Here is a 44,965-nt window from a genome sequence, read left to right on the forward strand (position 1 = left end):
GTCCCGCCCCCGCCCCCGTCCCGGCCCTGCCGTCAGGCGCTGTGGACTGCGACAGCGGCGATCTGCTTGCAGTAGAAGTCCGTGGTGTTCTGCGTGTGCCGGCGCATGAGCTCCTCGGCGCGGTCGGCATCGCGGTCGGCGATGGCCTCGATGATCCGGGCGTGCTCGCTCCAGGCGTCCTTGCCGCGGGGTTTGGCGATGGGCATGTAGTACCAGCGCACGCGCCGGTCGACCTGAGGTATGAGTTCGGCGAGGACCGCGTTGCGGGAGAGATGGGTGATGTGGGTGTGGAGGGCGGCGTTGGCTTCCACGATGGCCCGGGCGTCGCCGGCCGCGAGGGCGGTGAGGCCGGTCTGCTGCAGTTCCCACAGCCGGGCGACGTCGTGGGGAGTGGCGTGCTGGGCGGCGCCGTGTGCGGAGTGGGTTTCGAGGAGGGCCCGGACGCTGAGGAGTTGGGCGCATTCCTCCGTGGTGGGGGAGTGGACGAAGGCTCCCTGGGCGGGGCGCAGGTCGACCCAGCCGGCGGTCTGCAGCCGCTGCAGGGCCTCGCGTATCGGCTGGCGGCTGACACCGAGGCTTTCGGCGAGTTCGGCCTCGACGAGGTGCTGGCCGGGCTTGAGGGAGCCGTTGATGATCATTTCGGTGAGGGCCTCGTAGACGGCCTGGCGTAGCGGGGCGGGCCGTCTGATAGGGCCGCGGACTGTCGCGGTGGGTGTCTCAGGCATGGCCCTCTCCCTCGTTCGACGGCTGACGCCAAACCAATCGGTCCTGGGATACTGAGTTTAGTATGCAATAGCCAGTCCTGGTGCGGATGTGTTGCGAAGTTGCGGAAATTGCTCGACCCCACCTCTGGTGCCTGGAACGGGATGGAGAATACTGTATGCAATCATCCCTCGCTGCCTGGCAGCGGACCAGAAACCGCCCCGAGGGGGTCACCCTGTGCCGTACCGCACCGCTCTCGCAGAGGTCCTGAACAGCGTCATCGCGCCCTCCGCCGAAGAGACCGCCCTGGAGGGCAGATTCCCCCGCCGTGCCGTGACGGCCCTCGGCCGTGCCGGGCTGCTGGGACTCACCGTCTCCACTGAGTTCGGCGGCGGTGGAAAGGGTCTGGCGGAAGCCGTCGAGGTGGTGGCGCGGACCGCGCGCGTCTGCCCGGCCACGGCAGCCGTGCTCCAGTCCCACTACACGGCGGTCGCCGTCATCGAGGCGTACGGCGGCCCCTGGGTGCGCGGCGAGGTCGCCGCCGGACGTCACCTCGGGAGCCTTGCTCTGTCGGAGGACGGCGCCGGGGACCAGGGGGTGGAGGCCCAACTCCGCACGCCGCGCTCCACTGCCACCCGCTCCGGCGGCGTGGTCGCCCTGCGCGCCCGTAAACAGCAGGTGGTCGCGGCCGGAGAAGCCGACAGCTACATCTGGTCCTCCCGGCCGCTCGCCGCGCGGGACGGCCTGAGTCTCTGGGCGGTGCCGGCGTACGCCCCGGACCTGTTCGTTCCGGCCCGGCCCGGCGGTGCGGGGCCGCACGGCAGCGCCACGTCCACGGTGTTCGCCGACCCGGTTCTCGTTCCCGCCGACGCGATACTCGGCGCGGACGGCGGCGGGCTCGACATCGTGCTGCGTACCGTCCTGCCCTGGCTGCTCGAACTGCGGGCCGCCGCCGGCGCCGAGACCTTTTGCCCCCCGGCCGTCGACGTCTTCCTCAGCTCCGCTCGCCGCCCCGCCGACTCCCTCGCGTCGTCCTGACCCCTCCGGGCGGCGCGTTCGGTCAGTCCTCGCTCGCCCCGGCGGCGATCTGCCTGCGGTAGAAGTCGGTCGTGCGCTCGGTGTGCTTGCGCATGACCTCGCCGGCGCGGTCCGCGTCGCCCTTGGCGATGGCCTTGATGAGCAGCGCGTGCTCGTTCCAGGCCGCCTTGCCACGGGGTTTGGCGATGGGCGTGTAGTACCAGCGCACCTTCTGGCCGACCTGTGAGATCAGTTCGGCCAGTACGGCATTGTCTGCCACGGCGGTGATGAAGGCGTGCAGGGCGCTGTTGGCCGTGACCAGGCGTTCGACGTCGCCCTCGGCGAGGGCGTCAATGCCCTCCTGCTGCAACTCCCAGAGCCGTTCGATGTCCTGGGGCTTCGCGTGCAGGGCCGCGAGCTGGGCCGAATAGGTTTCCAGTACCGAGCGGACCCCGAGGAGTTGGGCGGCCTCTTCCTCCGTGGGGGAGTGGACGAAGGCACCCTGAGCGGGGCGCAGGTCGACCCACCCGGCGCTCTGCATCCGCTGCAGGGCCTCACGGACCGGCTGGCGGCTGACACCGAGGTGTTCGGCGAGTTCGGCCTCGACGAGGTGCTGGCCGGGCTTGAGGGAGCCACTGACGATCAGTTCGGTCAGGGCGTCGTACACGGCCTGGCGCAGCGGTGCCGGGCGGGAGACGCGCCGGGACGCCGCGGCCGTGAGTGCCTCGCGCATGGTTGCCCCGTTCTGACGACAGGCCCGCGGGGGGCGACGGCTTTGCCAAGTGGTGGCCGTCGAAAAGGTTGCCGACGGCAGCTTCAGCATACAGGTTTTGGTATGCAAGATGGTGTGAGCCGTGGGTGGTGCAGCCCTGGTGGGAGCTCCGTCGGAGCCCTGGTCGGTGGGGGCCCGCGGTCGTGCGGCTTCCGGCGCCCTCGTGACCGGGGTCGGGCCACAATCTTTGCTGGGCTTCTGTATACAGAAGCCTGTATGGGGTATCGTCTGAGTCTCCTGCATCCTCGCCGGGGACCCGTGTGACGGAAGGCGGAGCGATCATGACGACCAGCGGGAGTGACGTGACGGTCGAGAGCGTGGTCCGGAAGGTGGTGGCCGGTCACCGGGGCCAGCGTGGTGCGCTGCTGCCCGTACTGCACGCCGTTCAGGCCGAGTTGGGCCACGTGCCGCAAGAGGCGATTCCGGTGCTCGCCGACGAACTCAACCTCTCCCGGGCGGACGTCCACGGAGTGGTGACCTTCTACCACGACTTCCGCCGCGAGCCCGCGGGCCGCACCACGGTGCGCATCTGCCGCGCCGAGGCATGCCAGGCCCTGGGTGCCGACAGGCTGGTGGGCTATGCCCGCGAGGCCGGACTGACTCTGGGGGAGACGACAGCGGACGGTTCGGTGACCGTCGAGCAGGTCTTCTGTCTCGGCAACTGCGCACTCGGGCCATCGGTGGAGGCGAACGGTCGGCTGTACGGACGAGTGGGCCCCGCCCAGCTGGGCTCGATCCTCAACGGGACGGTCTCTTCATGAACAACTCTTCGCACTCCGCGGCGACGGTCTACGTCCCCCGCGACTCGGCGGCCAGGTCCGTCGGCGCGGACGAGGTCGCGGGCGCCCTGCAACGTGCCGCCGATCGCGGGGACTTCGCCATCGACGTCGTACGCAACGGATCGCGCGGCATGCTGTGGCTGGAGCCGATGGTCGAGGTGGTGACCTCGCAGGGCCGCGTCGGCTACGGGCCCGTGGCCCCCTCGGACGTGGACGGGCTCCTGGCCGCCGGCCTGCTCGACGGGGCGGACCATCCGCTGCGGCTCGGCATCGTGGACGAACTGCCCTGGCTGGCACGCCAGAACCGCGTCACCTTCGCCAGAGTCGGGGTGACCGACCCCCTGTCGACGGAGGACTACGTGGCGCACGGCGGCCTCGCCGGGCTGCGCGCCGCCCTGGAGCTCGCCCCCGCGGACGTGGTCGCGGAGGTCACCGCATCCGGGCTGCGTGGCCGCGGCGGCGCCGGATTCCCGGCCGGCATCAAGTGGAAGACCGTGCTCGACTGCGCCGACGAGCTGAAGTTCGTCTGCTGCAACGCCGACGAGGGCGACAGCGGGACCTTCGCCGACCGCATGGTCATGGAGGGCGACCCGTTCATGCTCATCGAGGGCATGACCATCGCCGCACACGCGGTCGGCGCGAGTGAGGGCTACCTGTACATCCGCTCCGAATACCCCGACGCGGTGGCCACGATGCGCTCGGCGATCGCGATCGCGCGCGAGCACGGCTGGCTCGGCAAGGGCATCCTCGGTTCCGCGCTGGACTTCGACCTGCATGTACGCGTCGGAGCGGGCGCGTACATCTGCGGCGAGGAGACCTCCATGCTGGAGAGCCTGGAGGGCAAGCGGGGCATGGTCCGCGCGAAGCCGCCGATCCCGGCGATCGAGGGCCTGTTCGGTAAACCGACCGTGGTGAACAACGTCCTCACGCTGGCCACCGTCCCCGTCGTCCTCGCCGAGGGCGCGAAGGCGTACCAGGAACTCGGCGTCGAACGCTCCCGGGGCACCCAGGTCTTCCAGCTCGGTGGCAACATCGCCCACGGCGGCATCGTGGAGACCGCCTTCGGCATCACCCTGCGCGAACTCGTCGAGGACTACGGCGGCGGAACCTTCTCCGGGCGCCCGGTGCGTACGGTGCAGGTCGGCGGTCCGCTCGGCGCCTATCTGCCGACGTCGATGTTCGACCTGCCGATGGACTACGAAGCGTTCGCGGCGGCCGGCGCGCTGGTCGGCCACGGCGGCATCGTGGTGTTCGACGACACCGTCGACATGGCCGCCCAGGCACGCTTCGCCATGGAGTTCTGCGCCGAGGAGTCCTGCGGCAAGTGCACCCCGTGCCGGGTCGGTGCGGTACGGGGCGTCGAGGTGATCGACAAGATCGTGGCCGGGCAGCACCGGGACGAGAACCTGGCCCTGCTGGACGATCTGTGCGACCTGATGACCGACGGCTCGCTGTGCGCGATGGGCGGGCTGACGCCGATGCCCGTACGCAGCGCCCTGACGCACTTCCCCGACGACTTCCTCGGCGGCCGTCGACTCCTGGAGATCCAACCCGTACAAGCGACTGGCGTGAGGACGGAGGGCACGGCATGACACTCCTCAAGGAACCCGACTTCGGAACCCCGGAAAGGCCCGGCCCGGCGACGGTGTCGGTGGAGGTGGACGGCCTGCCGGTGACCGTCCCGGAGGGCACCTCGGTGATGCGCGCCGCCGCGCAGGCCGGCGTCGACATACCCAAACTGTGCGCCACCGACAGCCTGGAGGCGTTCGGCTCCTGCCGGCTGTGCGTGGTGGAGATCGACGGCCGGCGCGGCACCCCGGCGTCCTGCACCACACCGTGCGCCGACGGGATGAAGGTGAGCACGCAGACGCCGAAGGTGGAGAAGCTCCGCCAGGGCGTCATGGAGCTCTACATCTCCGACCATCCGCTGGACTGCCTCACCTGCCCGGCCAACGGCGACTGCGAACTGCAGGACATGGCCGGCGTGGTGGGGCTCAGGCAGGTCCGCTACGGCTACGAGGGCGAGAACCATCTCGACGCCGAGAAGGACACGTCCAACCCCTATTTCGACTTCGACCCGTCCAAGTGCATCGCCTGCTCCCGCTGCGTGCGGGCCTGCGGTGAGGTGCAGGGCACGTTCGCGCTCACCATCGAGGGGCGTGGCTTTGAGTCCAAGGTCTCGCCGGGCGCCGGCGAGACCTTCATGGATTCCGAGTGCGTCTCCTGCGGGGCCTGCGTGCAGGCCTGCCCGACGTCGACGCTGCAGGAGCGTTCGGTCGTCGAGCTCGGGATGCCGACCCGGTCGGTGGTCACCACCTGCGCGTACTGCGGTGTCGGCTGCTCCTTCAAGGCGGAGCTGCGCGGCGACGAGCTGGTGCGCATGGTGCCCCACAAGGACGGCGGGGCGAACGAGGGCCACTCCTGCGTGAAGGGCCGGTTCGCCTTCGGCTACGCCACCCACCCCGACCGCGTGCTCAAGCCCATGGTGCGGGACAGGATCACCGATCCGTGGCGCGAGGTCGAGTGGGACGAGGCGATCGGCACGGTCGCCCGGCGGATGCGCGAGATCCAGGACCGGTACGGATCGAGTGCGGTCGGCGCCATCACCTCGTCGAGGTGCACCAACGAAGAGGTCTACGTCGTACAGAAGATGGTGCGCGCGGCCTTCGGCAACAACAACGTGGACACCTGCGCGCGGGTCTGCCACTCCCCGACGGGCTACGGGCTCAAGCAGACCTTCGGCGAGTCGGCCGGCACCCAGGACTTCCGCTCGGTGGCGCAGGCCGATGTGATCGTGGTGATCGGAGCGAACCCCACGGACGGGCACCCGGTCTTCGCCTCCCGGATGAAGCGCCGGCTGCGCGAGGGCGCCCAGCTCATCGTCGTCGACCCGCGCCGTATCGACCTGGTGCGCTCCCCGCACATCGAGGCCCAGCACCACCTCCAGCTCAGGCCGAGCACCAACGTCGCCGTGGTCAACGCCATGGCGCACGTGGTGGTCACCGAGGGACTGGTCGACCGGACCTTCGTGGACCAGCGGTGCGAGGGGTTCGACGAGTGGGCGGAGTTCATCGCCCGCCCGGAGAACAGCCCGGAGGCGGCCGAACCGATCACCGGCGTGCCGGCCGAGGAACTGCGGGCCGCCGCACGGCTGTACGCGACCGCCCCGAACGGGGCCATCTACTACGGTCTCGGCGTCACCGAGCACAGCCAGGGCTCGACCATGGTCATGGGGATGGCCAACCTCGCGATGGCGTGCGGCAACATCGGCCGTGACGGCGTCGGCGTGAACCCGCTGCGCGGTCAGAACAACGTGCAGGGCTCGTGCGACATGGGCTCGTTCCCGCACGAACTGCCCGGCTACCGGCATGTCTCCGACGACGCGGTGCGCACTGTGTTCGAGAACCTCTGGGGCGGCACCCTCCTCGCCGAGCCCGGACTGCGCATCCCGAACATGTTCGACGCGGCGATCGACGGGACCTTCCGCGGACTCTTCGTCCACGGCGAGGACATCGCCCAGTCCGACCCGAACCTGCGGCACGTCACCGCCGCGCTCGAAGCCATGGAACTGGTGGTCGTACAGGACCTGTTCCTCAACGAGACGGCCAAGTTCGCGCATGTCTTCCTGCCCGGGGCGTCGTTCCTGGAGAAGGACGGCACCTTCACCAACGCCGAACGCCGGATCAACCGGGTGCGCGCGGTGATGAAGCCGAAGACGGGCAAGCACGAGTGGCAGATCGTGAGCGAGATCGCCACCGCCATGGGGTACCCGATGTCGTACGACCACCCGAGCCAGATCATGGACGAGATCGCCTCGGTCACACCGACCTTCACGGGTGTGTCCTTCGAGGTGCTGGACAAGCTCGGCAGCGTCCAGTGGCCGTGCAACGAGTCGGCTCCGGAGGGAACACCGATCATGCACGTGGACGAGTTCGTCCGCGGCAAGGGCAAGTTCGTGGTCACCTCCTACGTACCGACCAACGAGCGCAGCACCCGGCGCTTCCCGCTGGTCCTGACCACGGGGCGGATCCTCAGCCAGTACAACGTCGGCGCGCAGACCCGCCGTACCGGCAACGTCGCCTGGCACCCCGAGGACATACTGGAACTGCACCCCCACGACGCCGAAGTCCGCGGCATCACCGACGGTGACATGGTCACCCTGGCCAGCCGAGTCGGGCAGACGACGCTCCGTGCGGAGATCTCCGACCGGATGCCGACCGGCGTCGTGTACACCACCTTCCATCACCCCGTGACCGGGGCCAACGTGGTGACCACGGAGAACTCCGACTGGGCGACCAACTGCCCGGAGTACAAGGTGACCGCCGTGCAGGTCGCGCTCGCGCGTCCGCTCAGGCACGACGACACGGAACGCGCCGAGAACGATCTGGTCACGGTGGTGGACTGAGATGACAGCCACCGTGCCACCGGAACGCAGGATGGCGAACGACATCGCCGCGAACCTCGGACATCTGCCGGGGGAGCAGGCCGCCGAGGCGGTCGCGGGACACATCGGCAGATTCTGGGACCCGCGGATGCGTGCCAGGCTGTACGAGTTCGTCGACGCCGGAGCGGACGGGCTGGACCCCTTGGTGGTCGCAGCCGTGAAGCTCCTGCGCTGACCCGCGTACCCGACCGCTGCGCGACGTGCACCACGCGCAGCGGTCCCGGGGCCTGTGCCGCAAGCGGCGCCTGCCGGGTCTTCCCCGCGCGAACCCGAGCTCGTGCGGGGGCACCCTCCATCGCCGCCGCCCTGTCCGGAGGTACTGCCTTGCTCTCCGACCTCCTCTCCGGCCGGCAAGTGCCCGGCTTGCCGTGCTCGATAGGCTCTGGCTGATCACACGGCATCCGGCTCGACCGTCTGCACTGCCGGCCCGGCCCCGGGAAGAGAGAGGAGTCGTTCATGCTGTTCCGGCAGCTGGAGTACTTCGTGGCGGTGGCGAGGGAACGGCACTTCGCCAGGGCGGCGGAATCCTGCTATGTGTCCCAGCCCGCGCTCTCGGCGGCGATCGCCAAGCTGGAGCGGGAGCTGAACGTCACGTTGATCAACCGCGGGCACAACTACCAGGGCCTCACCCCGGAGGGCGAACGGCTCGTCGTGTGGGCCAAGAGGATTCTCGCCGAGCAGGACGCGTTCAAGGCCGAGGTGGCCGCCATGCAGTCGGGCATCACGGGGACGCTGCGACTGGGAACGGAACCCACGGCATCGACGACCCTGGCGCTTCCCGTGGCCGCGTTCTGCTCCGAGCACCCCTTGGCCAAGGTGCAGGTCCGCTCCCGGCTGTCCACGAAGGAACTCCTCCGTCAGCTGCGCGAGTTCGAACTGGATGCCGCGATCGCCCACTTCGCCCCTGGCGACCGGGAGAACCTCCAGGTGATGCCGCTCTACGAGGAGCGATACATGCTGCTGGTCTCGGGCGACCAGCTGATGCCCCAGACCAGCACCATGACCTGGACGGAGGCGGCCCAACTGCCGCTCGCGCTGCTGACGCCCGACCACCGGATCCGGGAGCTCATCGACAGCGTGTTCGCGGAGAAGGGGGTCGTCGTGACCCCGCAGGTGGAGACGGACTCGATCGCGTCCCTCTACGCGCACGTCGGCGGCGGCGAGTGGGCGAGCATCGTGCCGCACTCGTGGTTGCGAGCGATGCCGGTCATCGGCAGGACCAGAGCCGTGCGCCTGGTCGACCCGGACGCCAGGGCCGGGGTCTCGGTGGCGATCCACGCGGCGACTCCCGGTTCGATCGCCGCCCGGGCGTTCGTGAACGCGGCAACGGGCCTGTCGCTGGACGACTTCTTCGACCAGCCGCTGACGACCGAGCATCGCGTGCGGTGAGACGGGCCGTCACGGCACATACCGGGCCGCGACCGCCGGCCGGTCCAGCCCTCCCTTGGCGGTGTGCGGCAGAGCGGTGACGAGTACGAGCCGGTCGGGCACTTCGAAGGGGGCAAGCCGGTCACGGGCGTACTCCAGGATCTCCTCGGACCCGATGCCGTCGCTCACGACCACGGCGGCGCCGACCCGTTGACCGTACGTCGCGTCGGGGATGGCGAACACGGCCGCTTCGGCGACTCCGGGACAGCCGGCGAGGATGTCCTCGACGTGCTCGGGCGAGATCTTCTCGCCGCCGCGGTTGATGAGGTTCTTGAGACGCCCGGTGAGGGTCAGGTACCCGTCCTTGTCCAGTGAGCCGAGGTCACCGGTGCGGAACCAGCCGTCGGCAAAGCTGTGCGCCGTCTCGGCCGGGTTGCCGACATAGCCGCGTGCGATGGTGGGACCGTGCACCCACACCTCGCCCTCGGTGCCGACCGGGCACGGGCGCCCGTTCTGGTCGACGACCCGCAGGTCCACCCCGGTCGGCCGGCCCACTGACCCTTGCTTCAGGGCCTCCTGCTGCGGCAGCGGTTCGCTGGTCGCCTGGTGCGTGGCCTCGGTCATCCCGTACGCCGAGAGCAGCGGTGCACCGAGCGTGCGCTCCAGCGCCCGTTGCGTGGCCGGGTTGAGGGGGGCACTGCAGCTGCGTACGAACTTCAGGGGCGGGGCCTGCGGGCCCGGGTACTCGGTGGCCGACCGGTGCAGGAGGATCTCGTGGATGGCCGGGGACGCCGTGAACCAGGTGGCGGCCGCAGCCCGCATGTCGTCCCAGAACGTGCGCGCCGAGAACCGCCCCTGTTCGGGCAACAGCACGCATCCCCCGCTGGCCAGGGACGCCAGCAGCGCTGCCAACAGCCCGTGGCTGTGGAAGAAGGGCATCACCGCGACGGTCGCGTCGCCGGGACCCAGCTCGTAGGCGGCGCAGATGCCCTGCACGGAGGCGGCCACATTGGCATGGGTCAGCGGAACCATCTTGGCCCGGTCGGTGGTTCCCGCCGTGAACATGACGAGGGCGTCGTGGCTCGACAGCTCCTGTGCCGCGCCCCGGGCGTCCCGTACCGCACGCACGTCGGTATCGAGTGTCGCTGTCGCCGTCCCGGCCGGGGAGGCGTGCACGCGCAGCGGCCAGGCCGGAACACGGAGGTGCGGGACCGGCGGGGCGCCGGACGCACCGGGCCCGACCAGGACCGCCTGCGCGCCCAACGCTTCGAGCCGGGCGGACAGCTGAGGCTCGGGCAGCGCCGGGTCGATCGGAGCGACCACGAGGCCGGCTCGCGCCGCGCTCAGCAGGGCGATGACGAACTCAGCGGTGTTGGCGCAGACGAGACCCACCGCGTCGCCGGGGCGCAACCCCGTGGAGCCGAGCCGGGCGGCCACGTCGTCGACCAGGGTGGCGAGGGCGCGGTAGGACAGGTGTATCCGCTCCCCGGTGACGACGAGGGCACCGGCGCGGGGACGATCGCGCACCGGCCGGTCGAGGAGGTCGATGAGGCCTGTGATTCCCGGGGGCCGGTACTGGTCCGCGTCGCGCACGGATGCTGCGGCCGGAACGGCCATGACTCCGCCTCCCCGTACCGAGTCTGATGAAGCAGTCCTCTGCGAGCCTGCGACGGTCCCGGGTTCGCGTCCAATACGCACTACCGAACGACCAATAGCAGGCGTCTATCAAGGGAGTTGCAGGGCCAGGTCCGGGGCCTCCGCCGCGGTCGATAGATGTTGTTTATCAGCTGGTCGTCGATGGGTCTTGGACGTGGGGGCGCGTGCTGCGGATGGTGAGAGGAGTAGCCGCTCCGGCAGGACCTGCCCAAGGAGGACCTCGGACCATGACCGACCCCTCGCCAATGGAGACCGCGGCAGCAGCCGACGTTCCGACCGAGCTCACCGACGGGTACCACCTGGTCGTCGACGCGCTCAAGATGAACGACGTCGACACCATCTACGGGGTGGTCGGCATCCCGATCACCGACCTGGCCCGCCTCGCCCAGGCACAGGGCATCCGCTACGTCGGCTTCCGACACGAGAGCAACGCCGGACACGCGGCGGCCATCGCCGGCTACCTCAACAAGAAGCCGGGCGTGGCGCTGACGGTGTCGGCACCGGGCTTCCTCAACGGACTTGTCGCGCTGGCGAACGCGACCACGAACTGCTTCCCGATGGTCCAGATCTCCGGCTCCAGCGAGCGTCACCTCGTCGACCTCAAGCAGGGCGACTACGAGGAGATGGACCAGCTCACCGCCGCGCAGCCGTTCGTCAAGGCCGCGTACCGGGTGAGCCGTGTGGAGGACATCGGCCGGGGCATCGCCCGTGCGCTGCGCACCGCGATCTCCGGGCGCCCCGGCGGGGTCTACCTCGACATCCCCGCCGCGGTGCTCGGCGCCATCATGGACAAGGAGGCGGGCGCCAGGACGCTGAGCCGTCTTGTCGACCCCGCCCCGCGCCAGCTGCCCGCACCCGAGGCGGTGGACCGGGCGATCGAGCTCCTGGCGGGCGCCGAGCGGCCGTTGGTGGTGCTCGGCAAGGGCGCCGCGTACGCCCAGGCGGACGCGAAGATCCGCGCGTTCATCGAGTCCACCGGTATCCCGTACGTACCGATGTCGATGGCGAAAGGCCTGCTGCCCGACGACCACCCGCAGTCGGCGGCCACCGCCCGTTCTCTGGCGCTGAAGAAGGCCGACGTCGTGATGCTCGTCGGCGCCCGCCTCAACTGGCTCCTGGGCCACGGCGAGGCACCGCAGTGGAACTCCGACGCCAAGTTCATCCAGGTGGACATCGAGCCCAAGGAGATGGACAGCAACCAGCCCATCGCCGCCCCGCTCGTCGGGGACATCGAGTCGGTGCTCGACGTGCTCGCCGAGCGGACCAAGCCCGGCCAGATCGCGACCCCCGCGGCCTGGCGGGACGAGCTGACGGCTCGCTCGGCGCAGAACGTCGCCAAGATGGCGAAGCGCCTTGAGGCCGACCCGCACCCCATGCAGTTCATGGGCGCCCTGAAGGCCGTACGCGACGTCGTGCACGAGCACCCCGAGACGTACATCGTCAACGAGGGCGCCAACGCTTTGGACATCGCGCGCAACGTGATCGACATGCATGTGCCGCGCCACCGCCTCGACAGCGGTACGTGGGGCGTCATGGGCATCGGCATGGGCTACGCGATCGCCGCCGCCGTCGAGAGCGGCGCTCCGGTCGTGGCCATCGAAGGCGACAGCGCGTTCGGGTTCAGCGGCATCGAGATCGAGACGATCTGCCGCTACAAGCTGCCCGTCGTCACGGTGATCATGAACAACGGCGGTGTCTACCGCGGCGACGACGTCAACCCGTACGACGACGCCCCCTCTCCCACAACCCTCATGTCGGCGGCCCGCCATGACCTGCTGATCGAGGCGTTCGGCGGCAAGGGATACCGCGCCACCACGCCCGCCGAGGTCACCGCGGCCCTCACCGAGGCACTGGCCTCGGGCGGCCCGGCGCTCATCGACTGCGTGATCGACCCCTCGGCCGGTACCGAGAGCGGCCACATCTCGCACCTCAACCCCAAGGGCATCACCGTCGGCAACATCACGCCGGCGAAGAAGTGAGCGCCTCCACGCCCCCCGAACTGCCGCCTCGCACACGATCATTCACGAAAAGGAAGCCAACATGAGTGAAAAGCCGCTGGCCGGAATCAAGGTGATCGACTTCACCGGGGTCCAGGCCGGTCCCGCGTGCACCCAGATGCTCGCCTGGTTCGGCGCCGACGTCATCAAGGTCGAGCGCATCGACGGCGGCGACGTGACACGCCGTCAGCTGCGGGACATCGAGGACCTCGACGCCCTCTACTTCACCATGCTGAACAGCAACAAGCGCTCGCTGGCCATCAACACCAAGACCCCCGAGGGCAAGGAGGTCATGGAGAGGCTGATCCGCGAGTCGGACCTCCTGGTCGAGAACTTCGCGCCGGGCGCCATGGACCGCATGGGGCTCGGGTGGGACTACATTCACGAGCTGAACCCACGTCTGATCTTCGGGTCCGTCAAGGGCTTCAACGACCACTCCAAGTGGAACGACCTCAAGGTCTACGAGAACGTCGCCCAGGCCGCCGGCGGCGCGGCGTCGACGACCGGCTTCTGGGACGGCCCGCCCACCATCAGCGGCTCGGCCCTCGGTGACAGCAACACCGGTATGCATCTGATGATCGGCCTCCTTACGGCGATCATCCAGCGCAATGAGACCGGTGTGGGCCAGAAGGTCTCGGTGTCCATGCAGGACGCCTGCCTCAACCTGACCCGCGTCAAGCTCCGTGACCAGCAGCGCCTGGACAAGGTCGGCTACCTGGAGGAGTACCCGCAGTACCCGCATGGCGAGTTCGGCGACGCGGTGCCCCGCGGCGGCAACGCCGGCGGCGGCGGCCAGCCGGGCTGGATCCTGAAGTGCAAGGGCTGGGAGACCGACCCCAACGCCTACATCTACTTCACGGTCCAGGAGCAGAACTGGGCCCGCACCTGCGAGGCCATCGGCCACCCCGAGTGGAAGGACGACCCGGACTACACCACCGCCCGGGCCCGCCAGCCGCGCATCATGGAGATCTTCGACGAGATCGAGAAGTGGCTGGCCGACAAGACCAAGTACGAGGCGGTCGACATCCTGCGCGAGTGGGAGGTGCCCTGCGCCCCCGTGCTCAGCATGAAGGAGCTCGCCGAGGACCCCGACATGCGCGCGAGCGGCACGATCGTCGAGGTTGAGCAGAAGGAGCGCGGCACCTACCTGACCGTGGGCAGCCCGATCAAGTTCTCCAGCTGGGAGCCCGACATCCAGGGTGCGCCGCTGCTCGGCGAGCACACCGACGAGGTGCTCGCGGACCTCGGCTACGACGCGGATGGCATCCGCAAGCTGCACGAGGGCAAGGTCGTCGCCTGACCCGACGGCCCCGCGCCCCGCGTACGGTCCTCGTACGCGGGGCACGGCATGTGAGGGGTGTCAGGGACGCCGGCCACTTCCCCTGTTACCTCTCTGTCGCGTCCTTGACGTGCCGCTGTATGCCGGAAGCGGTCGGGGCCCGAAGACCGCGACCGCTTCCGGCGTGGAGGGCGTCTCAGACCGTTGTACGGTCTGCTGCGGTTTCGGCCTGCCGCCGCATCATCTCCCGCTCCTTCGCCCGTCGCGCGGTGACATCCCGGACCACCGCTCCGACGTAGGCGCCGCCGTCGGGAGCGGGCAGCAGAACCACGCTGAACTCGATGGACAGCTTCCTGCCGTCCGCGGCCAGCGCGGGAACGGCCAAGAGGTCCGCTTCTCCGTACTTGGTACTCCCTCGGTCCATGGCCTCCCGAAAGCCGTCCCAGTGACGCTTCCTGTGCTTTTCGGGGATGATGACGTCCAGACTGCGACCGGCCACGTCAGCCGCCGCGAGCCCGAAGATGCGCTCCGCACCCCGGTTCCAATAGCGGATCAGTCCCTCGCCGTCGATGATCATTATGCCGTCGGGCGCCTGGGCGGCCATTCCCAGCACCACCTCGGGATCCAGATCTTCCATGTCGCCTCCGAGCCGGGGCCATTGGTGGTGAACAGTATACAGAATGCAGTACTGGGTTACCCTGATTGCGCACGAGGTGATGGCCCGTCAGTCAGGCGTTGTCACGTGAATCGGAGGACGGCCCGACTGACCGACCAGCGCGTGGTCTTCGACTGGTAGGACCGTGGCGGAGGAGGTCGGTTCGGGGCGCGCGTCCCGTCACGCGGTGCACTGTTGGCCGCCAGGCCGACCGGAGACGGCCCTCGGCTTCCCCCGCCTGAACCGCATCAACTCGGCCGGCGAACACCACCCGGTGGGACGCGATCCCCGGGTCCTGCGGCTCCCGCATGCTTTCGTGGCCCCCGCACACACCGGGCCCGTCCGTGCCAGGACGGCGCGGACGGGCCCGGTGTGTGCGGGGGCGGGCGGGTCACACCACGCCGCTCTCCCACCACCACGAGCCGGAGCCGTACGAGGGGTACTGGACGCGGCTGTCGACGTGCTGCCAGGAGTTGGTGTACGCCTCAAGCCCGGAGAAGCCGCAGGTCTCGGCGATCCGGTACACCTGGAGCGTGCTGTGTCCTGACACCACGATGTCCGCGGCGACGCCGTAGACGTGCATGCTGTTGGACGCGCCGCCCACCGAGGCGTTGTGGGAGACGCTGCGGAAGCCGGAGTTGACCGTGATCGCGCTGTTCCCGGCCTTCTTGCGCAGGGCTTCCAGCTTGTACATCGTCCGGCGCACGTTCTCCTTGACCGTCGCGGACCCGACCTTGCCGCCGCCGAAACCGGCGCCGTCCTTGGAGTGGAACTCGCTCCACTCGAAGTGCGCGGTCGAACCGTCGCCGCTCTCCAGGCTGTTGAGCACGCTCTGGGTCGCCGGGCCGACGACGCCGTCCGCGGCCAGGCCGTAGGCGGACTGGAAGCGCTTGACGGCGGCGGCCGTGCCCGGGCCGAAGGCGCCGTCCCAGGCGACGTAGGTCTGCTGGGCGCTCGACGCGGCCCAGCCGCCGACCCGGATCTGCAGTTCCACCACGTCGGCGCCGGAGACACCCTGCTGAAGGGTGCGGGTCCAGCTGTAGGCCGAGGCCCTGCCCGCCGTGGTGAGGTTGACGGTCGCCGCCAGGCCGAGCGCGGCCGTGACCCCCGCCGCTCCCCGGAACAGGCCGCGGCGGTCGATACCGGAACCCGAGTGTCGTGCCGGAATCATGAAAGTCTCCTCTTCTGGGGAATGACGCGCCGAACGTCAGGCGACCAGGGCCTGCCAGGTGTTGGAACCGACGATGCCGTCCACGGTGAGGCGGCGCGCGGACTGGAACGAGCGCACCGCGGAGTCGGTGCCGGGCCCGAACGCGCCGTCCACCGCCAACGAGTAACCGCGCGAGTTGAGCTGGCTCTGCACCGCTTGGACCGCGGCTCCCGACGATCCCTGTCGTACGGTCACGATGAGGGCCTGCCAGGTGGCGGGTCCGACGATGCCGTCCACGGCGAGGCCGTTCGCGGACTGGAACGAACGCACCGCGGAGTCGGTCCCGGGCCCGAACGCGCCGTCCACCGTCAGCGTGGAACCGTGCGCCTTGAGCAGGTACTGGAGGGTCTTGACCCGCTCACCGCTCGCTCCCTGCTGCACGGTGGGCCAACTGCTGGTCGGCGGAGGGTTGTAGCTTCCCTTGGCGAAGGCCTGGAGGTCGGCGAGGGTGCCGTTGAAGGTGTTCTGGTCGCCGGGGAAGGTTCCGGAGTCGGAGTACTGCCAGATCGTCTGGGCCGACCAGCCGGCGGGCAGCGTGCCGGGGCTGCTGGCGTAACGGGCGATCCACAGCGGGTTGGTGGCCCCGAAGCTGCTGTTGTTGCCGGTGCAGGCGCTCCACCAGTCCGTGGTGGTGTAGATCGTCGGGTAGCGCCCGGTCCTGGCCTGCACCCGGTTACTGAACTCCCGGATCCAGGAGACCATCGCGCTCTGGCTCATCCCGTAGCAGGTGGCGCCGTAGGGGTTGTACTCGATGTCCAGGGCGGGCGGCAGCGTCTTGCCGTCGCCGGTCCAGCCGCCGCCGTTGTTGACGAAGTAGTCGGCCTGCGTGGTACCGCTCGAATTGCTGGGCAGCGCGAAGTGGTAGGCGCCGCGGATCAGCCCGACGTTGTAGGCGCCGTTGTACTGCTGGGAGTAGTTCGGGTTCTTGTACGTGGTGCCTTCGGTCGCCTTGACGTAGGCGAAGGCGGCGCCCTTGTTCTTGACGGACGTCCAGTCGACGTTGCCCTGGTGGCTGCTGACGTCGAGGCCGGCCGGGCCCGTGCTGATGGCGAGCGGCGCCGCGGTTGCCGACGATGATCCCGCGCGCAGGCGCTGGAGTCCCGCTCCGGCGTGGTCCTGCTCCGGGTGCGTCATGCGCACCGGGACCCCGCGGCCGTCGTCGGCCGTCGCCGTGCCGGCGCCGGGCACGAGCAGCAGGGTCAGGACGGCGGACAGCAGCCCGGCCGTCCATGCGAGCGTCCGGCCGGATCCGGTACGGGTGTCACCGGTTCTGAACCGCGAGAGGGTGGCTGCAGGCATGGTGCTCCCAGAGGTGTGTGGAGGGATGCTGCTACGCGCGTAAACCGGGGCCGCCGTGGTGCGGTGATCGGCGGTCGGCGGTGGGGGGTTGGAACAGCGAGCCGTGGGTGAGAGCCGGTCGCGGTGGAGCGGTCGGCAGGCGCGGGCCTGCCGGCAACTCCTCCGCGTACAACATGGGTTGACGCGCGTAAACTTTAGGGACGCATTGACATGCCCGCAACATCTCCCGCGTTGCGGGAAGTTGAATCCCAGCGGGTCTCCAGGGACTCTCCAGCGCGTGAACGGGGGAGGCCCCGACAGCGCTGAAAGACACGAACACGAGGATGTGTTCCCGGGATCGATGTGCCAGTGGAGCGCGTCAACGACTTCTCCGACGCCCTGGCGGGTGGAGGCGGCATCCAATGCTCGTCCGGGCCGCTGCCCGGACTGCCGGAAGCGTGCCAGACGCATACACAACATGTACCAACGCACCCTGGACGAGCTGCCGTTGAGCTCGTGCAGGGTCTCGTTCTGCTCCGGGTGCGGCGGTTCTTCGCGACCGCAGGAGCTGTTCGCGTCGGACGTTCGCCGTGCAAGTCAGGAGTCCGATGGAGCGGCACCGGTGCTCCAGCGTCTGACTGACGGGCTGGCTGCGGTCGATCGCGGTGGAGTTGGGCGGCCGTCCGGCCGCGTGGTCGCGCTGCCAGCTGCTGAAGGCGCCGCCGGTGCCATGTTCCGAGAGCGACTCGAAACCTGGTGTCGCTCCTCGTGGCTCAGATCTTGATCACTTGGACGTCGGTGCCGCACAGGATCTGGAGGTCCTCGGGATCCGAGGTCAGGACGGTCACCGGGGCGGGCGAGACCAGAGCAGTGGCAGCCACGATCGCGTCGAGAGCGTACTTGTGACCATGCAGTCCGGCCGTGGCGAGGAGCTTGCTCGCGTGGCGGGCGATGGCTTCGGTGGGCGGGATGATGTTCACGCGGGAAACGGCGTAGTCGAAGCGCGCCTGGTTGGTCCTGGGGTCGCGGGCTTCGACGAGGATGACGGAGCTGGTGACGACGCGGATGTCCTCGGCTTCGGCTGCTGCTAGCCACTCGGTGAGCTCAGGCGTGCGTCGTACGAGTTTGGACAGGCCCTCGCAGTCCAGGACGAGAGTGCCGCTCACGCGGCGTTCGCCGAACCGGCCGTGTCACCGCGCAGGATGGCTCGCTTGGCCTCGACCGCCGTCGGGTCCACGGGGCCATGGTCGGCTTCTGCGTCCTTGATGAGTTCGCTCAGCCGGTCCCGTTCCAGTTGGCGCTGGATGAGGGATTCGACGTAGGCGGACATGCCTCGTTTACCGGTCCGCGCCTTGAGGGCTGCGATGGTGCCTTCGTGGAGCGAGACGGAGACCGGACGGACGGGGCCTTCGCCGGGACTGGGAGGGGTGGCCATGCCGCTACTTTAACAAAAGTCTTGTTACTTAGGTGAGGGTGATTCTGCTGCTCGGCTGAGGCGGCGTACGCGACGCACCGTGCGCTGTTCCTCACACTCGTCCGCATCGGATGCGCGCGCTACCGCAAATGTCGAAGGCGATGTCTCCGTTGAGCCGCCGGGCTTGTGCCCCCAGTGGTATCCGTTGTTGGGCAGGTGCCACAAACTCCCAGGCCAGAGACCACTTCGTGCGAGAACTTTCAGGGACTTTCACGTCTGTCCCAGGGAGGTTCCGGGGACTTTCGGCCGCGTGGACAGGGAAGGCCCTCACGGCGCTGAAACATACGAACGCGCAGGTCAGACCCCATCCCCTCAGCACTCGATGATGTTCACCGCCAGCCCGCCCCGGGCCGTCTCCTTGTACTTCACGCTCATGTCCGCGCCGGTGTCCTTCATCGTCTTGATGACCTTGTCCAGGGACACCTTGTGCGAGCCGTCGCCGCGCATCGCCATACGGGCCGCCGTGACGGCCTTCACCGCGGCCATGCCGTTGCGCTCGATGCAGGGGATCTGGACCAGGCCGCCCACCGGGTCGCAGGTCAGGCCGAGGTTGTGCTCCATGCCGATCTCGGCGGCGTTCTCGACCTGTTCGGGGGTGCCGCCCAGGACCTCCGCCAGGGCGCCCGCCGCCATCGAGCAGGCCGAACCCACCTCGCCCTGGCAGCCCACCTCCGCGCCGGAGATGGAGGCGTTCTCCTTGAAGAGCATGCCGATGGCGCCGGCGGCCAGCAGGAAGCGGACGACGCCGTCCTCCCGCTCGCCCTCGGAGGACGCACCCGCCACGAAGTTGACGTAGTAGTGCAGGACCGCGGGGATGATGCCGGCCGCACCGTTCGTCGGGGCCGTCACCACACGCCCGCCCGCAGCGTTCTCCTCGTTCACGGCCATCGCGTACAGCGTGATCCACTCCATGGAGCGGGCCGACGGGTCGCCCTCGGCGCGGAGCTGGCGTGCCGAGACCGCCGCGCGGCGGCGCACCCGCAGACCGCCCGGCAGGATGCCCTCACGGGACATGCCGCGCGCCACGCACGCCTGCATCACCCGCCAGATCTCCAGCAGCCCGGCCCGGATCTCCTCCTCCGTGCGCCAGGCCCGCTCGTTCTCCAGCATCAGGGACGAGATGGACAGGCCCGTCTCCTTGGTCAGGCGCAGCAGCTCGTCGCCCGTGCGGAAGGGGTACTTGAGGGGCGTGTCGTCGAGCTTGATGCGGTCCGCGCCCACCGCGTCCTCGTCGACCACGAAGCCGCCGCCCACCGAGTAGTACGTCTTCGTCAGCAGCTCGGCGCCCGACGCGTCGTACGCCCACAGGGTCATGCCGTTCGCGTGGTACGGGAGTGCCTTGCGGCGGTGCAGGACCAGGTCGTCGTCGAACGAGAACCGGACGTCGTGCTCGCCGAGGAGACGCAGCCGCCCCACCTCCTTGATCTGCTCCACCCGTTCGTCCGCCGTCTCCACATCCACCGAGCGCGGCGAGGCGCCCTCCAGGCCCAGCAGCACGGCCTTGGGCGTGCCGTGGCCGTGGCCGGTCGCGCCCAGGGAGCCGTACAGCTCGCAGCGGACCGAGCAGACCGCGCCGAGCAGTTCCTCGTTGCTCAGCCGGCGGGCGAACATGCGTGCCGCGCGCATCGGGCCGACCGTGTGGGAGCTGGACGGGCCGATGCCGATCGAGAACAGGTCGAAGACCGAGATGGCCACGGGTGACTCCTCAATACGGGTGGTGCAGGGGGCCCGTGGGGTGTCCCGCTCACCTGCGAGCGCGCGACACCCCACGGAAAAGAACTGCTGGAAAAGAACTACTGGAAAAGGACCTACTTGTTCAGACCCGGGTACAGCGGGTGCTTGTCCGCCAGGGCCTTGACCCGGGCCTTGAGCGCCTCGGTGTCGCAGGACGGCTTGAGCGCCTCCGCGATGACGTCCGCCACCTCGGCGAAGTCCTCGGCGGTGAAGCCTCGGGTGGCGAGGGCCGGCGTGCCGATCCGCAGGCCCGAGGTGACCATCGGGGGGCGCGGGTCGTTCGGAACGGCGTTGCGGTTGACGGTGATGCCGACCTCGTGGAGGCGGTCCTCGGCCTGCCGCCCGTCCAGCTCGGACGCGCGCAGGTCGACCAGGACCAGATGGACGTCCGTGCCGCCGGACAGGACGTCGACGCCGGCCTCGCGGGCGTCGGCGGCGGTCAGGCGCTCGGCGAGGATCCTGGCGCCCTCGACCGTGCGGCGCTGGCGCTCCTTGAAGTCCTCGCTCGCCGCGACCTTGAAGGAGACCGCCTTGGCCGCGATCACGTGCTCCAGGGGACCGCCCTGGAATCCCGGGAAGACGGACGAGTTGAGCTTCTTGGCGAAGTCCTTGCGGGCGAGGATGATGCCGCCGCGCGGGCCGCCCAGCGTCTTGTGGGTGGTGGACGTGACGACGTCCGCGTACGGAACGGGGTTCGGGTGCAGACCGGCCGCGACGAGACCCGCGAAGTGCGCCATGTCGACCCACAGGTGGGCCTCGACCTCGTCGGCGATCCGCCGGAACTCGGCGAAGTCCAGCTGCCGCGGGTACGCCGACCAGCCCGCGATGATCACCTTCGGCCGGTGCTCCTTGGCGAGCCTCTCCAGCTCGGCCATGTCGACCAGGCCGGTCGCGGAGTCGACGTGGTAGGCGACCACGTCGAACTGCTTGCCGGAGAAGTTCAGCCGCATCCCGTGGGTCAGGTGGCCGCCGTGGGCCAGGTCCAGGCCGAGGATGGTGTCGCCGGGCTGGGCCAGCGCGAACAGCGCGGCCTGGTTCGCGGAGGCGCCCGAGTGCGGCTGCACGTTGGCGTACTCGGCGCCGAACAGCTCCTTGACCCGGTCGATCGCGATCTGCTCGGCGACGTCGACGTGCTCGCAGCCGCCGTAGTAGCGGCGGCCGGGGTAGCCCTCGGCGTACTTGTTGGTCAGGACCGAGCCCTGCGCCTCCATGACCGCGAGCGGAGCGAAGTTCTCGGAGGCGATCATCTCCAGGGTGGACTGCTGGCGGTCGAGCTCGGCGTCGACCGCGGCGGCGACCTCCGGGTCGAGCTCGTGCAGGGGTGTGTTCAGAACGGACATCAGGCGCAGGACTCCTCAGCCGGCGGAAAAAGCGGTGTACTCGTCGGCGGAGAGCAGGTCGGCCGGCTCCTCCGCGAGACGTACCTTGAACAGCCAGCCGCCCTCGAACGGGGCGGAGTTGACCAGCGACGGGTCGTTGACCACGTCCTCGTTGATCTCGGTGACCTCACCGGTGACCGGGGCGTACAGGTCGCTCACGGACTTGGTCGACTCCAGCTCTCCGCAGGTCTCGCCCGCGGCGACCGCGGAGCCCACGTCGGGAAGCTGGACGAAGACGACATCGCCGAGCGCGTTGGCCGCGTGCTCCGTGATGCCGACCGTCGCGACGCCGTCCTCGGCGGCCGACAGCCACTCGTGCTCCTTGCTGTAGCGCAGCTGCTGGGGGTTGCTCATGGCCTGAATTCTCCTGTACGCGGGGGAGCGGTGATGAATGGGGTACTACGGGAAACGTAGGTGAACAGCGGAAGTGTGCGCGGGGCCACGCCCGGGGCGATGGCGCGCGACGCCTCCGCTTCCTCTGCTTCTGTTGCTTCTGCTACTTCTGCCGCTTGTAGAACGGCAGTGCCACGACCTCGTACGGCTCGTGGGTGCCCCGGATGTCCACGCCGACACCGGGCGTGCCGGGCGCGGAGTGCGCGGCGTCGACGTACGCCATCGCGATCGGCTTGCCGAGGGTGGGGGAGGGCGCCCCGGAGGTGACCTCGCCGATCACCGTGCCGTCGGCGACCACGGCGTACCCGGCGCGCGGGACGCGCCGGCCCTCGGCGACCAGGCCGACGAGGACGCGCGGCGGGTTGGCCCCGGCCCTGGCGGCGGCCTCGGTGAGCGCCTCGCGCCCCACGAAGTCGCCCTCCTTCTCGAACTTCACGACCCGCCCGAGGCCCGCGTCGAAGGGGGTGAGCGAGGTCGACAGCTCGTGCCCGTACAGCGGCATGCCCGCCTCCAGGCGCAGGGTGTCCCGGCAGGACAGCCCGCAGGGGGCGAGGCCGACGCCCTCGCCCGCCTTGGTCAGCGCCTGCCACAGTTCGACGGCGTGCTCGGGCTTCACGAACAGCTCGAAGCCGTCCTCACCGGTGTAGCCGGTGCGGGCGATGAGGGCGGGCACTCCCGCGACCGTGCCGGGCAGGCCCGCGTAGTACTTCAGGCCCTCCAGGTCGGCGTCGGTGAGGGAGGCGAGGATGGCGGGGGACTCGGGGCCCTGGACGGCGATCAGGGCGTAGGCGTCCCGGTCGTCGCGCACCTCGGCGTCGAAGCCGGCGGACCGCTCCATGAGCGCGTCCAGCACCACCTGGGCGTTCGAGGCGTTGGCGACGACCATGTAGTGAGAAGACCCGGCCTCGGTCTCGGCCAGCCGGTAGACGATCAGGTCGTCGAGGATGCCGCCGTCCTCGCGGCAGATCATGGTGTAGCGGGCGCGGCCGACCCGTACGCCCCCGATGTTGCCGACCAGCGCGTGGTCCAGCAGTGCCGCCGCCTGTGGTCCCGTCACGGTGATCTCGCCCATGTGCGAGAGGTCGAAGAGGCCCGCCCTGGTGCGGACAGCGTTGTGCTCGTCACGCTCCGAGCCGTACCGCAGGGGCATGTCCCAGCCGGCGAAGTCGGTCATCGTCGCGCCGAGCGAGCGATGCAGGGCATCGAGCGCGGTACGGCGGAGAGGGCTGCTGCTCATCGGTTCTGCTCCCAGGAAGACGGGGGAAGGCGAGGTCAGTTCCTCCCCATCTGTCATCGGAACCTGAGAGGTTCGCCATGACCATGGATGTCCCGGTTGGTCACGGCTTGCACCTTGGGTGGAGCCACGCCCGTGAGTCCGGGGCGGCTCGCTTTCCAGATGTGCCTCGCCCGCGCGGTGACTGGGCCTGAGAGATTCAAGGGAGGGACTTGCTCCTTCGGCGCCCCAGAAGTACGCGTCGTACTCGGCTGGGAACTCTCCCGCGCGGATTCAAGCGGCCGGTATGCAGTTGGCGCGCACATCATTGCACGCATCGGTCCGGCACGGCAGGGGCCGCCCGCACGGGTGGCCGGAAGGCCTCGCACAGGCGGCGCACAGGATTCACGGCGAGGCACAGCGTTCTGTAGCAGGGCTGTGGCGGTACGAGAACAGAAAAGGCAGGCGGTGGGTATTACCTTCTCTTTACACTCTAGGGGGATGGGACTCCAGACCCATGGGGAGGACGATCACGGTGAACAGGACCACGGCGTACGCGACGACCTATGGCATCGCGCTGCCCGAGCGGCGGACGGCCCCGGCCGGGGAGGCGTGCGGGCCGTTCCGGACGGCGGTCGTCCGCGACCTGCGGGAGCGCTCGGGCCGCAGTCCTCATGGACTGACCTTCGGTGCGAAAGACCTCGTCGTCGTCACGGGACTCCCCGGCAGCGGCAAGTCGACCCTCATGCGGCGGGCGGTGTACGGCCCGCGCATCGACTCCCAGGACACCCGCGACCGCTGGGACGCGCGCCTGGCCCGCGTCCTGCCGTACGCGCTCTACCGGCCCTTCGTGCGGATCGGTCACTACGCGGGACTGCACCGCGCCCTGCGCTCCGGCGCCGGTGTCGTCGTGCACGACTGCGGCACGCAGGCCTGGGTGCGCGGCTGGCTCGCCCGTGAGGCCCGCCGCCGGGGCGGCACGCTGCATCTGCTGCTCCTCGACGTCACGCCCGACGAGGCGCGCGAGGGCCAGCGGGAGCGCGGCCGCGGGGTGTCGCACTACGCCTTCGCGCGGCATCGGGCGGCGACGGCCCGGCTGCTGCGGTCGGTGGAGAAGGGGCGGCTGCCGGAGGGGTGCGGGGGCGCCGTGCTGCTGGACCGGGCGGCGGCGGGCGTGTTGAAGCGGATCGACTTCGCGGGGTGAGGGGCCGTGCTGCCCGGGGCCGCGCCCCGCGCCTCGGGCTGTTCGCGGCTTGCACAGGGGCGCGGGCCCCGATGCGCCCATTAGGGTTCTGTCACAGCAGCGGTTCGGAGAACAAGCGGTAGGCAGCAGATGGATATCCCGGCGGACTTCCCGGCACAGGCACACCCCCACCCGCACGGCGGATGGCCCGGCAACGAGCTGGAGGAGGTGCTCTCGGCAGCCCTCGGCCAGCCGAGCGCGGGCGGACGGATCGTGGAGGTGCTCGCCCGCAGCTTCCTGTGGGTGCCCCTGCCCGAGGGCGGCGGCCCGCGCAGTGGCCCGCTCGACCTGCCGACGACGCAGATCGAGGGGCAGGCGTATGTGCCGGTCTTCAGTTCCGAGGAGCAGTTCCGCCAGGTCGTCGGCAACCACATGTCGTACACGATCGCGCCCGCGGTCGAGTTCGCGCGCGGGCTGCCCCCGCACGTCGGTATCGCGGTGAACCCGGACGGCGTGGTCGGTGTACCGCTGCCGCCGCCCGCCGTGGCCGAGCTGTGCCGGGCCGGGCGGACCCCGCTGGACGGGGCGGCGAGCGGCGCCAGGGTACGGCTGTTCGAGCCGGACTGGCAGGACGACCCCGTGGACTTCCTCACCTCGGCCTCGGCCGAGTTCGCCGGGACAGGCGTCGTGCTCAGCGCCCGCCGCTGCCTGGCCGCCATCGAGACCGCCGACCCGGTGATGTTCATCGGCGTCGAACTGGCCTCCTGGGAGACCGACCGCGCCCTGCCCCTGGACGCCCTGGGACGCGCGCTGGCCAAGGCCCCCGTGAGGTACGCCGTGAACATGGTCTTCCTCGACGTGGCCCAGGACCCGGTGGGCGAGTGGATGCGCGAGAAGGTACGGCCGTTCCATCAGCAGGGCTACTAGGGCGCGTCCCTGAAAGGGGCGCGGCCCGTAAGGGGCGCGTTGAACTGCGCGACAAGCCACGACGAGCCCGCAGTCCGCAGATCACACCTGGCCCCGAGCTGCCACCGGCTATCCCGGCCCAGCGCCTAAGCTGGTTTCATATTCCGCGGGTCCAACTGAAGGGGCGGTAAAAGGTGAGCGCCAGCGGCACCGCCGCGACCGGCCAGGTCGACCACATGCTGCGCCAGGTGACGCCCGGGCGTTACGACGCCTACGAGGCGTTGCTGCGCGCGCTCGCGACCCCGTCCTCCGGCCAGGTCTGGATGCTGCTGTGGCACGGCCAGGCCGGTTCCCCGGACGCCCAGTACGGGAACATGGAGGTGGAAGGCCACGGATACGCCCCGTGCGTCACCTCCGCCCAGGAGCTCTCGGCCAGCGGCTGGAACCGCAGTTACGAAGTGGTCGACGGCCTCGACGTGGCCCGCACCCTGTACCCCGACCACTACGGGCTCTGGCTGAACCCGCACGCGCCGGGCGGCGGCGTCGGCATCCCCTGGCTGGACCTGCGCCGGATCGCCACCGGCCTCGAACGCCAGCCCGCGGGCCCGCTGCGGCTCTCCGAACCGGGCATCGAGATTTCGCAGTTCTACGCCCTGCTCACGCAGAACGCCCACCGCACCCCGGCCGTCCGCTCACTGCGCCGCGCCTGGGTGCAGCCCGCGCTCGGCGCGCCGTACCTCGCCATCGGTCTCGACGTGTACGACACCTCGCCCCCGGCCGTGGACTCGGTGCGGGCGATGATGCAGCAGTCCATCGGCGCGGTCCCGGACGGGCTGCCCGTCTCGACCGTCGCGATGTCCGACGAGTACGACCCGGTGGCGATGTGGCTGCGCGCCAACGCCCGCCCCTTCTACGACCGCGAGGCGCACGTGGCCCCGGCCCAGGCTCCCGCGGCGGGCGGATACGGATACCCGGGCGTGTACTGAGAACCCCGGACGCTCTTCACAGCTCCTCAACTGCCGTTCACAGTACACCCACAGAAGCTCCCGACTTTTTTACGGGACATGTCCGAATCTACGCGGGTAAATGTAAGCCGCAACATCTTATGTCCCAACTGCCCCGCGTCCGACTCACGTTGTGTGACGTCCGGATAACGGAAACCCGAGGGCAGCATCACGTTTAGGCATCCATTCGCCGTCAAGGCTGGCAACAGATCGGCGAAGCGTTGAAGACTCCCGCATCAGGGGGTCTATACCCCTGAGTACGAGCAGGGGTCCGAACCCCTGACCACGACGGACGATCAGGCCGCTACAGCGGCTAGCGCGGGCCGGTCACCGCCGGTTGAGAGGGGTCCCTGCCAGATGACGGCGCCATTGCACGACACGACCGCGGAAGCGGCCCCGACTGCTCCTGCCGACCCGGCGGAGACAGGCGCCACGAAGGTCGAGGGCCGGTCCCTCAAACAGATCGCCTGGAACCGTCTCAAGCAGGACAAGGTCGCGCTCGCCGGTGGCGCCTTCGTGCTCTTCCTGACCCTGGTCGCCGTGTTCGCCCCGCTGATCGTCGGTCTGCTCGGCCACCCGCCGAACCAGTTCAACCAGGACAAGCTCGACCCGCTGACCAACTTGCCGCAGGGCGCGTGGGGCGGCGTGAGCAGCGACTTCCTCTTCGGTGTCGAGCCCAACAAGGGCCGCGACGTGTTCAGCCGCATCGTCTACGGCGCCCGGATCTCCCTGCTCGTGGCGTTCCTCGCCGCCGTCGTCGCCGTGGCGCTCGGCACCCTGTTCGGCATCATCGCGGGCTACTTCGGCGGCTGGATCGACGCGCTGATCAGCCGCACCATGGACGTGCTGCTCTCCTTCCCGCAGCTCCTCTTCATCATCTCCCTCGTCTCGGTGCTCCCCGACGACCTGCTGGGCCTGACCGGTTCGGGCGTGCGGATCGCCGTACTCGTCCTGGTCATCGGCTTCTTCGGCTGGCCGTACGTGGGCCGCATCGTGCGCGGCCAGACCCTGAGCCTGCGTGAGCGCGAGTACGTCGAGGCCGCGCGCAGCCTCGGCGGCGGCCGGCGGCACATCCTCTTCCGGGAGCTGCTGCCCAACCTGGTCGCCCCGATCCTCGTCTACGCCACGCTGATGATCCCCACCAACATCCTCACGGAGGCGGCGCTCAGCTTCCTCGGCGCGGGTGTGCGGCCGCCGACGGCGTCCTGGGGCGGCATGCTGCGCGACGCGCTGGAGACCTACGAGCACGACCCGATGTTCATGGTCTTCCCCGGCGCGACCATCTTCGTCACCGTCCTCGCGTTCAACCTCTTCGGAGACGGTCTGCGCGACGCGCTGGACCCCAAGGGCACCCGCTAGGGCCCGCACACGACTTGCCCCTGCCGCACCGTCAGGTGGCTGATCCCATGGTTCTCCGGCTCAGGACCGGGACCGCGAATCTCGGAGGTTAGAGAAGAGATGCTTTCCAAGCGACGGCTTGCTGCCGGTGCGGCCCTCGTAGTCGCCGCGCTGGTGACCACCACGGCGTGCGGCGGCGGTGACGGCGACAGCGACAACGGCAGCGACAAGGGCGCGGGTTACAACGCCGGGCTGGACAAGGTCGTCAACGCGTCCACCAAGAAGGGCGGGACGCTGAAGTTCATAGGCAAGCAGGACTTCGACTCCCTGGACCCGCAGCGCTCCTACTACGGCATGACCTGGGACTTCATGCGGTTCTTCACCCGCACCCTGGTCACGTACGACACCAAGCCGGGTGACGCCTCCAACAAGCTGGTCGGCGACCTGGCCACCGGCCCCGCCGAGGTCTCCGACGACGGCAAGACCTACACCTACAAGCTGCGTGACGGCCTGACCTGGGAGGACGGCTCGACGCTGACCTCCAAGGACGTCAAGTACGGCATCGAGCGCATCTGGGCGACCGACGTCATCACCGGCGGTACCCCCTACCTCAGGACGACCCTGGACCCCGAGGGCGAGTACCCCGGCCCGTACAAGGACAAGTCCAAGGACAAGCTGGGCCTGAAGGCCATCGAGACGCCCGACGACAAGACCGTCGTCTTCAAGCTGCCCAAGCCCAACGGTGACTTCGAGCAGTTCCTGGCAATGCCCACCGGCGCCCCGGTGAAGCAGAGCGAGGACACCGGCGCCAAGTACACCAACAAGCCCTTCTCCTCCGGTCCGTACAAGGTCGAGTCGCGCCAGGCGGGCAAGAGCCTGGTCCTGGTCCGCAACACCAACTGGAAGAAGTCCTCGGACCCGCTCCGCCCGGCCCTCCCGGACAAGATCACCGTGACGATCTCCGCCAACCTGGAGGAGAACGACAAGCGGCTGATGGAAGGCGACTACGACCTCGACGTCAACGGCACCGGCATGACCCAGTCGGGTCGCGTCAGCGCCATCCAGGAGCACAAGGAAAGCCTCGACAACATCCAGACGTCGTTCGTCCGTTACGTGGCGCTCGTGCACACGGCGAAGCCGTTCGACGACGCCAACTGCCGCAAGGCGGTCTTCTACGCCACGGACTTCGCGGGTCTGCAGCAGGTGCGCGGAGGCGAGGTGGCCGCTGGTGAGATCGCCAACTCGGTCTTCCCGAAGTCGATTCCCGGCTACACCGACTACGACCCGTACGGCGTCCTCGCCCGCAAGGGCAAGCCGGACATCGCGAAGGCCAAGGAGGCGCTGAAGGAGTGCGGCCAGCCGAACGGCTTCTCCACCAAGCTGACCGCCCGTAACAACAACCCGGGCGAGGTCGACGCGGCCGAGGCGCTCCAGGAGCAGCTGGGCAAGGTCGGCATCAAGGTCGAGGTCGACCCGATCGACGGCGCCCAGTCCTCCAGCATCACCGGCTCGCCGAAGGTCGTGAAGGAGCGCGGCTACGGCATGACCATGACCGGCTGGGGCCCGGACTTCCCGACCGGCCAGGGCTACGGTCAGCCGCTGTTCGACAGCCGCTTCATCTTCCCGAACGGCAACTACAACGAGTCGCAGATCAAGGACAAGGCCATCGACAAGATGTTCGATGACGCGATCGCGTCGACGGACCCGGCCGAGGCCAAGAAGATCTACGAGGACATGAACAAGCGCCTCCTCGACAACGCCGACTGGATGCCCTTCATCTACGAGAAGAACATCTCCTGGCGCGGCTCGCGGCTGACGAACGTCTACTCGTCCGCCGCGTACAACGGCCGCTACGACTACGTCATGCTCGGCGTCACGAAGTAACCGCCGAACTGCCGTAGCCGACCGTTTCCTCGCCGCCGAATCCCGCCAGTCCGAAGGGCAGGTGATGGCCCCGGGCGGCGGCCGGGACTCCCACGAGGAGTTCCGGCCGCCGCCGGGCCGCGCACAGTGCTTGCTTATCTCATCCGGCGCCTGATCGCCGTCGTCATCATGGTGCTGGTCGTACTGCTCGCGACCTTCACCGTCTTCTACATGCTGCCCAGGTGGGCGGGACAGGACATCGCCGTCCTCTTCGCCGGCAAGGCCACGGGAGCCGAGCAGGTCGAGGGCATCCGCACCAAGCTGGGCCTCGACGATCCGCTGCTCGCGCAGTTCTGGGAGTTCGTCAAGGGCATCCCCATGGGACGCGAGTTCGCCAACGGCAACGACGTGACCCAGTGCCCGGCCCCCTGCTTCGGCTACTCCTTCGTCACGGAGGAGCCGGTGTGGAACACCCTCAAGGACGCGCTGCCCGTCACGGGCGCGCTCGCCGCCGGCGCCTGCGTCCTGTGGCTGGCCGCAGGTGTCGCCACCGGTGTGGTCTCCGCGCTCAAGCGGGGCACCATCTGGGACCGCGGCGCGATGACCGTCGCGCTCGGCGGTGTCTCCCTGCCGATCTTCTTCACCGGCATGGTCGCGATGGGCATCTTCGTGCACAGCCTGGGCTGGGTGCAGATCACGGACAACCTGAGCACCGACGACCCCGTCGGCGTCTGGTTCGAGACGCTGCTGCTGCCGTGGATCGTGCTCGCCCTGCTCAACGCCGCGATGTACGCCCGCCTCACCCGCGCCACCATGCTGGAGGTGCTCGGCGAGGACTACATCCGCACCGCCCGCGCCAAGGGCCTCGGTGAGCGCGTCGTCATCACCCGGCACGCCCTGCGTTCCGCGATGACGCCGATCCTGACCGTCTTCGGCCTCGACATCGGTGTACTGCTCGGCGGCGCCGTACTCACCGAGTCGACGTTCAACCTGCCCGGCCTCGGGCTCGCCGCGGTCCAGGCCATCAGCAGCAAGGACCTGCCGGTGATCCTCGGCGTGACCCTGTTCGCGGCCCTCGCGATCGCCGTCGCCAACCTCGTCGTGGACCTTCTGTACGCCGTCATCGACCCGCGAGTGAGGCTGGGATGACCGAACTGAACAAGACGGGAGCGGCCGTCGGAGAACCCGTCGCCGACTCTCCCGCCCCCTCCGCCTTCCTCGAAGTACGCGACCTGAAGGTGCACTTCCCGACCGACGACGGCCTGGTCAAGTCCGTCGACGGGCTCAGCTTCTCGCTGGAGAAGGGCAAGACCCTCGGCATCGTGGGCGAGTCCGGCTCCGGCAAGTCGGTCACCTCGCTGGGCATCATGGGCCTGCACACCGCGGGCCAGTACGGCAAGCGCAAGGCACAGATCTCCGGTGAGATCTGGCTGGACGGCACCGAACTGCTCTCCGCCGACCCGGACCACGTGCGCAAGCTGCGCGGTCGCGAGATGGCGATGATCTTCCAGGACCCGCTGTCGGCCCTGCACCCGTACTACACGATCGGCCAGCAGATCGTGGAGGCGTACCGGACCCACCACGACGTGGACAAGAAGACCGCCAAACGCCGTGCCGTGGAGATGCTCGACCGGGTCGGCATCCCCCAGCCGGACAAGCGCGTCGACAACTACCCGCACGAGTTCTCCGGCGGTATGCGCCAGCGCGCGATGATCGCGATGTCGCTGGTCAACAACCCCGAGCTGCTCATCGCGGACGAGCCGACGACCGCCCTCGACGTGACCGTCCAGGCGCAGATCCTCGACCTCATCCGGGACCTGCAGAAGGAGTTCGGCTCCGCGGTCATCATCATCACCCACGACCTGGGCGTCGTCGCCGAACTCTCCGACGACATCCTGGTGATGTACGGCGGCCGGTGCGTGGAGCGCGGCCCCGCCGAGAAGGTGTTCTACGAGCCCCGCCACCCCTACACCTGGGGCCTGCTCGGCTCGATGCCGCGTCTCGACCGCGATCAGCAGGACCGGCTCATCCCGGTCAAGGGCTCCCCGCCCTCGCTGATCAACATCCCGTCCGGCTGCGCCTTCAACCCGCGCTGCCCGTACGCGGACCTGCCGAAGGGCAACGTCACCCGCACGGTCCGGCCCGAGCTGACCGAGGTCGGCGGCCGGCACTGGGCCGCCTGCCACATGACGCAGGAGCAGCGGGAGCGGATCTGGACCGAAGAGATTGCGCCGAAGCTGTGAGTGAGAACGCAGAGGACAAAGAGTTGAGCATCCCTGCACAGGCCGACGGCGCGGAACCGGGTGCGACCGAGGGAGCGGCCTCGAGCGTGACCGGGGGCGAGACCGCGGGCGCGACCCTCACCAAGGACGCCGCCCCCGGCGAGATCCTGCTGAAGGTCACCGGGCTGCAGAAGCACTTCCCGATCCGCAAGGGTCTGCTCCAGCGCCAGACCGGCGCCGTCCGCGCGGTCGACGGCATCGACTTCGAGGTGCGCGCGGGCGAAACCCTCGGCGTCGTGGGCGAGTCGGGCTGCGGCAAGTCGACGATGGGCCGGCTGATCACCCGGCTGCTCGAACCGACCGCCGGCAAGGTCGAGTTCGAGGGCAAGGACATCACGCACCTCGGCGTCGGCGGTATGCGGCCGCTCCGCCGGGACGTGCAGATGATCTTCCAGGACCCGTACTCGTCGCTGAACCCGCGCCACACCATCGGCACCATCGTCGGCGCCCCCTTCCGCCTCCAGAAGGTGACACCCGAGGGCGGCATCAAGAAGGAGGTGCAGCGGCTGCTGTCGGTGGTCGGCCTCAACCCCGAGCACTACAACCGCTATCCGCACGAGTTCTCCGGCGGCCAGCGCCAGCGCATCGGCATCGCCCGCGCCCTCGCGCTCAACCCGAAGCTGGTCGTCGCGGACGAGCCCGTCTCCGCGCTCGACGTGTCGATCCAGGCGCAGGTCGTCAACCTGCTGGACGACCTCCAGCAGGAGCTCGGTCTGACGTATGTGATCATCGCGCACGACCTGTCCGTGGTCCGCCATGTCTCGGACCGCATCGCGGTGATGTACCTCGGCAAGATCGTGGAGCTCGCCGACCGCGAGGCGCTCTACAAGGCGCCGATGCACCCGTACACCAAGGCGCTGATGTCGGCGGTGCCGATCCCCGACCCCAAGCGCCGTTCGGCCAAGAGCGAGCGCATCCTGCTCCGCGGCGACGTGCCCTCGCCGATCAGCCCGCCGAGCGGCTGCCGCTTCCACACGCGGTGCTGGAAGGCGACGGAGATCTGCCGGACGACCGAGCCGCCGCTGCTGGAGCTGAAGCCGGGCCAGCGGGTGGCCTGCCACCACCCGGAGAACTTCGAGGACCAGGCGCCGCAGGACACGGTCCTCCTGTCCGCCGCGAAGGACGCGGGGGAACTGGTGCCGGACGCGGTGCTCGCCGAGTCGGCGGAGACGTCCGAGGCGCTCGCGGCCGAGGTGGCGGAGCAGACCGAGGTGGCCGAGATGTCGGAGCAGGCCGAGGCGGCCGAGGTAGGCGCGGAGGCAGAGCGCGTCGAGAAGTCGGACTCCGGCGACAAGTAGAGCCTGACAGCGGGTGTGCACCTTGTAATGCAAGGTGCACACCCGCTGTGCGTAACAATGCTTAGGTGCTCCAGCAACTCTTCACCCCTTCCGTCCAGCATGCGCTCGACCTGATCGGCATCTTCGTCTTCGCGATCTCCGGCGCCCTGCTGGCCGTCCGCAAGAACTTCGACATCTTCGGCATAGCCGTCCTCGCCGAGGTCACCGCGCTGGGTGGGGGGCTGATCCGGGACCTGGTCATCGGGGCCGTGCCGCCCGCGGCGTTCACCGACCTCGGCTACTTCCTGACCCCGCTGCTCGCCGCCCTCCTCGTCTTCTTCCTCCACCCTGAGGTGGAGCGCATCCAGACCGGCGTGAACGTCTTCGACGCGGCCGGCCTCGGGCTGTTCTGCGTCTCGGGCACGACGAAGGCGTACGAGTACGGGCTCGGCCTCACCGCCTCGGCGGCCCTCGGCCTCGCGACCGCCGTCGGGGGCGGCGTCCTGCGCGACGTCCTCGCCAACGAGGTGCCGTCGCTGCTGCGCTGGGACCGGGATCTGTACGCGGTGCCCGCGATGGCCGGTGCCGCCCTGGTCGTGCTGTGCATCCGCTATGACACCCTCACTCCGCTCACCTCCGGGCTCGCCGCGGTGGCCGCCTTCGTGCTGCGGCTGCTCGCGATGCACTTCCACTGGAGGGCGCCGAGGGCCTGGAACCGCAGGTCGTCGGCGGTGGAGGCGGAGGAGGTGGAGGGGGGACACAGGCATAAAGCTACTGCTTAGTAATTTTCTGTTGTACGGTACCGCCATGACCCAGGTGACAGAGGCGACCCAGGCGACCGTCGGCGACAGTGAGTTCGACCGCGACACCGCCGTGACGCGGCGCGACGAGGGCGTCTACGACATCGACCTCTCCGCCGGGTGGACGATCATCAGCGCTGTCAACGGCGGGTACCTCCTGGCCGTCCTGGGCCGCGCCCTCGCGGACGCCCTTCCGCACTCCGACCCGTTCACGATCTCCGCGCACTACCTGACGGCGTCTCGGCCCGGTCCCGCGGTGATCCGTACGGACGTCGTCCGCACCGGCCGCACCCTCTCCACCGGCCAGGCATCCCTCTTCCAGTACGACGAGGACGGCCACGAGGTCGAGCGGATCCGTGTGCTCGCCTCGTACGGCGACCTGGACTCCCTGCCGGACGACGTCCGTACGACGGCGCAGCCGCCCGTGTTCCCGCCCATGGAGGACTGCTTCGGTCCACAGGACGGACCGACTCCCGTCTCCGGCAGCTCGGCCATCACCGAGCGGCTGATGCTGAAGCTCGACCCGTCGACGCTCGGCTGGGCGCTCGGCGCACCGTCCGGGAAGGGCGAGATGCGGGCGTGGTTCGGCCTCGCGGACGGCCGCGACGCGGACCCCCTCTCGCTGCTGCTCGCGGTGGACGCGCTGCCGCCCACGGCTTTTGAGCTGGGCATCTCCGGGTGGGTCCCCACGGTCGAGCTCACCGTGCACGTACGGTCCCGGCCGGCGCCGGGCCCCCTGCGCGTCTCCATCACCACCCGCAACCTCGCCGGCGGCTTCCTGGAGGAGGACGCCGAGGTCTGGGACAGCGCCGACCGTCTGGTCGCCCAGTCGCGGCAGCTGGCGCGCGTGCGGCTCGGCTGAGACTCGTCACGCTCGACCAAGACTCGTCACGGATCGGACTCGGACTCGCCACTGCCGGCTGTCGGTGCGGGCTGTAATCCTGGGCCGGTGAAGGCCGATCGTCTGCTCTCGATCCTCCTGCTGCTGCAGACCCGCGGCCGCGTCCCGGCACACGAACTCGCCGAGCGCCTCGAGGTGTCGGTGCGGACCATCTACCGGGACGTCGAGGCGCTGTCGGCGTCCGGCGTGCCCGTGTACGCCGAACGTGGACGACACGGCGGGATCGAGCTGCTCGCGGGATTCCGTACGGACGTCACGGGGCTCACCGCCGACGAGTCCCGCGCCCTGTTCGTCCTGGCGGCGCAGGGCGCGCACGCGGCGCTCGGCCTGGACGAGGCGCTCGGTTCGGCGCTGCGCAAGGTCATGGCCGCGCTGCCGGCACCCCACCGGCCGGCCGCCGAAGCCATCAGCCGCCGTATCCTCGTCGACGCCTCACGCTGGAAGGGCGGCCCACGGCAGGCCGTCGACCTGGAGACGCTGCAGGACGCCGTCTTCGCCGACCGGCGGCTGCGGCTGAGCTACCGGCACAGCGGCGACAGGGAGCCGAGCACGTACACGGTCGACCCGTACGGGCTCGTGTCCAAGGCGGGTGTCTGGTACCTGGTCGCCGACCGGCGAGGGAGACCGCGGCTGTTCCGCGCGGACCGCGTACGGTCGGCGACCGTGCTGCGCGACACGGTGAAGCGCCGCCCCGGCGTCGAACTCGCCGACGTCTGGGAGGTGCTGCGGCGCCAGGTCGAGGAGCGGCCGACGGGCATTGACGTCACGGTGCGGGTGCGGCGCGCGTACGCCGACATGTTCCTGCGTCTCCAGGCCGCGTGGCTGACCGGCCTGCCGGAGGGCGGCCCGGAGGGCGATGGCGGGAGCGAGTGGCTCACCGCGCACCTGTCCTACGGGCGCCTCGGCGAGGTACGCGGGCTCCTCGTCTTCGCCGACCGGCTGGAGGTCCTCTCGCCCCCCGAGGCACGCGCCGAACTGGCCGCGGCGGCGGCCTCGGTCACGGAGCTGTACCAGGGATGAGGCTGTCAACCCAGCCAGTGGCGGCGGCCGATACTGATCAACCGCATACGGCGGGACGCCACGTCGGCCACACGTGCACGCTCCTGCTCGGGCGCGTCCAGGGTCGCCAGGAAGAGCGAGGCCGTCATCAGCATCTGGTCGACGTAGAGACCGGCGAGCATCAACAGGTCGTCATCGCTCCAGCCCTCGGCCTCAGGGTGTGTGGCCAGCTCGGCCCTCACCTCCTCGGCGAACCGGGCCAGTTGAGCACCGATCGCCTCCCGCACCGGCTGAACACCGCCGTGTCGCTCCCGGGCGATGAAACGGACGTGTGCGGGATACGCGTCCACGTGGTGGGCGATCAGCTCGACGGCGCCCGCGATGCGCTGGTCGCTGTCGCCGGCCGCGGACACCGTGGCCCCGATCATCGGGTGCAGGCTGCCCAGCGCCTCCTCGACCAGCGCCACGCCGAGGTCCGCCGTCGACCGGAAGTGCCGGTAGAACGCGGTCGGGGCGACCCCGACGGCTCGGGTGACCTCGCGCAGACCCAGGCTGCTCAGGCTCTGCTCCTCCAGCAGTTCCAACGCCGCGTCCAGGAACGCCTGCCGGGTCTTCTGCTTCTGCGCCTGCCGGATGCCGAGGGTGTGACTCATGCCATGCAGTCAACAACTGTTCTCCGGGATCGGAAAGTCGCCGTAAAGCCGTACGACGGGCTAGACTGATGAGTCAGTGAACAACTGTACCTACAATCGTTCACCGAGCTATAACGAGAGGCACAAGAAACGAGAGTCACAAGAGAGGCACACCACCATGCTGTTCCTCGTAGCCGCCCTCCTGCTGCTGGGTGTCGTCATGGGCGCCGTGGCCCACGCGCCACTGCCCGTCTCCCTCGTCGCAGCGGCCGTCATCGGCATCTGGCTCGCGGTCTTCGCGGTCCGTGAGCGCCACGGCCGTCGCCGCCGCACCACCACCAACTGATCCTCTCCATCCTCCTGTTGAGAGCTGGCCGATCATGGAACTCGCCGCCGCACCGCAACGCCGCCGCACCGGAACCCAGGACGCCGACGGCATGGCTGTGGCGTCCTTCGTCCTGGGCCTCCTGGGGCTGCTCGTCCTCAACGCGTTCCTGGGCCCGATCGCCGTCGTCCTGGCCGCCGCGGCCCTGTGGCGCGGAACAACCCGTCGCGGCCGTGCCTGCCTCGGGCTCGCGCTCGGAGTCGCCGACCTCCTCGTCCTGGTCGCGCTGATGCAACTGGACAACACGGTTTCGTGGAGCTTCTAGGGGTGCCCCGCAGGCCGTCGGCCGAAGCACGACCAGGCGCGTGCCCAGCACCACGTCGGCCGAGGCTGCTGTGAGGTGCCCCCGTAGAATCGGCGTCATCATGGCTTACCTCGACCACGCAGCGACGACTCCGATGCTCCCGGAGGCGGCAGAGGCCCTGACCGCCCAGCTCGGCATCACCGGCAACGCCTCCTCGCTGCACGCGGCAGGCCGCAGGGCCCGCCGCACCGTCGAGGAGGCCCGCGAGACCCTCGCCGAGGCCCTCGCCGCCCGACCCAGTGAGGTCGTCTTCACCGCCGGCGGCACCGAGGCCGACAACCTCGCCGTGAAGGGTCTGTACTGGTCACGCCGCGATGCCGACCCCGCCCGCACTCGCGTCCTCGCGAGCCCCGTCGAGCACCACGCGGTGCTGGACGCCGTCCACTGGCTGGGCGAGCACGAGGGCGCCACCGTCGAGTACCTGCCGGTCGACGCACACGGCCGTGTCCACCCCGAGGCCCTGCGCGAGGCCATCGCCCGCAACCCCGACGACGTCGCCCTGGCCACCGTCATGTGGGCCAACAACGAGATCGGCACGATCATGCCGGTTCGTGAACTCGCCGACGTGGCAGGGGAGTTCGATGTCCCCCTGCATGCCGACGCCGTCCAGGCCTTCGGTCAGGTCCCCGTCGACTTCGGTGCCTCAGGCCTCGCGGCGATGACGGTCTCCGGTCACAAGATCGGCGGTCCGTACGGGATCGGCGCGCTGCTCCTCGGCCGTGAGTACAGCCCCGTACCCGTCCTGCACGGTGGCGGCCAGGAGCGCCACGTCCGCTCCGGCACGCTCGATGTACCGGCTGTGGCCTCGTTCGCCGTCGCGGGCCGTCTTGCCGCCGAGCAGCGCGAGTGGTTCGAAGGGGAGATCGGCGCCCTGCGCGACGACCTGATCGCCGCGGTCCGTACGGCCGTTCCGGACGCGATCCTCGGCGGCGATCCGTCCCCCGAGGGCCGTCTGCCGGCCAACGCCCACTTCATGTTCCCGGGCTGCGAGGGCGACTCGCTTCTGCTGCTGCTGGACGCACAGGGCATCGAGTGCTCCACCGGCTCCGCGTGCACGGCGGGCGTCGCCCAGCCCAGCCATGTGCTCCTCGCCACCGGCACCGATCCCGACCTGGCCCGCGGTACCCTGCGCTTCTCGCTCGGCCATACCTCCACGGAGGCGGACGTCGACGCGCTCGCGAAGGCGATCGGTCCGGCGGTGGAGCGGGCGCGGAACGCGGGTCTGACCTAGCCACCCGCCTGGACATACACGCTGGACATTGCAAGCTGGGCATGCAAGGCAAGCTGGGCATGCAAGTTGGACGCAAAGGGACCTACGAGACGGGTCGCCGTCCGGTCTTTCGACCTTCCAGCTTCTCGGCTCGACCGTCGACGTCGGCCTCAGCGGAAGCCGAAGCTTCTCGCCCAAGTCGGCTACTCCGGTCGAACTCCCTCACTCGTCTCGTAGGCCTCCAATCAACATAGAACGTCCATCGTTGGATGGAAATACCCGAAAGCATGATTTTTTGCTCTTTACCCCCTTTACTCCCCTTTGCCTCTTTTGCTCGGATCTTCGTGGGGGTGTGCGCGACGCCGCCGGGGTTGCGGGCCGTCGTCGCCATGGGACGATTTTCGTAAGCAGCCTCAAAGAGGACTCAAAGGGGACTCATATGTCTGCGATCAAGGAAAGCGTCGACATCGCCCGTCGTCCCGAAGACGTCTTCACGTACGTGACCAACCCCGCCCACCTCCCCGAATGGCAGGAGAGCATCGTCTCGGTACGGCCCGTGGGGGACGCCCCTCTGACCGTGGGCTCGCGGGTAGTGGTGACCCGGCGGATCGGTCGCCGGGAGATCCCGATGACCACGGAGGTCACCGAGCTGGATCCGCCGAGGAGTTGGCGTTTCGACGGCGTCGACGGCCCCATCCGGGGGCATGTGAAGGGGACGATCGAGCCGATCGCCGAGGGCGAACGGTCGCGTCTCACACTGTCCCTCGACTTCGAGGAGCACGGCATCGGGAGGGTGATCGGCCCGCTCGTCATGCGCCCGCACGCGCGTAAGGAGATGCCGCAGGACGAGCTGACGCTGAAGAGACTGCTCGAAGGGGGCGCATGAGCGCGTGACGCCGACGGGCGGGGTCACGTCGCCGCCGTGCCCCTCTGCCGCGCCGTGACCTCCTGCCGTACGAGCCGCATGTAGCGGTCCCAGTCCCAGTGCGTGCCGGGGTCCGTGTGGTCCGTGCCCGGCACCTCCACGTGCCCGATGATGTGCTTGCGGTCGACCGGGATGTCGTAGCGCGCGCATATGCGGGCCGTGAGCCGCGCGGACGCCTCGTACATCTCGTCCGTGAAGGAGGATGCCCGCTCCACGAAGCCCGCGTGCTCGATGCCGACGCTCCGTTCGTTGTACTCGCGGTTCCCCGCGTGGAACGCCACGTCCAGCTCGCGGATCATCTGCGTGATGTGGCCGTCATCGCGCACGATGTAGTGCGAGGCCGCGCCGTGCCCCGGGTCCTGGAAGACCTTCACCGCGCTGTCGAAGCTGCCCTGGGTGACATGGATGATCACCGTGTCTATTCCGTAGTCGTCGGGCCGGTCCGCGCGCCGCCAGTTCGCGTCCGACGCCGACACCCAGCGGGCGCCAGCGAAGTCGACCTCTCCCTCCTTGCGCGGTTTGTTCACGCCCGGCACGCGCCACCACAGCCGCCCGAGTTCGTCGCGGGCGAGCACGGCGGTGCCCGCGGCGGCCACCGCCCCGCCGATGAGCAGAGCGCGCCGCCCGATCCGCCGGTCACCGTCCCGCGGAGGCTTGTTCCCCGGAGACCTTCGTTTCCCCATGTGATCGTCAACGGATACTCGCGGGATCCGGTTCCCGCGGCCCCGTACCCTGGAAGGGCTATGACTGAGATCTCGCAGCGTTCCCAGCCCCTCCGTGTCCTCGCCGCCATGTCGGGCGGCGTGGACTCCGCCGTCGCGGCCGCCCGCGCGGCGGAAGCAGGACACGACGTGACGGGCGTTCATCTCGCGCTGTCCGCGAACCCGCAGTCGTTCCGCACCGGCGCGCGCGGCTGCTGCACCATCGAGGACTCGCGTGACGCCCGGCGCGCCGCGGACGTCATCGGCATCCCCTTCTACGTGTGGGACCTCGCCGAGCGCTTCCGCGAGGACGTCGTCGAGGACTTCGTCGCCGAGTACGAGGCCGGACGCACGCCGAACCCCTGCCTGCGCTGCAACGAGAAGATCAAGTTCGCCGCGCTCCTGGACAAGGCCCTCGCGCTCGGCTTCGACGCGGTCTGCACGGGCCACTACGCGCAGGTGATCCTCAAGGAGGACGGCACGCGCGAGCTGCACCGCGCCTCCGACATGGCCAAGGACCAGTCGTACGTCCTCGGGGTGCTCGACGAGAAGCAGCTCGCCCACGCGCTGTTCCCGCTGGGCGACACGGTGACGACCAAGGACGAGATCCGCGCGGAGGCCGAGCGCCGTGGCCTCGCGGTCGCCAAGAAGCCCGACTCGCACGACATCTGCTTCATCGCCGACGGCGACACCCAGGGCTTCCTGGCCCGCCGGCTGGGCAGGGCGGAGGGCGACATCGTCGACGAGTCCGGCACCAAGGTCGGCACCCACGAGGGCGCGTACGGCTTCACGATCGGCCAACGCAAGGGCCTGCGCATCGGCACCCCGGCCCCCGACGGCAAGCCGCGCTACGTGCTGGACATCTCCCCCGTGGACAACACGGTGACGGTGGGCCCGGCGGCGTCCCTGGACGTGAGCGCGCTGACGGCGGTCAAGCCGCGCTGGTGCGGCACGGCCCCCTCCGGCCCGGGCACCTACACCGCCCAGCTCCGCGCCCACGGCGGCGAGACGGAGGTCACGGCGGAACCGGTCGACGGCACCCTGGAGGTGTCCTTCACGAAGCCGGTCCGCGGAGTGGCCCCCGGCCAGGCGATCGTCCTGTACGACGGGACGCGGGTGGTGGGCTCCGCGACGATCGCGACGACGGTGAGGGCGACGACCGCGGTGGCGTGACCCTGTTGCCGCGACCGTCCCCCTTCGTCGGGTGTCGTCACGGGCACCCGGTCACACCACTTCTACTTCGTAGAAGCACAGGTGCCCCTTGATCTCGGTGACCTCCGGCTTCGGCTCGGGGTACGCCCACACAAGGTCGGGGGCGTCCGGGAGCGACCAGTACGAGGCCGTGCCCTTGAACGGGCAGCGCGTGTGGGTCTCGGACGGGGTGAGCAGCTCCGTGCGTACATCCTCTTCGGGGATGTAGTAGCGCGCGGGGCTACCTGTCTCGCGCAGCACCAGGGGACGGGTGCTCTCCGCGAGGACCTGTCCGTCGTGCACCACGCGTACGTGCTCGGCGCTCTGCTCGATGGTGATGCTGTGTCCCTCGGCCACGATTGACCCTCCTCAGGTAGCAGTCTCTTCCTGTACAGCGCATGCTGCTCACGTGTTCTTCCCCTGTGGAGGTGGTCGTGGGAGCCGCAGATCGGTCCGGTCCGTCCAGGAACCGCAGGACCCTCGCCCACCAGGTCCGTTACGCCGTGCGCCACCCCGAGCGCGTCCCCGCCCATGCCCGGCGGGCCGCCCGTGACGCCTGGCTGCGGCTCAGGTACCGACACGACCACATCGCGTACTACCGGGCCGTGATGGCCTCCGACACCGCCCGCAGCGTCGAGGCGGCGGTGGGGCACAACCCGTCGCGTGAACGCTGGGCTCAGCTCGGCCGGATGCAGTTCGACTACCTCGTACGGCACGGGCTGCGGCCGCACCACCGCATGCTGGAGATCGGCTGCGGGAACCTGCGCGCCGGGCGGCTGTTCATCGATCACCTGGACAGCGGTCACTACTACGGGATCGACATCTCGCCGGACATCCTGCTCGCGGCCCAGGACACCCTCGTGGGCGAGGGTCTGCAGTCCAAAGTGCCGTATCTGGCGCTCGCCGACGACCTCACGCTCGCCTTCCTGCCCGACGCGCGCTTCGACGTGGTCCACGCGCACAGCGTCTTCTCGCACTCGCCGCGGCATGTCATCGAGGAGTGCTTCGCGCACGTCGGCCGCGTCCTCGCGCCCGGCGGCTTCTTCGACTTCACCTTCGACCGCACCGAGGGCAGGGAACACCAGGTCCTGCACGAGGACTTCTACTACCGGACCGAGACCCTCGTCGCACTCGCCGCACGACACGGCCTGTCGGCCCGCCTCATGGAGGACTGGGAGGAGCTTCCGCACCGCCAGTCGAAGATGCGCGTGACCGTGCGGTCGGACGCGGCCTCGGAAGGCCGCTCGGAAGCCCACGGCGGAAGTCTCCAGTGAAGCCCATGGCGGAAGTCTCCAGTGAAGCCCATGGCGGAAGTCTCCAGTGAAGTACGTGGCTGAAGCCCCAGCCGAAGTACGTGGCTGAAGTCACCGCAACGTCCGGCGTCGTGAAGTCCGCCCGGATGTCAGTGGTGGCCCGTAGCGTGGACGCATGAATATCTGCGTCTTCCTCTCCGCCGCCGACCTCGACGACCGTTACACACGCCCCGCGCGCGAGTTCGCCAAGCTCCTCGGCAAGGGCGGGCACACGCTCGTGTGGGGCGGCTCGGACGTCGGACTCATGAAGGTGGTCGCGGACGGGGTGCAGGAGGCCGGGGGGCGCCTGCTCGGCGTCTCCGTCGAGTTCCTCGCGTCCAGGGTGCGGCCCGAGGCGGACGAGATGATCGTCGCGCGCGACCTCGCCGAGCGTAAGCGGCTGCTCCTGGAGAAGGCCGACGCCGTGGTGATCATGGTCGGCGGCACCGGCACGCTGGACGAGGCGACCGAGATCCTGGAGCTCAAGAAGCACGGTCACACGGACAAGCCGGTCGTGCTGCTCAACACGGCCGGTTTCTACGACGGCCTCAAGGAGCAGTTCCGGCGTATGGAGGACGAGGGCTTCCTGCCCCGCCCGCTCACGGACCTCGTCTTCTTCGCGGAGGAGCCGGTGGGAGCGCTCGCGTACCTGGAGGAGGCGCTGGGGACGCGGTGATGAGGCCGGTGGGCGTGGAGGTGTCCGGAAAGGGCGCATGCATCGCGGGGTGATGCGTCTGAGGGCGTCGTCCGGTGTGCTGTGGTGGTGCGAGCATGTCCGGCATGGCTACACATGTGATCACCGGAGCCGGCTCCGGTATCGGCGCGGCCGTCGCCCGCCGTCTGCACGCGCGTGGGGACGATCTCGTACTGCACGCGCGTGACGCGGGCCGCGCCAAGGAGCTGGCGGCCCAGTTTCCCGGTGCGAAGACCCTGGTGGGTGACCTGGCGGAGCCGGACCGGCTGTCCTGGGCCTTCTCGCACCAGACGCTCCCGGACCGGGTCGACTCCCTGCTGCACATCGCGGGCGTGGTCGACCTGGGCCCGGTCGGCGAGCTCACCCCGAAGTCCTGGCGCCACCAGTTGAACGTCAACCTGATCTCCCCGGCCGAGCTGACCCGCCACTTCCTGCCCCAGCTCCGCACCGCACGCGGCCACGTGGTGTTCGTGAACTCGGGCGCCGGTCTGAGCGCCCACGCCGACTGGTCCGCGTACGCGGCGTCGAAGCACGGCCTGAAGGCCCTGGCGGACTCGCTCCGCCACGAGGAGCACGCGGGCGGCGTCCGCGTCACCACGGTCTATCCCGGCCGCACCGCCAGCCCCATGCAGGCCAAGGTCCACCGGCAGGAGGGCAAGGAGTACGACGCGTCCCGATGGATCGACCCGGAGTCGGTGGCGACGACGATCCTGATGGCTCTGGATCTCCCCAGGGATGCGGAAATCAATGACGTGACGGTACGACCGGGTCGCTGAGGGTTGCCTCGCCCCCGCCGCCCCTACCCATCCCATCGCCAGGGGCTCCGCCCCTGCGACCCCGCCAAGAGGGCTACGTCGCCTGGAGCCCTGGGATTCGGGGCTCAGGGCTCCGCCCCGGGCCTCACGCTTCGAGATCAGGCGGGCCCGGGGGGGAGCGGGGGGCGAAACGACTCATGTTGTTCGGCGTCTCAGGGTGGCGGCTCCCAGGGCCAGGACCAGTAGGGCGCAGGCGGCCACGATCAGGACGTCGCGCATGAAGTTGGCGGTCAGGTCGGTGTGCTTGAGGACCTCGTTCATGCCGTCGACTGCATAGGACATGGGGAGGGCGTTGGAGATGGCTTCCAGGACGGGGTGCATGTCCGGGCGGGGGGTGAAGAGGCCGCAGAGGAGGAGTTGAGGAAAGATCACGGCCGGCATGAACTGGACCGCCTGGAACTCGGAGGTGGCGAAGGCCGAGATGAAGAGGCCCAGGGCGGTGCCGAGGAGGGCGTCCAGGACAGCGACGACGAGGAGGAGCCAGGGGGAGCCGGTGACGTCCAGGTCCAGGAACCAGACGGCCAGGCCAGTGGCCAGGGCAGACTGGATGATCGCCAGGGTGCCGAAGGCCAGGGCGTAGCCCGCGATGAGGTCGGCCTTGCCGAGGGGCAGGGTGAGGAGGCGTTCGAGGGTGCCGGAGGTGCGTTCGCGCAGGGTGGCGATGGACGTGACCAGGAACATCGTGATCAGAGGGAAGATGCCCAGCAGCGATGCGCCGATGCTGTTGAAGGTGCGCGGGCTTCCGTCGAACACGTAGCGGAGCAGGAAGAGCATCACGCACGGGATGAGGAGCATCAGCGCGATGGTGCGGGGATCGTGGGCCAGTTGGCGCAGGACGCGGGTCGCTGTCGCCGTCGTACGGGGGTAGTTGATCGCGCTCCGGTAGTTCCGCCAGCTCCGGGAGCCGTGGGCG

At 69.5% G+C, this 44,965-nt stretch carries 43 protein-coding genes, 1 pseudogene and 2 riboswitches; of the genes and pseudogenes, 27 read left to right on the top strand and 17 right to left on the bottom strand.

Annotated features, from left to right (window positions below):
- Nucleotides 1–32: 32 nt before the first annotated feature.
- Complete coding sequence (locus FPZ41_RS16750) at nucleotides 33–725, bottom strand: GntR family transcriptional regulator (RefSeq protein ID WP_152863418.1); 693 nt, start codon at nucleotides 723–725, stop codon at nucleotides 33–35.
- A gap of 214 nt (nucleotides 726–939) precedes the next feature.
- Here FPZ41_RS16750 and FPZ41_RS16755 point away from each other — a divergent pair, with 214 nt between their 5' ends.
- A complete protein-coding gene (locus FPZ41_RS16755; RefSeq protein WP_322620325.1) occupies nucleotides 940–1,740 on the top strand; it encodes an acyl-CoA dehydrogenase family protein in 801 nt (266 codons plus the stop codon).
- A gap of 22 nt (nucleotides 1,741–1,762) precedes the next feature.
- Here the strand turns inward: FPZ41_RS16755 and FPZ41_RS16760 are convergent, their stop codons facing one another.
- The gene (locus FPZ41_RS16760) at nucleotides 1,763–2,452 is read right to left on the bottom strand and encodes a GntR family transcriptional regulator (protein WP_152863420.1); all 690 of its coding nucleotides are present in this window, start codon (nucleotides 2,450–2,452) and stop codon (nucleotides 1,763–1,765) included.
- Nucleotides 2,453–2,772: 320 nt separating this feature from the next.
- Here FPZ41_RS16760 and FPZ41_RS16765 point away from each other — a divergent pair, with 320 nt between their 5' ends.
- From FPZ41_RS16765 to FPZ41_RS16785, 5 genes are all read left to right on the top strand, one after another.
- Nucleotides 2,773–3,252: an NAD(P)H-dependent oxidoreductase subunit E gene (locus tag FPZ41_RS16765; RefSeq protein WP_152863422.1), complete on the top strand. Its 480-nt coding sequence runs from the start codon at nucleotides 2,773–2,775 to the stop codon at nucleotides 3,250–3,252.
- Complete coding sequence (locus FPZ41_RS16770; RefSeq protein ID WP_152863424.1) at nucleotides 3,249–4,862, top strand: formate dehydrogenase beta subunit; 1,614 nt, start codon at nucleotides 3,249–3,251, stop codon at nucleotides 4,860–4,862. The genes FPZ41_RS16765 and FPZ41_RS16770 overlap by 4 nt, the downstream gene beginning before the upstream one ends.
- Entirely contained in the window at nucleotides 4,859–7,675 is a 2,817-nt protein-coding gene (fdhF, locus tag FPZ41_RS16775; protein WP_152863426.1) for a formate dehydrogenase subunit alpha, read from the top strand. Before FPZ41_RS16770 ends, fdhF begins: the two co-directional genes overlap by 4 nt.
- A 1-nt stretch (nucleotide 7,676) precedes the next feature.
- On the top strand, nucleotides 7,677–7,889 hold the full coding sequence (locus FPZ41_RS16780; RefSeq protein WP_228022778.1) for a formate dehydrogenase subunit delta: 213 nt from the start codon (nucleotides 7,677–7,679) through the stop codon (nucleotides 7,887–7,889).
- Between the two features lie 281 nt (nucleotides 7,890–8,170).
- Complete coding sequence (locus tag FPZ41_RS16785; RefSeq protein WP_152863429.1) at nucleotides 8,171–9,103, top strand: LysR family transcriptional regulator; 933 nt, start codon at nucleotides 8,171–8,173, stop codon at nucleotides 9,101–9,103.
- A 9-nt stretch (nucleotides 9,104–9,112) separates the two neighbouring features.
- Here FPZ41_RS16785 and FPZ41_RS16790 read toward each other — a convergent pair whose 3' ends face one another.
- Nucleotides 9,113–10,699: a FadD7 family fatty acid--CoA ligase gene (locus FPZ41_RS16790; RefSeq protein WP_152863431.1), complete on the bottom strand. Its 1,587-nt coding sequence runs from the start codon at nucleotides 10,697–10,699 to the stop codon at nucleotides 9,113–9,115.
- A gap of 266 nt (nucleotides 10,700–10,965) precedes the next feature.
- On the opposite strand from FPZ41_RS16790, the gene oxc reads away from it, so the two are divergent.
- Both oxc and frc read left to right on the top strand, forming a co-directional pair.
- Nucleotides 10,966–12,717, top strand: coding sequence for an oxalyl-CoA decarboxylase (gene oxc, locus FPZ41_RS16795; protein WP_152863433.1), 1,752 nt, complete (start codon nucleotides 10,966–10,968; stop codon nucleotides 12,715–12,717).
- Nucleotides 12,718–12,778: 61 nt separating this feature from the next.
- Nucleotides 12,779–14,035 carry a formyl-CoA transferase gene (gene frc / locus FPZ41_RS16800; RefSeq protein WP_152863435.1) on the top strand — a complete coding sequence of 419 codons (1,257 nt, stop codon included), beginning with the start codon at nucleotides 12,779–12,781 and terminating at the stop codon, nucleotides 14,033–14,035.
- Between the two features lie 175 nt (nucleotides 14,036–14,210).
- Here frc and FPZ41_RS16805 read toward each other — a convergent pair whose 3' ends face one another.
- The 10 genes and pseudogenes from FPZ41_RS16805 to gcvT all read right to left on the bottom strand — a co-directional run bounded on the left by FPZ41_RS16805 (nucleotide 14,211) and on the right by gcvT (nucleotide 23,374).
- Complete coding sequence (locus FPZ41_RS16805; protein WP_152863437.1) at nucleotides 14,211–14,651, bottom strand: PAS domain S-box protein; 441 nt, start codon at nucleotides 14,649–14,651, stop codon at nucleotides 14,211–14,213.
- Between the two features lie 409 nt (nucleotides 14,652–15,060).
- Nucleotides 15,061–15,840, bottom strand: coding sequence for a D-Ala-D-Ala carboxypeptidase family metallohydrolase (locus tag FPZ41_RS16810; protein WP_152863439.1), 780 nt, complete (start codon nucleotides 15,838–15,840; stop codon nucleotides 15,061–15,063).
- Between the two features lie 36 nt (nucleotides 15,841–15,876).
- On the bottom strand, nucleotides 15,877–16,260 hold the full coding sequence (locus FPZ41_RS48310) for a peptidoglycan-binding domain-containing protein (RefSeq protein WP_322620334.1): 384 nt from the start codon (nucleotides 16,258–16,260) through the stop codon (nucleotides 15,877–15,879).
- A 36-nt stretch (nucleotides 16,261–16,296) separates the two neighbouring features.
- Nucleotides 16,297–17,178, bottom strand: a pseudogene (locus tag FPZ41_RS16815) (lysozyme); the annotation flags it as partial.
- 752 nt (nucleotides 17,179–17,930) lie between these two features.
- Nucleotides 17,931–18,323 carry a type II toxin-antitoxin system VapC family toxin gene (locus tag FPZ41_RS16820; protein ID WP_322620326.1) on the bottom strand — a complete coding sequence of 131 codons (393 nt, stop codon included), beginning with the start codon at nucleotides 18,321–18,323 and terminating at the stop codon, nucleotides 17,931–17,933.
- Nucleotides 18,320–18,592 carry a hypothetical protein gene (locus tag FPZ41_RS16825; protein WP_152863443.1) on the bottom strand — a complete coding sequence of 91 codons (273 nt, stop codon included), beginning with the start codon at nucleotides 18,590–18,592 and terminating at the stop codon, nucleotides 18,320–18,322. Before FPZ41_RS16825 ends, FPZ41_RS16820 begins: the two co-directional genes overlap by 4 nt.
- A 351-nt stretch (nucleotides 18,593–18,943) precedes the next feature.
- Nucleotides 18,944–20,326 (bottom strand): L-serine ammonia-lyase, encoded by a 1,383-nt coding sequence (locus tag FPZ41_RS16830; RefSeq protein WP_322620327.1) that lies wholly within the window; start codon nucleotides 20,324–20,326, stop codon nucleotides 18,944–18,946.
- Between the two features lie 113 nt (nucleotides 20,327–20,439).
- Entirely contained in the window at nucleotides 20,440–21,705 is a 1,266-nt protein-coding gene (glyA, locus tag FPZ41_RS16835) for a serine hydroxymethyltransferase (protein ID WP_152863445.1), read from the bottom strand.
- 15 nt (nucleotides 21,706–21,720) lie between these two features.
- Complete coding sequence (gene gcvH / locus FPZ41_RS16840) at nucleotides 21,721–22,098, bottom strand: glycine cleavage system protein GcvH (protein ID WP_131559929.1); 378 nt, start codon at nucleotides 22,096–22,098, stop codon at nucleotides 21,721–21,723.
- A gap of 142 nt (nucleotides 22,099–22,240) precedes the next feature.
- Nucleotides 22,241–23,374 (bottom strand): glycine cleavage system aminomethyltransferase GcvT, encoded by a 1,134-nt coding sequence (gene gcvT, locus FPZ41_RS16845; protein WP_152863447.1) that lies wholly within the window; start codon nucleotides 23,372–23,374, stop codon nucleotides 22,241–22,243.
- A 40-nt stretch (nucleotides 23,375–23,414) separates the two neighbouring features.
- A riboswitch (glycine riboswitch) is annotated at nucleotides 23,415–23,539 on the bottom strand.
- Nucleotides 23,540–23,647, bottom strand: a riboswitch (glycine riboswitch).
- 220 nt (nucleotides 23,648–23,867) lie between these two features.
- Between gcvT and FPZ41_RS16850 the strand changes: the two genes are divergently transcribed.
- The 11 genes from FPZ41_RS16850 to FPZ41_RS16900 all read left to right on the top strand — a co-directional run bounded on the left by FPZ41_RS16850 (nucleotide 23,868) and on the right by FPZ41_RS16900 (nucleotide 35,924).
- On the top strand, nucleotides 23,868–24,554 hold the full coding sequence (locus FPZ41_RS16850; RefSeq protein ID WP_152863449.1) for an AAA family ATPase: 687 nt from the start codon (nucleotides 23,868–23,870) through the stop codon (nucleotides 24,552–24,554).
- Nucleotides 24,555–24,683: 129 nt separating this feature from the next.
- Nucleotides 24,684–25,460 carry an enhanced serine sensitivity protein SseB gene (locus tag FPZ41_RS16855; RefSeq protein ID WP_152863451.1) on the top strand — a complete coding sequence of 259 codons (777 nt, stop codon included), beginning with the start codon at nucleotides 24,684–24,686 and terminating at the stop codon, nucleotides 25,458–25,460.
- A 173-nt stretch (nucleotides 25,461–25,633) separates the two neighbouring features.
- Nucleotides 25,634–26,425: an enhanced serine sensitivity protein SseB C-terminal domain-containing protein gene (locus tag FPZ41_RS16860; RefSeq protein ID WP_322620328.1), complete on the top strand. Its 792-nt coding sequence runs from the start codon at nucleotides 25,634–25,636 to the stop codon at nucleotides 26,423–26,425.
- A 375-nt stretch (nucleotides 26,426–26,800) separates the two neighbouring features.
- Nucleotides 26,801–27,802, top strand: coding sequence for an ABC transporter permease (locus FPZ41_RS16865; RefSeq protein WP_131559939.1), 1,002 nt, complete (start codon nucleotides 26,801–26,803; stop codon nucleotides 27,800–27,802).
- 99 nt (nucleotides 27,803–27,901) lie between these two features.
- A complete protein-coding gene (locus tag FPZ41_RS16870) occupies nucleotides 27,902–29,665 on the top strand; it encodes an ABC transporter substrate-binding protein (RefSeq protein ID WP_152863453.1) in 1,764 nt (587 codons plus the stop codon).
- A 126-nt stretch (nucleotides 29,666–29,791) separates the two neighbouring features.
- Nucleotides 29,792–30,793, top strand: a complete 1,002-nt coding sequence (locus FPZ41_RS16875) for an ABC transporter permease (protein WP_322620329.1) — start codon at nucleotides 29,792–29,794, stop codon at nucleotides 30,791–30,793.
- Complete coding sequence (locus FPZ41_RS16880; RefSeq protein ID WP_152863455.1) at nucleotides 30,790–31,887, top strand: ABC transporter ATP-binding protein; 1,098 nt, start codon at nucleotides 30,790–30,792, stop codon at nucleotides 31,885–31,887. Before FPZ41_RS16875 ends, FPZ41_RS16880 begins: the two co-directional genes overlap by 4 nt.
- A gap of 23 nt (nucleotides 31,888–31,910) precedes the next feature.
- Nucleotides 31,911–33,224, top strand: a complete 1,314-nt coding sequence (locus tag FPZ41_RS16885) for an ABC transporter ATP-binding protein (protein WP_228022779.1) — start codon at nucleotides 31,911–31,913, stop codon at nucleotides 33,222–33,224.
- Between the two features lie 65 nt (nucleotides 33,225–33,289).
- Nucleotides 33,290–33,985 carry a trimeric intracellular cation channel family protein gene (locus FPZ41_RS16890; protein WP_131559947.1) on the top strand — a complete coding sequence of 232 codons (696 nt, stop codon included), beginning with the start codon at nucleotides 33,290–33,292 and terminating at the stop codon, nucleotides 33,983–33,985.
- A gap of 25 nt (nucleotides 33,986–34,010) precedes the next feature.
- Nucleotides 34,011–34,865, top strand: a complete 855-nt coding sequence (locus tag FPZ41_RS16895) for a thioesterase family protein (protein WP_152863457.1) — start codon at nucleotides 34,011–34,013, stop codon at nucleotides 34,863–34,865.
- An 87-nt stretch (nucleotides 34,866–34,952) separates the two neighbouring features.
- Entirely contained in the window at nucleotides 34,953–35,924 is a 972-nt protein-coding gene (locus tag FPZ41_RS16900; RefSeq protein WP_322620331.1) for a helix-turn-helix transcriptional regulator, read from the top strand.
- Between the two features lie 5 nt (nucleotides 35,925–35,929).
- On the opposite strand, the gene FPZ41_RS16905 is transcribed toward FPZ41_RS16900, so the two are convergent.
- A complete protein-coding gene (locus FPZ41_RS16905) occupies nucleotides 35,930–36,556 on the bottom strand; it encodes a TetR family transcriptional regulator (protein WP_152863461.1) in 627 nt (208 codons plus the stop codon).
- Nucleotides 36,557–36,713: 157 nt separating this feature from the next.
- Between FPZ41_RS16905 and FPZ41_RS47090 the strand changes: the two genes are divergently transcribed.
- The 4 genes from FPZ41_RS47090 (at nucleotide 36,714) to FPZ41_RS16920 (ending at nucleotide 39,320) form a co-directional block, all read left to right on the top strand.
- Nucleotides 36,714–36,881, top strand: a complete 168-nt coding sequence (locus tag FPZ41_RS47090) for a hypothetical protein (protein WP_194236118.1) — start codon at nucleotides 36,714–36,716, stop codon at nucleotides 36,879–36,881.
- A gap of 34 nt (nucleotides 36,882–36,915) precedes the next feature.
- Nucleotides 36,916–37,185 carry a DUF4190 domain-containing protein gene (locus FPZ41_RS16910; RefSeq protein ID WP_152863463.1) on the top strand — a complete coding sequence of 90 codons (270 nt, stop codon included), beginning with the start codon at nucleotides 36,916–36,918 and terminating at the stop codon, nucleotides 37,183–37,185.
- 100 nt (nucleotides 37,186–37,285) lie between these two features.
- Nucleotides 37,286–38,455 carry a cysteine desulfurase family protein gene (locus FPZ41_RS16915; RefSeq protein ID WP_152863465.1) on the top strand — a complete coding sequence of 390 codons (1,170 nt, stop codon included), beginning with the start codon at nucleotides 37,286–37,288 and terminating at the stop codon, nucleotides 38,453–38,455.
- A 418-nt stretch (nucleotides 38,456–38,873) separates the two neighbouring features.
- The gene (locus tag FPZ41_RS16920; RefSeq protein ID WP_152863467.1) at nucleotides 38,874–39,320 is read left to right on the top strand and encodes an SRPBCC family protein; all 447 of its coding nucleotides are present in this window, start codon (nucleotides 38,874–38,876) and stop codon (nucleotides 39,318–39,320) included.
- Nucleotides 39,321–39,343: 23 nt separating this feature from the next.
- On the opposite strand, the gene FPZ41_RS16925 is transcribed toward FPZ41_RS16920, so the two are convergent.
- The gene (locus FPZ41_RS16925) at nucleotides 39,344–40,042 is read right to left on the bottom strand and encodes an N-acetylmuramoyl-L-alanine amidase (RefSeq protein WP_152863469.1); all 699 of its coding nucleotides are present in this window, start codon (nucleotides 40,040–40,042) and stop codon (nucleotides 39,344–39,346) included.
- A 60-nt stretch (nucleotides 40,043–40,102) separates the two neighbouring features.
- Between FPZ41_RS16925 and mnmA the strand changes: the two genes are divergently transcribed.
- The gene (mnmA, locus tag FPZ41_RS16930; RefSeq protein ID WP_152863471.1) at nucleotides 40,103–41,233 is read left to right on the top strand and encodes a tRNA 2-thiouridine(34) synthase MnmA; all 1,131 of its coding nucleotides are present in this window, start codon (nucleotides 40,103–40,105) and stop codon (nucleotides 41,231–41,233) included.
- A gap of 51 nt (nucleotides 41,234–41,284) precedes the next feature.
- On the opposite strand, the gene FPZ41_RS16935 is transcribed toward mnmA, so the two are convergent.
- Nucleotides 41,285–41,608: a DUF427 domain-containing protein gene (locus FPZ41_RS16935; protein WP_322620332.1), complete on the bottom strand. Its 324-nt coding sequence runs from the start codon at nucleotides 41,606–41,608 to the stop codon at nucleotides 41,285–41,287.
- A 41-nt stretch (nucleotides 41,609–41,649) separates the two neighbouring features.
- Here FPZ41_RS16935 and FPZ41_RS16940 point away from each other — a divergent pair, with 41 nt between their 5' ends.
- The 3 genes from FPZ41_RS16940 to FPZ41_RS16950 all read left to right on the top strand — a co-directional run bounded on the left by FPZ41_RS16940 (nucleotide 41,650) and on the right by FPZ41_RS16950 (nucleotide 44,013).
- Nucleotides 41,650–42,525: a class I SAM-dependent DNA methyltransferase gene (locus FPZ41_RS16940; protein ID WP_152863473.1), complete on the top strand. Its 876-nt coding sequence runs from the start codon at nucleotides 41,650–41,652 to the stop codon at nucleotides 42,523–42,525.
- 154 nt (nucleotides 42,526–42,679) lie between these two features.
- The gene (locus FPZ41_RS16945; RefSeq protein WP_152863475.1) at nucleotides 42,680–43,219 is read left to right on the top strand and encodes an LOG family protein; all 540 of its coding nucleotides are present in this window, start codon (nucleotides 42,680–42,682) and stop codon (nucleotides 43,217–43,219) included.
- Nucleotides 43,220–43,314: 95 nt separating this feature from the next.
- Entirely contained in the window at nucleotides 43,315–44,013 is a 699-nt protein-coding gene (locus FPZ41_RS16950) for an SDR family oxidoreductase (protein WP_152863477.1), read from the top strand.
- Between the two features lie 174 nt (nucleotides 44,014–44,187).
- On the opposite strand, the gene FPZ41_RS16955 is transcribed toward FPZ41_RS16950, so the two are convergent.
- Nucleotides 44,188–44,925 (bottom strand): ABC transporter permease, encoded by a 738-nt coding sequence (locus FPZ41_RS16955; RefSeq protein WP_322620335.1) that lies wholly within the window; start codon nucleotides 44,923–44,925, stop codon nucleotides 44,188–44,190.
- Nucleotides 44,926–44,965 lie beyond the last annotated feature (40 nt).

Source organism: Streptomyces acidicola (assembly GCF_009377235.1).
GTDB classification, from domain to species: domain Bacteria; phylum Actinomycetota; class Actinomycetes; order Streptomycetales; family Streptomycetaceae; genus Streptomyces; species Streptomyces acidicola.

Excerpts from the sequence above, each read along its gene's own strand:
- FPZ41_RS16750 (WP_152863418.1), bottom strand. The coding sequence starts at position 725 with ATGCCTGAGACACCCACCGCGACAGTCCGCGGCCCTATCAGACGGCCC.
- FPZ41_RS16760 (WP_152863420.1), bottom strand. The coding sequence starts at position 2,452 with ATGCGCGAGGCACTCACGGCCGCGGCGTCCCGGCGCGTCTCCCGCCCG.
- FPZ41_RS16765 (WP_152863422.1), top strand. The coding sequence starts at position 2,773 with ATGACGACCAGCGGGAGTGACGTGACGGTCGAGAGCGTGGTCCGGAAG.
- FPZ41_RS16770 (WP_152863424.1), top strand. The coding sequence starts at position 3,249 with ATGAACAACTCTTCGCACTCCGCGGCGACGGTCTACGTCCCCCGCGAC.
- fdhF (WP_152863426.1), top strand. The coding sequence starts at position 4,859 with ATGACACTCCTCAAGGAACCCGACTTCGGAACCCCGGAAAGGCCCGGC.
- FPZ41_RS16780 (WP_228022778.1), top strand. The coding sequence starts at position 7,677 with ATGACAGCCACCGTGCCACCGGAACGCAGGATGGCGAACGACATCGCC.
- FPZ41_RS16785 (WP_152863429.1), top strand. The coding sequence starts at position 8,171 with ATGCTGTTCCGGCAGCTGGAGTACTTCGTGGCGGTGGCGAGGGAACGG.
- FPZ41_RS16790 (WP_152863431.1), bottom strand. The coding sequence starts at position 10,699 with ATGGCCGTTCCGGCCGCAGCATCCGTGCGCGACGCGGACCAGTACCGG.
- oxc (WP_152863433.1), top strand. The coding sequence starts at position 10,966 with ATGACCGACCCCTCGCCAATGGAGACCGCGGCAGCAGCCGACGTTCCG.
- frc (WP_152863435.1), top strand. The coding sequence starts at position 12,779 with ATGAGTGAAAAGCCGCTGGCCGGAATCAAGGTGATCGACTTCACCGGG.
- FPZ41_RS16805 (WP_152863437.1), bottom strand. The coding sequence starts at position 14,651 with ATGGAAGATCTGGATCCCGAGGTGGTGCTGGGAATGGCCGCCCAGGCG.
- FPZ41_RS16810 (WP_152863439.1), bottom strand. The coding sequence starts at position 15,840 with ATGATTCCGGCACGACACTCGGGTTCCGGTATCGACCGCCGCGGCCTG.
- FPZ41_RS16825 (WP_152863443.1), bottom strand. The coding sequence starts at position 18,592 with ATGGCCACCCCTCCCAGTCCCGGCGAAGGCCCCGTCCGTCCGGTCTCC.
- glyA (WP_152863445.1), bottom strand. The coding sequence starts at position 21,705 with ATGTCCGTTCTGAACACACCCCTGCACGAGCTCGACCCGGAGGTCGCC.
- gcvH (WP_131559929.1), bottom strand. The coding sequence starts at position 22,098 with ATGAGCAACCCCCAGCAGCTGCGCTACAGCAAGGAGCACGAGTGGCTG.
- gcvT (WP_152863447.1), bottom strand. The coding sequence starts at position 23,374 with ATGAGCAGCAGCCCTCTCCGCCGTACCGCGCTCGATGCCCTGCATCGC.
- FPZ41_RS16850 (WP_152863449.1), top strand. The coding sequence starts at position 23,868 with ATGGGGAGGACGATCACGGTGAACAGGACCACGGCGTACGCGACGACC.
- FPZ41_RS16855 (WP_152863451.1), top strand. The coding sequence starts at position 24,684 with ATGGATATCCCGGCGGACTTCCCGGCACAGGCACACCCCCACCCGCAC.
- FPZ41_RS16865 (WP_131559939.1), top strand. The coding sequence starts at position 26,801 with ATGACGGCGCCATTGCACGACACGACCGCGGAAGCGGCCCCGACTGCT.
- FPZ41_RS16870 (WP_152863453.1), top strand. The coding sequence starts at position 27,902 with ATGCTTTCCAAGCGACGGCTTGCTGCCGGTGCGGCCCTCGTAGTCGCC.
- FPZ41_RS16880 (WP_152863455.1), top strand. The coding sequence starts at position 30,790 with ATGACCGAACTGAACAAGACGGGAGCGGCCGTCGGAGAACCCGTCGCC.
- FPZ41_RS16895 (WP_152863457.1), top strand. The coding sequence starts at position 34,011 with ATGACCCAGGTGACAGAGGCGACCCAGGCGACCGTCGGCGACAGTGAG.
- FPZ41_RS16905 (WP_152863461.1), bottom strand. The coding sequence starts at position 36,556 with ATGAGTCACACCCTCGGCATCCGGCAGGCGCAGAAGCAGAAGACCCGG.
- FPZ41_RS47090 (WP_194236118.1), top strand. The coding sequence starts at position 36,714 with ATGCTGTTCCTCGTAGCCGCCCTCCTGCTGCTGGGTGTCGTCATGGGC.
- FPZ41_RS16910 (WP_152863463.1), top strand. The coding sequence starts at position 36,916 with ATGGAACTCGCCGCCGCACCGCAACGCCGCCGCACCGGAACCCAGGAC.
- FPZ41_RS16915 (WP_152863465.1), top strand. The coding sequence starts at position 37,286 with ATGGCTTACCTCGACCACGCAGCGACGACTCCGATGCTCCCGGAGGCG.
- FPZ41_RS16920 (WP_152863467.1), top strand. The coding sequence starts at position 38,874 with ATGTCTGCGATCAAGGAAAGCGTCGACATCGCCCGTCGTCCCGAAGAC.
- FPZ41_RS16925 (WP_152863469.1), bottom strand. The coding sequence starts at position 40,042 with ATGGGGAAACGAAGGTCTCCGGGGAACAAGCCTCCGCGGGACGGTGAC.
- mnmA (WP_152863471.1), top strand. The coding sequence starts at position 40,103 with ATGACTGAGATCTCGCAGCGTTCCCAGCCCCTCCGTGTCCTCGCCGCC.
- FPZ41_RS16940 (WP_152863473.1), top strand. The coding sequence starts at position 41,650 with ATGCTGCTCACGTGTTCTTCCCCTGTGGAGGTGGTCGTGGGAGCCGCA.
- FPZ41_RS16945 (WP_152863475.1), top strand. The coding sequence starts at position 42,680 with ATGAATATCTGCGTCTTCCTCTCCGCCGCCGACCTCGACGACCGTTAC.
- FPZ41_RS16950 (WP_152863477.1), top strand. The coding sequence starts at position 43,315 with ATGTCCGGCATGGCTACACATGTGATCACCGGAGCCGGCTCCGGTATC.